Raw genomic sequence first — 51,520 nt, forward strand, 5'->3', positions numbered from 1 at the left:
GCGGCCCTGCTGACGGTCGCCGCCGCGGTCGGCACGTCGGCGGCCCGCTTCGACCGCGGGCCCGGCGGCCCCGCCATGCTCGACACCCTGGGGTGGCTCCTGGTCGGGGCGCTCGTCGCGGGAGCCATCGCCGTCCTCTGGGTCGTCTGCCGCCGGGGTCGCAGCGAGAACCGCCTCGACCAGGAGCTCGACGAGCACCTCGTACGACGGCTGCCGCTCGCCGCGCTCGTGCTGCTCGTGCTCGCCATGGTGTACGCCGGGTGGGAACGCCAGGGCTGGGAGTCGGACGGACGGCTGCCGGGCGACGCGACCTTCGGCGGCATCGCCCTGCTGCAGGGTCTGCTCGTCATCGTCCTGGCCGTGGTCGCCCACCTGCTGTACCGCACCCACCCCGACCCCCGCGCCGCGATGTACGGCTTCGGTGGACCCGCCGTCGCGATGCTGGCCTGCGCGCTGGGCGGGGTGATGTCCGGCGGCCTGTCGCAGCGGGTGGCGGACTGGCTGGACGGCACGCGCGCGTCCATCCCTGGTCCGCCGGTCCTGCTGACCTGGCAGTCGTCCGTGATCCCGCCGCTGCTCGTCGTCCTGCTGGTGCTCTGCGGCGCGCTGGCGTGGCGGACCTGGCGGCTGTGCCGCGCCGAACTGCGTGGGGTGCGCCCCGACCACCCGGACGACCCCCAGGACCCCACCCGCACCCGTCGTATCGCGAACACCCGCGCCATGGCCACGCTCACCGACCGCGCCCCGCTCCTCGTGGCCGTCATCTCCACCACGACGCTGCTCCTGGGCGCCGGAGCGCTCGTGGGCGCCATGGTGTCCGACAAGGTGCCGAGCAAGGCCACCGGGTCGACGCACCCCTTCCTGCACGGCGCCGCCGAAACGGCCCAGGCACTGGGATCCTGGCTGATCAGCCTCGGCTTCATACTCTTCGTCACCTGGGGCCGGCGCGCCTACAAGGACGCCTCCGCCCGGCGCACCATCGGCATCCTGTGGGACGTCGGCACCTTCTGGCCGCGCGCCGCCCACCCCTTCGCCCCGCCCTGCTACGCCGAGCGCGCCGTGCCCGACCTGACCTGGCGCATGGCGACCTGGACCCGTGCCACCGGCGGACGCCTGGTCATCTCCGGTCACTCCCAGGGCAGCGTGCTCGCCGCCGCCGCGGCCTGGCAGCTCACCCCGTCCGCACGCAAGCGGGTGGCCCTGCTGACATACGGCTCCCCGCTCGAGCGCCTCTACGGCCGCTGGTTCCCGGCCCACTTCGGCCCGGCCGCCCTCAGCTCCCTGCACCACGACGTCGACTGCTGGCGCAACCTCTACCGCATCACCGACCCGATCGGCGGCCCGGTGCGCCTCGCCGGCGACTGCGGCCCCGAGGTGGACCGCGACGCCCTGGAGGACCCCCTCGCCTACGGCCGCACGGACACGCATCCGCTGCCCGCACCCATCCTCGGCCACTCCGACTACCAGGCCGACCCGGCGTTCGCGGAGGAACGCGAGCGGCTGCTGGCCCGTCTACGGCCGGAGCTGCCCGGACCGCGCCGGAAGGGGGAGGGTCAGGGCGAGTCGGGCAGGTCCTCGGCGTAGAGCAGCGTCAGATCGTCCGTGCTCGGCTCCTCGAACTGTGCGACCCGGCTCGCGTGCCGTTCCACCATCGCCTCGAAGGTCTGGCGGGCGGTACGGCCGTTGCCGAACGCGGGGCCCTTGGGGATCGCCGTGAAGTACTTCAGCAGGCCTTCCGAGGCGCCCGGTGCCAGCCGGTACTCGTGCTCCTCGGCCTGCTGCTCCACGATGCGCAGGAGTTCTTCGGGGTTGTAGTCGCTGAAGGTGATGGTCCGCGAGAAGCGGGAGGCCACGCCCGGGTTGACGGAAAGGAAGCGTTCCATCTCGGCCGTGTAGCCCGCGACGATCACCACGACCGCGTCCCGGTGGTCCTCCATCAGCTTCACCAGCGTGTCGATGGCCTCCTTGCCGAAGTCCCGGCCCGAGTCCTCCGGCGACAGCGCGTACGCCTCGTCGATGAACAGCACGCCGCCGCGCGCCTTGTCGAAGGCCTCCTGGGTGCGGATCGCCGTGGAGCCGATGTGCTCGCCGACCAGGTCGACGCGGGACACCTCGACGAGATGGCCCTTCTCCAGCACGCCGAGCGCGGCCAGGATCTCGCCGTAGAGACGGGCCACCGTCGTCTTGCCGGTGCCGGGGGAGCCGGTGAAGACCAAGTGGCGCTTGACGGACGCGGCCTTGAGGCCTGCCTGCTGGCGGCGCCGGCCCACCTCGATCATGTCGGTCAGCGCTCGTACTTCGCGCTTGACGCTCTCCAGGCCGACCAGCGCGTCGAGTTCACCGAGGACGGCCTTCGAGGTCCGCGTCGGCTTCTCGGGCTGGGTGGCGGCGACCAGCGGCTCCTGCTCGGTGGTGCGCTGCCCCGGGATCGCGCCCAGCAGGCCCGGGGACTGACTGACCGTCTGCACCACCGTCTCCCGAGCCGCGGGCGGCTTGAAGCTCCCGCTCTCGTCACTGCTGCAGTCCTCCACGACCGGACCGGCACCGGCCGCCTCCGGGCCGCCGTCGGCGAATTCGTACCCGCCGCGCGCACACCGCTCCGTACGGCACTTCTTCAGCGTCGTACGGCAGCCGTCGATCACATGGAAGCCATAGCCGGCGCTGCCGGTCACCCGGCAGTTCAGGAAGCTGCCACGGCCGCCCGCCGACACATAGAAGCCGGCTTCCGCGGGGGAGTCGACGGTGCATCGCTCGATGGTGGGGTCGGCGCCCTTGGTGACGATCACGCCGGTCTGCATGCCGTCCAGCGTGCAGCCGTTGAGGGTGCCGCCGCTGCCGTGGTCGCGGAACCAGGCGCCCGTCGCCGCGTCCCGGATACGGCAGTCGTCGAGCTGTGCGGTGGCGCCGTCACTCACCGACACGGCCGTGTTGCGCACCTGGGAGATGTCGCTGTCGACGACGTCCGCGCGGGAGCCGCGGTCCAGGACGAACAGCGCGTCCGGTACGTCGTGCACCCGGCAGGAGTCGAGGACCGCGGTGGCGCCGTCGCTGACCCACACCGCGGGATAGTCGCCGGTGCTGTCGAAGATCTCGCACTGGTTGGCGTCCACGCGGGTGCCCGGGTCCCACACCGACAGGCCGTTGCGGCCGAACTGACGCACCGTGGTGCGGGTCAGCGTCAGCACGGAGCGCGAGCGCAGGTCGACCGCGTTCTCCGGGATGTCATGGATGCGGCAGTCGGCCAGAGTCAGCACGGCGTCCGTGTCGAGGGTGACCCCGTCGGCGGTGGTGCGGTGCACATCGCAGTCGGTGAGATGTGCCGTGGCCCGGCCGGTGACCTGCACGCCGCTGCCCCGGACCTCGTACACCTCGCAGCCCACGGCCTCCAGTGCCGAGTTCTCCCCGGTCGCCGACAGGCCCGCGCCCGACGTGTGGTGGACGCGGCAGCGCTCCAGGCGCGGGTGGGCACCCCCACGCACCGCGACCCCGGACTGGCCGGCCGAGACGACCTCGCACTCCTCGAACACCCCGCCCCCGCCGTCGAGTACGGCGATGCCGATGCCCGCAGGGTTGTCGACGGTGCAGCGCCGCACCGTCGGCCGGGCGCCGCCGCGTACCTCGATGCCGGCCGCGGACCGCGTGACGATCCGCACGTCCGACAGCTCGGGCGCGCCTTCCTCGACGAGCAGCGCGGGCGCGGCCGCGTCCTGGCCCTCCACATGCAGGTCCTGTACGACCGCGGAGGCACGCACGGTCAACGGCACACCGTCCACGGGCGCGATGCGGACGGAGCCGGGGGAGCCCTCAGGGCCACGCAGGGTCACCGCCCGCTGCACCACGAGGTTCTCCCGGTAGGTGCCTGGAGCGACGGTGAGAACATCGCCGTCGGCCGCGGCCTCCAGGGCGGCGGCGAGCGATGCGTACTCACCCGTGCGGCGGCGCCACCGCGATGTGCCGGTGTGCGTCACCTGGACCGTGCCCTGTGCCATGGCGTTGCTGTGCCCCCACCTCGGTCGTACTGATGGCTCGTTCGCCTTCGGGGCGCTTCAGCCGCCCCTGCGGCTCGCTCGCGCGCGGGTTGACGCCGAAGAGAGTTCGGCCGGTCCACCGTAGCGTGCGCGCAGGCAGTGGGTTGACCAGAGCCGGAAGGCCGTCAACTGCCGGTGCCGGTCCGGCCCCAGTCGGGGCCCGCCCGGTCCCAGGCCTGGTCCCAACGGGCGTACCGGCGGCGGACCATGCGCCAGACGATCAGCCGCCTGGAGCCGTCGATCAGGCCCGCCGTGAGCAGGGTGGCGCCGAATCCGGCGAGGACCGCGTGCGTCGTCGCCGTGGCGGAGTCCAGGGGGCGGGCCATGATGCGGCCGTGGGCGTCCGTCCAGAGCATGAAGCGGTCGCCCGCTTGCGGGTCTTCGAGGTGGGCCGTGACCGGCCCGTGCTGCGCGGTGCCGTCCGGGCCGGTCCAGTCGGCGAGGACGCGACTGCGTGTGTCCCGCGCGGGCGAGGTCTCGGGGTCGGCGTCCAGCGCGGAGCCGTTCAGCTTGCGCACCACGGTCGCCGTCACCTGATGACGTGACTCGCGCTGGTCCCGGACCGACTGCTGGAGCGCGTCCTGAGCGACACTGCCGATCACACAACCCGCCGCGGGCGCGGCGACCAGGATGAGCAGCAGGGCCACCAGGGCGGCCCAGGCCTCGGCCAGATCGGTCGTGCGGCGCAGCGGGTTGTGCCGCCAGCGCCAGAGTCCGCTGATGGTTCGCACGGTCCCGCACCCCCTTCCCGCTCCGTGATAACCCCCGGCGGAGCCGTTCACGCGGGGGCCCGGTCAAAGAGAGAGCGAAATCACCCCCGATCGGGCCTCTCATGAACTTCTCACGAAATCCCACCATCCCAACGTGCTGCCCCCCGAGCCGAGTTCCCGCCTGCCGGGCGGCGGCGGATCACTCTCGGTCCAGGATCCTGACCGGGTCGCCGACCTGGATCGTGCCGCGGGACTGGGGCACCAGGTTCTGTCCGAAAACCAGCTTGCCGCCGAGGCGGCGGTGTCGGCCGAGGGTGTGGAGGGGCTCGCTGCCGCGTCCGGCGGTGCCCTGGTCGGTGGTGGTCACGACGCAGCGCCCGCATTTCTTGGCGACCCGGAAGACGACCTCGCCGATGGCCAGGCGCGACCAGTCGTCCTCGGCCCAGGCGGCGGTGCCCGACACCACCACGTTCGGCCGGAAGCGGTTCATGGGCAGGGGGCTCTCGTCCGGGTGATCGCCCTGGGCGATCAGGGAGTTGAGGGCGTCGAGCGAGGCGGCCGAGGTGAGCAGCAGCGGATAGCCGTCGGCGAAGGTGACGGTCTCGCCCGGCAGCGCGTACTCGGGGTCGACGGGCCGGCGGGTGGCCGGGTCGTCCATGTGCACGAGTCGGACCTCGGCGCCGAGATAGTCACTGCACCAGGCGTGCGCCGCCGCGTCGGCGGCCGGGAACGCGTCGACCTTGTCGCGGAAGATCTCCATCGTCACCGCGCCGATGGGCTCCGGGACGGGCACCGTCAACGGATCCATACCGGGTGCGGACAGCCGAACGCCGCCGCCGGGCACAAGCTCGGCGGCGGCCAGTGCCAGGCGTGGCTGGCGGCGTTGCGTGACGACCTTTCCCCCGTCGTCGATCAGCGCCCAGCGTCGGTCTCCGGCCAGGCCCCAGGGCTCCACGACGGCCTCCCGGGGCGACTGGCCCCGGACCGACTTGACCGGATGAACATGAATCGACTGCAGCTGCGCGTTCCCCATGGGGCCATCGTGCCAGCCCGGCACCGACAGCTCCGCTGGAGGATCAGTAGCCGCGGTACTGCTGGTTGTTGTACGGGTCCTGGTACGGAGCCGGGTTGGGCCGGGGAGCCGCGGGGCGCATCGCCTCGTAGCCCGTGCCGGGCGCCATCGGGCGCGGCTGCTGCTGTTGCGGACCGGGATAGCCGCGGGGTGCGCCGGCCTGCTGCGGGATGTAGGCCGCGGGTGCCTGCTGCAGCGGCGCGGGCTGCTGCGCCTGCGGGTAGCCGTAGGAGGGCTGGGACGGGCCGGCCGGGAGGGCCGGCAGCGCCGACGGCAGCGCGGGCAGGTGGTTGCCCGGCATGTCGTACGCCGCAGGGACCCGGATCGGGGCGATCTGCGGGGTACCCCGCTCGGCGACGAGCCTGTCGTAGATCGGAGTGTCCGGGAAGGAGGCGGAGTAGTAGCCGCCGCCATAAGTGGAGCGGGGGGAGGTCATGGCACATAAGTTAAGCCCACGATGTGCTGGTTGGGGAGACCGATAAGAGGGTTGTTTTCCGTGTCGGCAGTGACGCGGGATCCCCAATGCGAGCGAACTTGGCAAAAAGGGGCGGTGGTAGGGGCTCGGATCCTGTAAAGGCAGAGTTCCGCGCAGGTTACCGGCGGTTGGACAGCGATCTTTCCGGGCTCCTCATGGGAGTTCATCGTGCTGGAGAATAGGTTGGTCGAGTAGGACAGAACCCAATGGGCTGCCGGGGCGTGACGACCTGGCGCGGAGACTCGTGATGGGGGCGGACATGTCAATGCCTAAAGGATCGAATGCTCCGGTGCCGACGACAGCACTGCGGGTCGAATTGGGCCGGCGTTCCGGCCCGGGAGTGCCCGACGCGGACGCGTCGGCACTGCTGTTGATCGGCGGAAAGGTCAGGTCCGACGCCGACTTCGTCTTCTACAACCAGCCGACGCACTCCTCGGGCGCCGTGCGCCACGAGGGCAAGCGGGACGTGGACGGCGTGGTGGTCGACAGTCTCCTGGTCGACCTCGCGCGCGTGGAGCCCGCGATCGAGACGGTGGTCCTGGCCGCATCCGTGGACGGCGGTACGTTCGGGCAGGTGCCGGACCTCTACATCGAGGTCCGCGATGCCGCCCAGAACACCGTGGTCGCCCGCTTCGACAGTACGGGCGCGACAGTAGAAACCGCTTACGTGCTCGGTGAGTTCTACCGCCGCCAGGGCGCCTGGAAGTTCCGCGCCGTCGGCCAGGGATACGGCAGCGGGCTCGAGGGCCTCGCCACGGACTTCGGCATCACGGTCGACGAGCCGCAGCAGGCCGCCCCCACTCCGCCGGCGCCCGTCGCCGCCCCGGTGACCACGCCGCCGCCCCCTCCCGCGGCAGCCCCCGCGGCACCGGTCAGCCTCAGCAAGGTGACGCTGACCAAGGCGTCGCCCTCGGTGTCGCTGACCAAGCAGGGCGGCACATCGGGCGCGATGCGCGTGAACCTCAACTGGGAGGTGCGCAAGCAGTTCTCCGGCTGGGCCAGCAAGCTGGGCCGTGCCGTCGCCATGCACTCCGACCTCGACCTCGACCTGTGCGCCTTGTACGAACTCAGCGACGGCAGCAAGGGAGTCGTCCAAGCCCTGGGAAACGCCTTCGGCGCGCTGCACCAGCCCCCGTTCATCCACCTCGACGCCGACGACCGCACCGGCGCCAAGGCGAGCGGCGAGAACCTCACCGTCAACCTCGACCACAAACAGGCCTTTCGGCGCATCCTCATCTTCGTGACCATCTACGAGGGCGCGCGCTCCTTCGCCGACCTGCACGCCACGGTCACCCTCACTCCGCAGCACGGCGCCCCGATCGACTTCTCGCTCGACGAGTGCACCGTCCCCTCGACGGTGTGCGCGCTCGTCCTCATCACGAACACCGGCAGCGACCTGGTCGTCCAGCGCGAGGCTCGCTACCTGGTGCCGGAGCGCGGGGTCAGCCCGCAGCGGACGGTCGACTACGCCTACGGATGGGGCATGAACTGGACGCCCGGAAGGAAGTGACCGGGCTTCAGCCCTCGTCGGGGACGGCGCCCGGCCGTGCGTAGGTGCGGCCCTTCCAGGCCGCGCCGCGCCCCCGGTAGTGCTGGACCGCGGAATCGACCGTCATGAGCAGATACAGGAACGCGGTGAACGGCAGCAGCGGAGCGAGCCACAGAGGCTGCCGGTAGTAACGGAGCATCGGGACATACGTCCCCGTCATCAGCAGCCACGCGAGGGCACCGGCGACCGCGGCGCCCGAATCGCCCGCAGCCAGGCCCCAGACCAGGGACACGGGCGGCACCAGATAGACCAGCGCGAGCCCGGCGACCGTACCGGCGAGCAGCAGCGGATGGTGCCTCAACTGCGCGTAGGCGCTGCGCGAGACCATCCGCCACAGGTCGTACAGCCGTGGATACGGGCGCACGCTGTCCACCCGCTCCGCCAGCCCCAGCCAGATGTGACCCCCGCCGTCCTTGACGGCCCGCGCGAGTGCCACATCGTCGATGACGGCGTGCCGGATGGCGTCCGGGATCCGCGCCCGCTCGGCCGCTTCGGCCCGCAGCAGCACACAGCCGCCCGCCGCGGCCGCCGTCCGCGCCCCCCTCTTGCCGATCCGGCGGAAGGGATACAACTGGGCGAAGAAGTACACGAAGGCGGGCACGACGAGCCGCTCCCACACACTCGCCACCCGCAGCCGGGCCATCTGGGAGACCACGTCGAAACCTCCGGCGTGCGCTGCCGCGACCAACTCCCGCAGACTGTCCGGGGCATGGGCGATGTCGGCGTCCGTCAGCAGCAGGTACTCGGGGTCACGCGCGCGTGCCAGGTCGATGCCGTGGCGCACCGCCCACAGCTTGCCGGTCCAGCCCGTGGGCGGCTCACCCGGCGAGGAAACGGTCAGCGGCAGCCCGCCGTGCCGCCGGGACAGCGCCCGGGCCAACTCCCCGGTGCCGTCCGTGCTGCCGTCATCGATCAGGAACACCTCCGCCCGCCCCGGATAGTCCTGGACGAGCAGCGACGGCAGACTCTCGGGCAGTACGGCGGCCTCGTCCCGCGCCGGGACGACGACACAGACAGCAGGCCAGGTCCCCGGTTCACGACGCGACGGCAGGCGTACGTCCGTACGCCAGAAGAAGCCCTGGCCCAGCAGCAGCCACAGCCAGGCGACCAGTGATGCGGCGGCGGTCCACGCGATGGCACTCACCCGCGCAGTCTGCCCCACCGCTCCGGTGCCATACGGCCCATCGTCTATCGTGGCCGGGTGAAGATCGCGCTCATGGACTCCGGAATCGGTCTGCTGGCGGCCACCGCCGCGGTACGGCGTCTGCGACCCGACGCAGATCTCGTCCTCTCCCTCGACCCCGACGGCATGCCCTGGGGACCCAGGACCACCGAGGACCTCACGGAGCGCGCCGTCGCCGTCGCCGAGGCGGCCGCCGCCCACCGGCCCGACGCCCTGATCATCGGCTGCAACACCGCGACCGTCCACGCGCTGACCACCCTGCGCGCCCTCCTCGAGCCCGGCATTCCGGTCATCGGTACGGTCCCGGCGATCAAGCCGGCCGCGGCCGGCGGCGGCCCCTTCGCGATCTGGGCGACGCCGGCCACCACTGGCAGCCCCTACCAGCGCGGACTGATCCGGGACTTCGCCGACGGTGTGCCGGTCACCGAGGTGCCCTGCCACGGCCTGGCCGAGGCCGTGGAACACGCGGACGAGGCCGCCATCACCGCCGCCGTCGCCGCGGCCGCCGCGCTGACCCCCGACGATGTAACGACCGTCGTCCTGGGCTGCACCCATTACGAACTGGTCGCCGAACGCATCCGCACCGCCGTGCAGCGCCCCGGCCGACCGCCGCTCGTCCTGCACGGTTCCGCCGGAGCGGTCGCCGCCCAGGCGCTGCGCCGGATCGGCGAACTGCCCGCCCCGGAGGCCGCCGCGGACGGCACCCTCACGGTGCTGCTGAGCGGACGCGAGGGCGCGCTGCCCACACCCGCCCTGGCCTACGAGGAGGGCAGGCAGCTCCAGGCGATCAGCCCCGCCCGGTGACCGACCGGCACAAAACGGATGCCGGTGCTCCGGTGAGCCTCGCCTGGCGCAGTCACCCTGTGCAACGCGGTACCCGCGCAGCGAAACCTGAGTAACCTCGTAGCCATGAGGGACCACCCCCGTGATGCGAACACCCCGCACCCCGACATCTGGACCGGACGTGCCACGAACCGGATCCAGTGGCTGCTGGCCCTCGTCGGGGCGGGCTGCATGGGGCTCGGTATCGAGCTCGCCGTCGACTCGGCATGGACATCGGGTATCGCTCCGCTCGTCATGGCCGTCGTCGGCTGCATCGCCGCGGGACTGCTGGTCCTCTTCGGCACCCTGGCCTTCGTCCACGTCGACCTGAAGCTCGACAAGGAGTGCGTCGAGGTCCGCTGCGGCCACATGGGCGTGCCCCGCCGCCGCATTCCGCTGGCCCATGTCGCCGGCGCCGACTTCGACCCGCAGATCACCCCGCGGCACTGGGGCGGCTGGGGCTACCGCTGGCGGCCCGAGAAGGGCACCGCGGTCGTCGTACGGCGCGGCGAGGGCGTGGTGCTGCGGCTGTTGGACGGCCATACGTTCACCATCACGGTGGACGACGCGGAGGCCGCCGTACGAGCCATTCGCGCCCGGCTGCGGCCGAACGCGCCCGGACCGGTGCACTGATCTCACGCGCGCGGTCTGTGCCACGGCTTCACGGCGTCAGGCGGTCACCGCGCGGACGGGAGTCCCAGGTCCGCTGGGGTGGCTCGTCGGTGAGCGGGCGTGCCGTGGCCAGGCCCGCCAGCAGCCCGGCGCCCACGGACACGGCGGTGAAGCTCAACGCGTTGCCGACCGCGGCGATCGCCGCCAGCGCCGTCAGTGCGGCGCCCGCGGTGAGCGCGACCGGCGTGGAGCGGGGAGTGCGCCACAAGGCGTGCAGCACCCAGCAGAAGACCACCGCCAGCAGGAGCACGCCGACGACACCCTGTTCGGCCGCCTGCTGCAGCGGGGCGGAGTGGGGTTTGCCGTCGGACAGCAGCGTCTGGGTGGCCGTCGTGCTGAGCTCACCGAAACGCCCCGGGCCGACGCCCAGAGCGGCGTCCTCGCGGACCATGCGCAGGGCGTCGTGCCACAGCTCGATCCGGTGCCGGGTCAGCTGGCCCTCCAGATATGCGGCGAACCCGCCCGGCACCGCGTTCCCGGCCACCGCCCAGGGCAGGCCCGTCACCAGGACCGTCACCAGGGCCAGCCCTGCGATGCCCAGGCCGCGGCGGTGCATCCGGCCCGCGGCGAGCGAACACAGCAGCACCGCCACGCAGAGGACGAAACCGGTGGTCGAGCCGAGGGCGGCCGCGGTCACCGCGATCCCGGCGGCCAGCCCGCGCAGGGCGAGCCGCAGCGGCGGAGTCGACGCGGCCCACGCCGCGCAGCACGCGGAGCCGGCGGACAGGATCAGTACCGCGGCCATGGCGCCGGCGTGGCCGAGCGGCGCGACGATCTCGGGCCCGGGTGCCAGATGGGGAACGGCCACCGTCAGGGCCAGTCCGGCCAGCGCCGCGGCACAGGGCGCGGCGACCGGCAGCAGCGCCCCGCAGATCCGCCCCGCGGCATAGCCGGCCGCCACCGCCAGGATGGCGAGCAGCACACCCTCGGGGCGGCCGCCGTGCACCGTCGCTGTGATCAGCGACCAGACCGCGCAGGCCCCGAGCACCGCGACACCCACCGCGTCCGAAACGTTTCGTCTGTCGCCGGCATCCTCCGGACCGGCCGCAGACGTCATCCCCGTGGAACCCACCCCGCCCCCCGAACCCGGTCCCCCGACCTGTGACGTACCCCGGCCGTCCCGACCTGAGCGGTCGCACGACAGGGGCTCCGGCACACCGTAACGGCTGATGAACGTTTTGTGGATGAGTTGCGCCGAGTTGCGCAGGAACGATGCGGCGCCCGAGCTGGGAGAACGCCCGTACCGTCCCGTGGACCGCGCTGTCGGTGGCAAGGTCACCCGCCGTACACTCCCGGAGTGACCGTCACCGCAACCTCCGTGGACGAGTCGGACCAGCTGCAGCCGCAGAACGCGCCCGCCTCACGCCGAGCCCGCCTCGCGCGCCTTGTTCCGGCCGCCGTCGCGGCGCTCTCCGGAGTGCTGCTGTACGTCAGTTTCCCGCCACGCACCCTGTGGTGGCTCGCCCTGCCGGCCTTCGCGGTCTTCGGCTGGGTGCTGCGCGGCCGCAGCTGGAAGGCGGGCCTGGGCCTCGGCTATCTGTTCGGCCTCGGCTTCCTGCTGCCGCTGTTGGTGTGGACGGGCGTGGAAGTCGGCCCCGGGCCCTGGCTCGCGCTGGTCGCGATCGAGGCGATCTTCGTGGCGCTGGCCGGCGCAGGTATCGCCGCGGTGTCCAGGCTGCCCGCCTGGCCGGTGTGGGCGGCCGCCGTGTGGATCGCCTCGGAGGCGGCACGCGCGCGTGCGCCGTTCGAAGGTTTCCCCTGGGGTAAGATCGCTTTCGGCCAGGCCGACGGCATCTTCCTGCCGCTCGCCGCGGTCGGCGGCACCCCGGTGCTCGGCATCGCGGTCGTCCTGTGCGGCTTCGGCCTGTACGAGGTCGTACGCCTGGCCCTGGAGACTCGACGCACCCGCGCTGTCCGGCGCGGCGCCGCGGCCGTGGCGCTGCTCAGCGTCGCCGTCCCGGTGCTCGGGGCTGTTGCCGCCCGGCCGCTGGTCAGCGACAAGGCCGAGGACGGCACCGCGACCGTCGCCGTCATCCAGGGCAACGTGCCCCGGGCCGGGCTGGAGTTCAACGCCCAGCGGCGGGCGGTGCTCGACTACCACGCGCGCGAGACGGAGCGGCTGGCCGCCGAGGTCAAGGCGGGCAAGATCGCTCAGCCCGACTTCGTGCTGTGGCCCGAGAACTCCTCGGACATCGACCCGTTCGCCAACGCCGATGCCCGAGCCGTCATCGACCGGGCGGCCAAGGCGATCGGTGTGCCCATCTCGGTCGGCGGCGTCGTCGAACGGGACGGCAAGCTCCTCAACGAGCAGATCCTGTGGGACCCGGTCAAGGGACCCATCGACACCTACGACAAGCGGCAGATCCAGCCGTTCGGCGAGTACCTGCCGCTGCGCTCGCTCATCGGGGCCATCAACAGCGACTGGACGAGCATGGTCCGCCAGGACTTCAGCCGGGGCAGCGAGCCCGGCGTGTTCACCATGGACGGCGCCAAGGTCGGCCTGGTCACCTGTTACGAGGCCGCCTTCGACTGGGCCGTGCGCTCCGAGGTCACCGACGGCGCGCAGATGATCTCCGTACCGAGCAACAACGCGACCTTCGACCGCAGCGAGATGACCTACCAGCAGCTCGCCATGTCCCGCGTCCGGGCCGTCGAGCACAGCCGGACCGTCACCGTGCCGGTGACCAGCGGGGTGAGCGCGATCATCATGCCGGACGGGAAGATCACCCAGAGGACGGGCATGTTCGTCGCCGACTCGCTGGTCCAGAAGGTGCCGCTGCGCTCCTCCGAGACGCCCGCCACGAAGCTGGGCATCCTCCCGGAGATCGCGCTGGTCGTGCTCGCCGCGGGCGGGCTCGGCTGGGCCATCGGGGCCGGTGTGCGCGGGCGACGCGCTCGTGACGTGTAGTCGTACGCCGTCGTAACGCCCCCGGGGTGAGCGACCGGGCCCGTTAGGGTCGGTCGCATGGCTACTCCTGACTTCATCCGCACGATCCGCGCCTCGGCAGGCCAGCAGTTGCTGTGGCTCCCCGGAGTCACCGCCATCGTCTTCGACGACGAGGGCAGAGTGCTGCTGGGCCGTCGTACCGACACCGGCAGGTGGTCGGTGATCGGCGGCATCCCGGATCCGGGGGAGCAGCCCGCTGCCTGCGCGGTGCGGGAGGTCCAGGAGGAAACCGCCGTGCGGTGCGTCGCCGAGCGGGTCGTTCTCGTTCAGGCGCTGGATCCGGTCACCTATGGCAATGGTGACATCTGCCAGTACATGGACATCACCTTCCGTTGCCGGGCCGTCGGCGGTGAGGCGCGGGTCAACGACGACGAGTCGCTGGAGGTGGGCTGGTTCGACGTGGATGCCCTGCCCGAACTGAACGAGTTCGGACTGCTGCGGATCAAGCAGGCGCTGTCGGACGCACCCACATGGTTCGACCCTATGAGTGCCAGCTGAAGTATGGGTGTTGAGCACATGTGGCGAGGCGTCGCTGCTGCCTAGGGTCGTGCCATGACGGCTAGCAGCGCCCTAACGGGACCCCACGCTCCCTCGCTCGACCTCGGCGGCCGTACCGCCCTCGTCACCGGCGCCGCCGGCGGCATCGGCCGCGCCTGCGCGCTGCGGCTGGCGCAAGCCGGGGCCAAGGTGAGAGCGGTCGACCGGGACGCCGAAGGGCTGGAGGCGCTCGCCGAGGGGGCCCGGGACCTGTCGGGGACGGTCGAGCCGCATGTCCTCGACCTCACCGACCTGGACGCCGCCGAACTCGCCGCGGCGGGCACGGACGTCCTCGTCAACAACGCCGGGCTGCAACTGGTCCGCCCCATCGAGGAGTTCCCGCCGGACGTGTTCCACACGGTGCTCACCGTGATGCTGGAGGCACCGTTCCGGCTCATCCGCGGCGCCCTGCCCCATATGTACGGACAGGGCTGGGGCCGCATCGTGAACGTGTCCTCCGTCCATGGGCTGCGCGCCTCGGCTTTCAAGTCGGCCTATGTGGCCGCCAAGCATGGACTGGAAGGCCTGTCCAAGACCGCGGCCCTCGAAGGTGCGGCACATGGAGTCACCTCGAACTGTGTGTGCCCCGCATATGTGCGTACCCCACTGGTCGAGCAGCAGCTCGCCGATCAGTCCCGGGCGCACGGCATTCCCGAGGAGCGAGTCCTGTCCGAGGTGCTGCTGCAGGACAGCGCCGTGAAACGGCTGATCGAACCGGAGGAGGTCGCCGAGGCCGTGGCGTATCTGTGCGGCCCGCAGGCCTCCTTCGTCACAGGCACCTCCCTCGTCCTCGACGGCGGCTGGACCGCCCACTGATAGTGCCGGCGCCGCGGGCCCGCCAGGTTGTCCACAGGGCTGACGGGGCGACGGTGCGATGGGGAATCCTGTGACCATGTCCCGCGATCACGTGCAGTCCGCCGAACGCTCCGCCACCGGTGCCGGAGCACCCGTCGGCAGCGCCGAGGCACCCTTCCTCGAGCTGCTGGCCCGCGGTGCCTCGGCCGAGGCCTACGAGCAGCCGGTGCTCCTCGCCCGCGCCGAGGGCCGCCCCGCCGAGTGGATCGCCGCGCTCGAGCGGGCCAAGCGGACCGCGCTGCGAGTACGCGCGGAGCTGGAGGGACGGCGTCGGCGGGAGGCGGAGCTGTCCGCGCTGTTCGAGACGGCCCACGACCTGGCGGGCCTGCGCGACCTGGACGCCGTCCTCCAGGCGATCGTGCAGCGCGCCCGCTCCCTGCTCGGCACGGACGTCGCCTACCTGAGCCTGAACGACCCGGAGAAGGGTGACACCTACATGCGGGTGACCGAGGGCTCGGTCGCCGCCCGCTTCCAGCAGCTGCGGCTCGGGATGGGGGAGGGGCTCGGCGGCCTCGTCGCCCAGACGGCCCGGCCGTACGTCACCGAGGACTACTTCAAGGACGACCGCTTCCAGCACACCGCCACCATCGACGCGGGTGTGCGGGACGAGGGCCTGGTCGCCATCCTCGGTGTGCCGCTCATGCTGGGGCACCATGTGATCGGTGTTCTGTTCGCGGCCGACCGGCGCGCCCGGGTCTTCGAGCGGGAGCAGATCGCGCTGCTCGGCTCCTTCGCCGCGCTCGCCGCGGCCGCCATCGACGCCGCCAACCTGCTCGCCGAGACCCGCTCGGCCCTGGCCGGCCTGGAGCAGGCCAACGAGATCATCCAGGACCGCAGCGGCGTCATCGAGCGCGCCTCCGACGTCCACGACCGGCTCGCCGAACTCGTACTGCGCGGCGGCGGGGTGCACGACGTGGCCGCCGCCGTCTCCGAAGTCCTCGACGGCACCGTCCAGTTCACCGACGCGTCCGCCGCACCCGCCGAGGCCCTGGAGGCATCCCGGTCCGAAGGACACGCCGTGCGGCACGCCGGCGACTGGATCGCCGCCGTGGCCGCCGGGGGCGAGCTGCTCGGTGCGCTCGTGCTGCGCGGCCATCCCGGGCTCGACCCCGTCGACCAGCGCACCCTGGAGCGCGCCGCGACGGTTACCTCCCTGCTGCTGCTCGCCCGCCGCTCCGCAGCCGAGGCCGAGCAGCGCGTCCGCGGCGAACTCCTCGACGACCTGCTGGATGCCCGCGACCGCGACCCCCGCCTGCTGCGCGAGCGCGCGGCGAGACTGCATGCCGACCTCGACGCCACCCATGTGATCCTCGCCGCCCGCCTCGACGGCGTCGCCGCCGACGCCGACCAGGAAGCAGCCGCCCGTCGGCGCCTGTGGGCGGCCGCCTCCCACCTGGCCGCCACCCGGCACGGACTGGCCGCAGCCCGCGACGGCGGCACGGTCCTGCTGCTGCCCCTCGACCAGGGGGACAGCGCCACCGAACTGGCCCGCCGCACCGCCGTGCACCTCGGCACGGCCGTCCACGAGGCGGTCACCGTCGGCGCCTCCGGCCCGGTGGCGAATCTCGCCGCCAGCCCGGACGCGGTGGCCGCCGCCTACGAGGAGGGCCGCCGCTGCCTCGACACGCTGCGGCTGCTCGGGCGCCACGGCGACGGCTCCGCCGCGGAGGACTTCGGATTCCTCGGACTGCTCCTCGCCGGGGACCGGGACGTCACCGGCTTCGTCGACCGCACCATCGGCCAGGTCGTCGCCTATGACGAACGCCGCGGCACCGATCTGCTGCGCACCCTCGACGCCTACTTCGCCTGCGGCATGAGCCCGGCCCGCACCAAGGACCATCTCCACGTCCATGTGAACACGGTCGCCCAGCGCCTGGAGCGCGTCGGCCGCCTCCTCGGAGACGACTGGCAGAGCCCGGCCCGTGCCCTGGAGATCCAACTCGCCCTGCGGCTGCACCGGTTGTCGGCACCGGCACCGAAGTGACGGCCCCGCACGCACGGGCGCACGGGGCCGTTCGTCTCACCGCACCGACAGCCGATCAGGCTGTACGCGCGTCCGCCGGATGCGCCGCCGCAGGCTCCGCGTCATCGGCCGCCTCGACATCCGACAGGTCCCGATGGCGGGTCTCCTTGGCCAAGCCGACGGCGACGATCGTCACGACGGCCGCGGCGATGACGTACAGGGAGATCGGTGTGGAGCTGCCGTAGTCGGACAGCAGCGCGGTGGCGATCAGCGGCGCCGGCGCGCCCGCCGCGACCGAGGCGAACTGGGCGCCGATGGAGGCGCCCGAGTAGCGCATCCGGGTCGCGAACATCTCGGAGAAGAAGGCGGCCTGGGGTGCGTACATCGCCCCGTGCAGCACCAGGCCGACCGTCACGGCGAGGATCAGGTTGCCGAAGCCGCCGGTGTCGATGAGCGAGAAGAACGGGAACATCCACAGCCCGACTCCGGCAGCGCCCAGCAGATACACCGGCCGACGGCCGATCCGGTCGGAGAGAGCGCCCCACAGTGGAATCACGGCGAAGTGCACGGCGGAGGCGATGAGTACGGCGTTCAGCGCGGTCTGCTTGGAGACGCCGGCCGAGGTGGTGGCGTACACGAGGATGAACGCGGTGATGACGTAGTAGCTGATGTTCTCCGCCATCCGCGCGCCCATCGCCACCAGCACATCGCGCCAGTGGTGCCGCAGCACGGAGACGAGCGGCAGCTTCTCGGCCACCGCGTCCCGGGTCGCCTTCCGCGCCTCCGCCTGCGCCAGCGCCTGCTTGAAGACCGGCGATTCATCGACCGACAGACGAATCCACAAACCGACGATCACCAGCACACCGGAGAGCAGGAACGGGATCCGCCACCCCCAGTTGCCGAACGCGCTGTCCGACAGCACCGCCGTCAGGAAGGACAGCACACCGGTGGCCAGGAGCTGTCCCGCGGGCGCCCCAGTCTGCGGCCACGAGGCCCAGAAACCGCGTCGCCGCGCGTCCCCGTGCTCGGACACCAGCAGCACGGCCCCGCCCCACTCGCCGCCCAGCGCGAAGCCCTGGACCAGGCGCAGCACGGTCAGCAGCACCGGAGCGGCGGTGCCGATGGTCGCGTGCGTGGGCAGCAGCCCGATCGCGAAGGTCGCTCCACCCATCAGCAACAGGCTCAGCACCAGCAGCTTCTTGCGCCCCAGCCGGTCGCCGTAGTGCCCGAAGACGAGTGCGCCCAGCGGACGCGCGGCGAATCCGACCGCATACGTCAGGAACGACAGCAGCGTGCCGACGAGCGGGTCGGAGCCCGGGAAGAACAGCTTGTTGAAGACCAGAGCGGCGGCTGAGCCGTAGAGGAAGAAGTCGTACCACTCGATGGTGGTGCCGATGAGGCTGGCGGCGACGATGCGACGGAGGTTGGCGGGTGGTGGGGGAGCGGGTGATGCGGAGGCCATGTGCGCCACTTCCTCGTGTGCGGTGGGGACGGGTACGTGTCGAGACACCGTAGGAACATGCAGGTCAGGGGCACATGTGGCGGGACAACATAGTTCATGGCCGGGCTATGCGTCCAACCCCCATGCCTGCTCGAAGAGGAGGCCCGTCAGCGCGCGCTCCGTGCGGCGGCGTTCGCCTGCCACTCGCGGCCGATGGAGCGGATCAGCGCCGGGTACACCCCGATGTACCGGAAAGGCTTGATGGCAGCCATGTAGAGAGTGCCGAGCGGTCCGTTCGGCTTCACCAGGACGGCCATCTGGCCGCGGTAGCCGCCGGCCCCGTCCGGAACCCAGCCGATGTGCAGCACCCCGTGAACGGTCTTGTTGCCCATCTCGGCGGCCCACTCGTCGTCCCTCTGATAGAGGGAGGTGAACGGGGACGAGCCGAGGTCGGGACCCTGCGGACCTTCGAGAAGATCCGCGGGCAACCGGTCGCGTAGGGAAGGCAGACGGGTGCCGATGCCGGCGGTGGACTTGTCCCAGCCGAACAGTGCGCCGAGCTTCCAGCGGACGGCGAAGAGTACGCGGGAGACGGGGCCCTCGCCCTTCACCCCGCCCCTGATTCCTTCGGAGATCTGGCGCACCAGCCACTCCAGGTCGTCGGGTCCGCCGGGGGTGGGCAGTGCCCACACGTCCTCGACCGTGAAGTCGCCCGCGATCTCGTGGATCCGCCAGGGACGGTCGGTGTGGGCGGTTCGGGGAAGTCGCATGCGCAGGCCCCTGTCTATACGGTGGCGTATATATCGAGTGTAGGGCGATCTATACGCCTCCGTATACTTGGCCGGGACGTGAGGAGATACACACGATGGGCGCCACCCGCACGCCACGCGGCAAGTGGATCGAGGAAGGGTTGGGGGCCCTCGCCGCGGGCGGCCCTGAAGCCGTCCGGGTCGAGGTACTGGCGCAGGCACTCGGCGTCAGCAAGGGCGGCTTCTACGGATACTTCCGCAACCGGGCTGCGCTGCTCACCGAAATGCTCGACACCTGGGAGTACGAGGTCACCGAGAGCGTGATCGAAGAGGTGGACAGCGGCGGAGGAGATGCCAGGGCCAGACTGGAGCGGCTGTTCGCCATCGTCGCCGCTGCCGACGGGCCGGTGCGCGGCATCGCCGCCGATATCGCGATCCGCGAGTGGGCCCGCCGCGACGCGGCCGTCGCCGAGCGCCTGCGCCGCGTCGACAACCGCCGTATGGACTACCTGCGTTCCCTGTTCGCCTCCTTCTGCCCCGACGAGAGCGAGGTTGAGGCCCGCTGTCTGCTCGCCGTCTCGGTGCGCATCGGCAACCACCTCAACGCCGCCGACAACGGCAAGTACAGCCGGGCGGAAGTGATGGAACTGATCAGGCGACGGCTGCTGGATTGAAGTGCTCTCCTCCCTTCGCAAGCTCAGGAGGGAGATTCCCACCTACCTTGCGGTGGCGGGCTTGACGCGTTTCCGCGCCTGACGACTGCACCTTCCGGCAGCCGGGACCGCCACTACGTGGCCGATCCGGTACAGGTGCAAGATGTTCCGGGCCGCGTTCCAGTCGGCGTTGCCCGACCAGCCGCAATCCGGGTTCTTGCACACGAACGTGGCCTGGTCTTCCCTGCTGCCGGGCGTGAGCAAGCCGCATGCCGAGCAGCGCCGGGAGGTGTTGGGGGCGGGAACCTTGACCAGTTCGCCGCCGTGCCGGGCGAGCTTGTACGTCAGCATTGTGACCGTCCGGCCCCATGCCTCCTGGCTGATGGAGCGGTTCAGGCCGGCCTTTGCCTTGACGTTGGTGCCCGGCTCCTCGACGGTGCCCCGAGCGGACTTGACCATGTTCGTGATGTCGAGCTGTTCGACCACGACCGTGCCGTAGGTACGGGCGAGGTGGGTGGTCGTCTGGTGCTGCCAGTCGAGCGCTCGTCGCGTGGCTCTTGCTCGGAGCTGCTTGATCTGGTCGTAGGTGTGCCTCAGGCGGCGGGAGGGCTTCTGCCCGCGCTTGCGGAAACCTCTGCGGTGCGCGGCCTCGCGCTCCAGGCGCAGGAGCTTTTCCTTCTCCTTCGGCGTCAGCCACTTGTCCCGGTCGGAGGTGCCGTCGGGGAGCTGGGCCGGGCGCCCGTGGTCCTGGTGGTTGCCGTCGGAGAGGGCGAGCGGGATGTTCACCCCGGCGTCGATGCCGACCTGCGGCCCCTGGTGAGGTTTCGGCTCGGCTTCGAGGGTCTGGACGCGAAAGGCGATGTGCCAGCCCAAGGCGTCCTTGACCAGCCGGGCCCCGGTGATCCGGTTCTCCTTGTCCGCCCGCTTGCCTGCGGGCAGGTCTTTGGTCCAGCGGAAGTGGACTCGGCCCAGCTTGGGAATCTGGACCATGCCCCAGCGGCGGTGCACGCGGACGATGTTCAGGTCCCGGCCCTGTGGAATGTCCACGGACATGACCGACCGGATGCGGGACTTGAAGTTGGGTTCCTCGGCACGCCCGTCCCAGCAGTTCTTCCAGGCTTGGAAGTACGTCTTGAGCACCGCCTGCGCGGCCTGGGCGGGGAGTACGGCCAGCCAGTCGAAGTCCTTGCGGGCCTGCCTGATCGCATCATCCGCTGCCTTCAGGCTGCGGCGGCACTTCGGCGTCATAGTCCAGAAGTCGTGCAGCAGGTTCCACGTTGCCCGTGCGGCGTGTGCCTGCGCGTCGAGCACCCGCACATCGGCAGGCGACAGCGCGAGCCGAGCACGATGCCCGAACTGCCGCTTCACCCAGGTGCTTTCACTCATGACGATCACCATATTACAGTTGGCCTATGTCACCGCGATGGGACCCGAATCCCGATGTACGTACCGGCCGTCACGTCGTTTGCAACCTGCACGTCCACTTGGTTTTTGTCACGAAATACCGGCGCGGCGCCTTCACCGACGCCATGCTGACCAGGTGCGAGGAGATCATGCGAGAGGTGTGCGAGGACTTCGAGGCCGAGCTGAAGCAGTTCAACGGCGAACACGATCACGTGCACCTGCTGGTGCACTACCCGCCTAAGGTCCAGCTTTCCAAGCTGGTCAACTCCCTCAAGGGCGTCTCCGCCCGGCTTCTGCGCAAGGAGCATGACCACCACGTCCGCCGCTACCTGTGGGGCGGACACTTCTGGTCCGGCTCCTACTTCGCCGGAGCGTGCGGAGGGGCACCGCTCACCATCGTGAAGCAGTACATCGAGCAGCAGCAGCGGCCCGTAGGCTGAGCTGGACAGTGCGGCCGCGTGCCTCTGGCGCGGGTCAGAGCAGACCTGAGATGCGCTTCACCACCGTCCTGAGGGCAGCGCACTGCGCAAGATCAAAGGGAGACGTCGCGGAAGTGCGTGCCAGGCCACGCGACCGCGTCATCAACGTGCCGGGACGCCGCGTCCAGAAATTCCTGGCGGACCCCGGCTCATCGCCGGCGCTCAAGAGACTGCATGTCCAGCACGTCACCGAGGACGAACTCGTCACCGTCTACGAGCGCACCCGGCGCGAGGTGCGCAGTTTCCGGATGATCACGGGCGCTGCTCATGGTCGGTAGTTGTCGACAGGGGTGTCCGGCGACTGCCTCCCGCGCTGTCCCGCCTGGCTGCGATCAGGGCCAGCACCCCGAGCACGATCAGGCCGGGTGCGCCGGAGACGGGATAGAGAATCTGCAGCGGTAGGCCGATGGCCAGCAGGTACCAGCCCAGCTGGGCCGGGAGCCTGCCGGTTTCGCGGACAATGCGTTGGCTGAGTGTGCCCAGGGCGAGGAGGCCGAACCCGGCGAGGAAGAACCACATCTCGTACTCGCGCTGCGGGTTTCCGGGGACGGCGTTCCAGAATCCGTCGCGGGCCACGTCATCGAAGGTGCCGGAGGCGATCAGGGCGACCGCGAAGTGCACTGCGGTCAGTCCGATCACCAGTCGGGGAATCAACCGGGTCATCGTCAGCTTCCTCGATTCGTGGGGTCCTTGAGTCTCTTGATGACATGGCGCCGGTCCGGACGTTGAGGGGTGCGAGTGGAGGCGGCGACGTATGCCGTCAACCCACCGAGCGCCAGACTCAGCGGGGAGTACAGCGCCAGGTCCCAGCGGGTGAAATCGGTCGGTCGGCCGGTCAGAGCGGAGGACGCCAGGCCGATCGAACCTCGCAGCAGCAGCACGCCTGCGACACCCCACACGCCTTGGCGGACCAAACGACGTGGCGGCAACTGCGGGACCAAGTCGGCCCGGGCCGCGACCACATAGGCCGCCGCCCCGAGTGCTGCCGCGACTGCGGCCGTCAACTCCGGGCTGGGGAGATCCGCTTCGGCGACCCCGACGACCGTACGGGCGAACTCGGCACGGTCGGCCAGGGGCCAGGGAGAGAAGGTCCAGATCCCATGCAGTGCCCCGACCGCTCCAAGGCCGACTGAGGCCGTCCCGCCAGCGAGTTTCGTCAGCTTCATACTGCTCCCCCAGCCGCACCGTACACCCCTGTATGGAGTGACCATACAGTACTGTACGGACATGGCTAGGAGGAACCTCACCCCGCAGGACTGGTCGACCGCGGCGCTGCGCGCGATGGCACGCGGCGGAGTCGGGGCAGTGTCGGTCAACGCGCTCGCGGGCGAGCTGGCGGCGACACGGGGCAGCTTTTACTGGCACTTCAAGGATCGCGACGCGCTGCTGACGGCTGCGCTGGAGGCGTGGGAGCGGGACGACACCACAGCGCTGATCGCGGCGTTGGGCGATATCACCGACCCACGGCAGCGGCTGACGGCACTGTTCACCCTCGCGCTGGGGCAGGAAGACATCAACGGTCTGGAGTCGGCGATCGTCGCCCACGCCGATCACCCCGCCGTCGCCCCGGTCCTGCGCCGGGTCACCGAGCGGCGGATCGCCTACCTCACCGATCTCTACACCGACCTGGGCCTGGACACCGCCACTGCCCGGCGCCAGGCGGTCGCCGCGTACGCGGCTTTCCTCGGATGGCTCGAACTACGCCGCTCCGCCGGCGACGTCGTGCCCGAGGTCGCCCCCACCGGCACCGTTGCCACCGTCGCTCTCGAGCACCTCATCACCGAGCTGGCACGTCCCGCCATGCGCCAGGCGGACCCGGAGTAGAGCACGGTCCCAACTGCTCTGAGCAGTCAGTAGTTGCTACTTCCCCCCCGGCACGTGGGTGGGACCGCGTGCACGCAGGGAATGAAAGTGCAAGGAACGCTTGGGCAACGGGGGAGGTGTCGGTGAGCGGGAGACCGCAGCTTTGGGTGGCCGGTGCGCTGATGGGGGTCACCGCTTCCGTGCTGACGTGCGGGTTGGCCGTGATCGCGGTGGTGATCGTTCCCACCTGGTGGCCTCACCCGACGGTGGCCGCCGTCGCGGGGATGTTGCTCGTCGGCGCGGGGTGCGCACTGATCAGCGTGTGTTTCATCCACCTTGGTGTCTGGCACTTCGGGGCAGCGGCGATCGCAGAGTGTCTGCTGGCGGTGGGGTTGGTGGCGTTTCTCGACCAGGCCGTGCTCGACGTGTGGGGCAAGCGGCTGGAGACGGTCGTCACGGGGGTCGTTCCGCACGAGCGGAACGCGCCGACGGGGAAGGTCACCCGAGTCTGGTGGGAGTGCTCGCTGGAGCGGCTTGACGGTACGGAACTCGAACGGACCCTCAGGGAGTCGGACTTCGTTCCGCTGGGGAAGGCGTGCCCTGCCGGCGCGGAGGTAGGAGACCGGCTCGTGGTGTACGCGGTGCCCGGAGGGTTCGCCACGCCGCAGACGAACGCCCCGGTCGGGGGCGTCTGGTTGGTCGTCGCGTTCACTGCTGTCACCACGGCGGCGGCGGCGACGTTCACGTCTGTCGGAATGACTCGCGCGGGTGCGCCGAAAGCGGGCCGGATTCTACGTCTCATCCGGGTCCGGCCAGAAGATTCGCCGCCGGCCCGCACCTGAGGCAGACGGCCGGCACGACCTGATCCACAAGTAAGCGGTCTGGTACGGCAGTTGAAGGGAGGGGGCATACAGGAGGCGGGCGGCGTCCCAACGGCCTTGCACGAGCGCGACTGCTGCTGGTGGCGACGGAGGAGCAGTGCCGGTCAGCGGCGGGCCATGCGGCCCATGAGCCGGACGATCAGGCGGCGCGGCAGGATCTTGCTGGCGAGGGCGAGCGGGCGGCCGTTGGTGATCACCGACGGGGGCGCGGAGCGGCGGTCGAGCGTGTCGAGGGCGGTCCTGACGACGTGCTCGGGGGTGACTCGCTTCGCGCCGTAGTCGGCCGTCTCGCTGCCGGCGGCGTCGTAGAACTCGGTCTTCGTGGCGCCGGGGCACACGGCAAGGACGCGTAGGCCGGTGCCGCGGGTCTCCTCCCACAGCGATTCGGTGAAGCTGAGGACGAAGGCCTTGGTGGCGCCGTAGACGCTCAGGTACGGGGTCGGCTGGAAGCCCAGCAGGCTGGCTACGTTGATCAGGATGCCGGTGTCGGTGGAGGTCAGCGGGTCGATGTAGGCGCGGCTGAGGTCGACCAGCGCGCTGACGTTCAGCGCGATCATGCTCTGCAGGCGGTCCGGGTCCTCGTCGGTGAGGGCGTTGTGGGCGCCGAAGCCGGCGTTGTTGATCAGTCCGGTGGCGTGGATGCCACGGGATTCGAGTTCGGCGCGCAGGGTGCGGCCGGCGTCGGGCTGGCCGAGGTCGCGGGCGACGACGGTCACCGTGACGCCGTGGGCGCGGGTGAGTTCGTCGGCCAGGTCCTTGAGCCGGTCCGCGCGGCGGGCGACGAGGACGAGATCCGCGCCGCGACGGGCCAGCTGGCGGGCGAATTCCGCGCCGAGCCCGGAGCTGGCTCCGGTGACGATGACGGTCTGACGGCGATAGTCGATTTTGCTCATGACTGCACTCTACGCATGTTCTTGCACTGAGTGCAAGATAATGCATCTCAAGAAGAGATGTACCATCGGTGCATGGCTCAGAAACCGGCACCCCTCCGGGAACAGACCCGCTCGGTGGTTCGCGCGCTCCTCACCAAAACCGCCGTCGAACTGTTCGCGGCCAAGGGTTACGACGACACGACACTGGAGGAGATCGCCGCCGCGGCGGGCGTCTCCAAACGGACCCTGTTCAACTACTTCCGCAACAAGGAAGACCTCGCGCTCAACGGCCTGGCCGAGCAGGGGGAACTGATCGCCGCGCGGCTCGCCGAGCGCCCGGCCGACGAAGACCCGTGGACGTCGCTGCGTGCGGCGTTCCAGGTGCTCGAGGAGATCGACCTCACCGCCGAGCGCCGGCTCGAGATGACCACGCTGCTGTTCGGCAACGAATCCCTGCGCGCCGGCCACGCCGAGAAGCAGGCCCGCTGGCAGGACCTGTTCGCACCGCTGATCGAGCCGCGACTGCCCGACTCCGACCACCGCGCCCTGCAGGCGCGCGCGATCGCGGCCGCGGCGATCACCTGCCTCCAGGCGGCAACAGAAGAGTGGATGCGCCTGGGCGGACAGGTGGACCAGTTCGACCTGTACGACGCGGCCGTGCAGGCGATCCGCCGTCCCGCCGCACCACCAGAGAAGAAGGCGACATGAGCAAGCGCCTGCCCCCCGCCGACCTGCCGAACATGGCCGCCGCCCTGCGCGCCGAACGCACCGAGATGCTGAACTTCACCAGCAGCCTCACCGACGACGAATGGACCGCGCCCAGCGCCGCAGCCGGATGGCGCATCGCCGACGTCGTCGCCCACATCGGTGCGACGGCGCGGAGCCTCTACACACCCGCCGGGCTGCGCACGAGCTTCGCCGCCAGTCTGGAACAGGCGAACGAAGACCCCGTCGACCGACGACGGGACTGGAGCCGCGCCAAGGTAATGGCCGAGTACGAGCGCGCCGGCCGGCGCGCCAACGCGCTCCTCGCCCTTGTCAGACGCACGCCCGCCGCCCGAGTGCGGATGCCGCTGGCCGATCTCGGCCGCCACCCCCTAGCCCTGATGATCGGCGGCGCACTCGTCTTCGACCACCACACCCACCTGCGCCACGACATGGCCCCCGCCCTCGGCCGGCCCGCACCGCCCACCGACGCGGACCGCATGCGCGCGGTCCTGACCTGGATGATCGCCGTACTGAGCAACCAGGTCGCCAAGGCACCGGTCGCCGGGCTCGACGCCCGCGTCGCACTGACGCTCACCGGCCCCGGCGGCGGGACCTGGTGGTTCGACGAGGCAGGCGGCCTGGCTCCATACGATGGCCCGGTCGCCGCGCACGTCACCGCCCCCGCGCTGACCTTCCCCGACTGGGGCACACAGCGGTCGTCCTGGCGCGACAGCGACGTGACGGTCACCGGCGACACGGAGCTCGCCGCCGGCTTCCTCGACGCCGTCAACGTCATCTGATCGGGACACGGGAAGCTCTCTTCCCAGGGCCCACCACAATGCCGGGCACATCCGCCGTCACAACCGCGCCGCCTGCGACAGTGGCATCGGGGCGCCGTACCCGAGCGGCAGCACGGGCGTGCGCCGGATTACCGGTAAGGCCCCTGCCTTCGGCAGGATGGGCGCCATGACCGAGATCCGGACACCCCGCCTCCTCCTGCGTCGCTGGCACGACGACGACCTCGCGCCGATGGCGGACATCCACGCGGACCCCCGGGTCATGCAGTGGATCGACGACGGCTCGGTGCGCGACCTGGACCAGACGGCAGAGGACATCGAGCGGTGGGAGGAGGAATGGGACGAGGAAGGGTTCGGGCTCTTCGCGGTCGAGCTGCTGGCCTCGGGTGAACTGGCAGGCTTCACCGGACTGTCCGTGCCCGAGTTCCTGCCGGAGGTACTGCCTGCCGTGGCCATCAGCTGGCGGCTCGGCTCACCGTTCTGGGGCCAGGGATACGCATCCGAAGCCGCCCACGCCACACTGGAGTTCGCACTCCAGGACCGCGGCCTCGACCGCGTCATCAGCATCAGCCGGGCGGGGGACGACGCCTCCGAGAACATCATCCGTAAGCTCGGCATGACGCCCGAGCGCGAGACGACACATCCGGTATACGCCTATCCGCTCACTGTCCACACCATCGACCTCACCGAGTTCCAGGCCTGAACCGGCCGCACCATCGACCATCACACGACAGCCAACCGCGAGACGTCTTGCCACGACCGGACACAGGCCCGGCATTCCGCGCCGCACATGCCTGATCTACGGCACCGCAGGCGAGGATCCGGCGTGGTTCAAGAACCCCCAGGCGGACGCGAGCGTCGGGGTGCAGGTCGGCGGCGGTCGGTTCACCGCCGCAGGACTGACCTTGACGCAAGGAGTCAGTCCTGCCCTGCTTCCGTGAAGAACTCCGGTGGTGCCTGCAGGTCGTGGGCGCGGAACAGGACGGCGTGCTCGACGCCCATGGCCTTGCCGCTCATCGCGGTGAACATAGGGATGAAGTCCTCGGGGGCGGGGTGGTCCGGGAGCGCGGCCAGATACGCGGCGTGTGCCTTGAGCGAGGCGACGCCGCGCCGCAGCGGCTCACCCGTGACCTCGACGCCGTGGGTCGCGCCGGAGCCGGCGAGTCCGGGGACGATGAGCCAGCGCACGGAGTGCGGTTCGAGGTCCTCGTCGTCGACCTGTTCGGGGAAGACCCACCGGTTGCCCGCGTCGCGCACCGCGTCGAGCGTCGCGAGCCCGGCCGCGCGGTGGTCGGCCTGGTCGAAGCCGTAGGGCGTCTCGATCTCGTAACCGGTGCCGAGGACGACGTCGGGCTTGAATCGGCGGATCTCCCGGCAGATGTCCCGGCGCAGGTCGAGGCCGTAGACGAGCACGCCATCCGGATGTTCGAGAACGGTCAGGTGCTTGACGCCGACGACGGCGCAGGCGGCCTGCTGCTCGGCGACGCGCAGGCGTGCCGTCTCCTCGGGAGGGTTCGGCATGCCGGCCTCGCCGCGGGTGAGCAGGAGATAACCGACCTCGATGCCGCGCGCGGTCCAGCGAGCGACGGCCGCCGATGTGCCGTACTCCATGTCGTCAGGGTGCGCGACGACGCAGAGCACGCGCTGAAAGGACTGCTCGGGGAGGGCAGGCAATGTCATGTCGGCCATCCTTCCGCGTACGGGACCCGCCGTCTGCCGCTTACAGCCAGCCTATGAGCGAGTGCCTGTTGCGGCACGTGGAGAACGAGTCGAAAGGCGGGCAAGACCTTGCCGGCGGCCCGATGAGCCGCCGGCAAGGTCGAGGTGTGCTCTGGTTCTCGGTCAGGACAGCGGCTCCACCCACACGTTGCGGAACCGGACCTTGTTGCCGTGGTCCTGGAGGCGGATCGCACCGAGCGCGGCCGACTCGGGTTCACCGCCACCCGTCGGCCCGTCGATGGCCACGTTGTCGTGGACCTTCTTGCCGTTCCAGATCACCGTGACCCGCGCGTCCGACGTCTTCTTGCCGTCCCCGTCGAAGCGCGCGGCACGGTAGGTGATGTCGTACGTCTGCCAAGTCTCCGGCGCCTTCGCGGCGTTGAGGTCTGCGGCCTTCTTCAGATAGATCGACGCCGCCTCGTTGTTCGCGAGATCCGTGTCCCCGTACGAGTCGAGGATCTGCACCTCGTACCGGTCCTGGAGATAGACACCGCTGTTGCCGCGGTCCTGGCCGGTGACGTCGTCCGGAAGCTTGGGGACGCGGAACTCGACATGCAGCTTGAAGTCGCCGAAGTGCTGCTTCGTGCGCAGGTCGCCGCAGCAGACCTCCATGGACTTCTCGGCGGTGTGCGGCCATTCGGCGCTGCGGCCGTCGGTGTGCTGCCACGCCGTGGAGATGCTGCCGCCGGAGAACAGATCGATCCGCGCGCCTGGGCGGCGGATGTCGACCGCGTCGAGGTTGACGTGGCCGGTGTCGCCTGCGCCCACCGAGTACGTGATCGTGTTGCGGCCCTTGCGGAGCTCGAAGCGTTCGGCCTTTGTCGACCAGCGGTTCCACTCGCCCGTCGACGGCAGGCTCGTCTGCTTCGCCTCGCCGCCGTTGACGGAGACGCTGACCGTCTTCGTGCCCGGGGCGGGGTGCGGGCCGTTGGCGTAGCGCAGCCCGACGTCGTACACGCCCTGCTTGCCGACCTCGACGTCCACGCTGACCTTGGCACCCTGTTCACCGAAGCCGTCGACGAAGCCGCCGCCGGTGTACCCGGCGTGCTCGGTGTCGGTGCCCGCGCTGCCGGACAGGCGGCCGGACTCGGCGTCGTACGTGGTGACGGGCTCATCGGGCCCGGGCCCGGGCTTGGCGTTGAGCGTGTACCAGGCCTCGGTGGACCACAGCTGCTCGCCCTCGGCGGACGAGAACGGGCGCGGCGAGCGGACATGCACGACGCGGTCCGTCCTGAGCCCGGGGATGGTGAGCTGGACCTTCTTGCGGTCCTTGGAGAGCTTCGCCGACGTGACCGGCAGCGACTCCTCGTCGATCTTCGGTCCGCCGTAAGCCGGGGTCGGCGCGTAACGCCACTGCTCGACTGAGTACGCGCCCTCGGTGAGCTTGGCCGCGGTCTCCTTCGACAGGGGCTTGGTGTAGGTGAGTTCGAAGCCGTTCGGGGTCGCGCGCATCGTCTTGACGTCGAAGGCGGTCTTGCCGTTCGGGGTCAGCTTCTGCAGGCCGAAGCGGAGCTTGCCCGCCTGCCCCCAGTTGCCGTCGGCGCCCAGACCGGCGGTGTAGATCGCACCGTCGGGCCCTTCGCTGATCCGGGTGATGCCGGACTCGAGCCCCTGCGTGTGCCGGAACACCGCGCCCTGGTACTCGCCGTCGACCTTCTCGAGATCGGCGCGCTGGAGTCCGCCGTAGGTGACGTCACCGAACACCATCTGCCCGGCGAACGGGCCCTTCTTCAACTGCATCGGCGTGCTGGGCGAGTTGGCGATCTCGTTCTGCGGCAGCCAGAGCACCGGCTTGGTGACGGGCTTGTCGTCGTACGGGCCGTCCGGGTTCATGTAGTGGTTGAAGAACCGGCCCTGCTTGACATGCACCAGCTTGGAGGCGGGCAGCCAGCCGCCCTGGTTGTCGGTGACGAACAGTTCGTTGTCGGGGCCGCGGCCGATGCCGTTCGGGGTGCGCAGGCCGCCGGCCAGGTAACTGACCTTGCCCGTGGCCTTGTTGACCTTGATGGTGGTGCCGCGGTTCGGGGCTGGCTGCGGGTCGGTGGTGGCGCCGCCGTAGTTGATGGCGACGGACAGGTTCAGATAGAAGTCGCCCTTGTCGTAGAGCAGTCCGAAGGCGAACTCATGGAAGTTCCCGCCGAACGGCCACTCGGCGATCTTCTTCTTCTCATCCGCTACATCGTCACCGTTGGTGTCATTCAGCTCGGTCAGCTGATGCTTCTCCGACACATACAGCTTCCCGCCCACGTACTTGATGCCCATGGGTTCCTTGAGCCCGTCGGCGATCTTCTTGTACGTGACCTTGTCGGGTCCGGTGTCGCCGGTGACGTGGTCCAGGAGGTACACCTCGCCCTTGGTCTGCTCACTGCCGCCCCAAGTGGAGATCGCGAGCCGGCCGTCGGGCAGCCAGTCCATCGCGGACACCTGCGGCTCGAAGCCCTCGGGCCGCAGATTCGTCAGCCTGTAGCCGGGGTTGACCTCGGTCAGGGGCAGCCCGTCGCCCGGGGTGTCGTACGTCCCCTCGCACTCCTTGCGCCCGGGAGCCGTGACCCTGACGACCCCGGCGTCCGTGCTCAGCACGGAGTTCGGCACGACCGTGAACTCAGTTGCCCCCGGCGGCTTCCACTGCAGCGTGACCTGCTGACCGCCGCCGGCGTCGAAGTGGTCGATGCGCAGCGCCTGGTAGCCCGCGTTGAGGGTGATCTCGCCGTCCTTGGGCTCGGCGCCGTGCAGCCCGTCGTGGTCGATGACCTGCTGGTCGCCGAGGAAGAGCCGGGACCCGTCGTCACTGATCAGCCGGAAGGCGTACGCGCCCGCCTCGGGCACGTTCAGGTTGCCGATGATCTGCGACACGAAGTTGTCGCTGAACCCGAAGCCGTCGGTGGACGTCCAGTCGGCCGTCGGAATCAGCTTGTCGACGTTGGGAGTCTGTGCGGGCTTGAGATCGCACAGTTTGCTGAGCGGGGACTGGATGTCGAACACCCGCAGGGTGACGCCTGGTTCCTGCGGCGGGAGGTCGGCGAAGGGCCGGGGATCGTCGTCGGCCGCGGCGGGCGTGACGAGGGCGCCGCCGAGGAGGGCGGTGAGCAGCAGCCCGGTGGCTCTTCGAACTCTGTGACGGACGGGGCGGGGTGTGTGCCCGGGGGTGTCGTGGCGCTCGGGGGGTGGCTTCACTCTTCCTCCTGCGTTGTACGGCGGCTCACGCAGACTTCTGTGGCAAAGCGACGCTCAGCGTAGGGACTTGGCTTCTGTGCGTCCACACTTTGTCCACAGAAAGGAAAAACTGCTGCCGGCCGGGGAGAGAGCGAGTCCTTCGATCGAGGGCCTGGTTGTTGCGGACGCCCGCGGTGAGCGTGACGGGGCCGCGCCCCGGCCGCCTGGCCGGGGCGCGGCCGTATGTGCCGAAGGGGCGGCCCCCAGGTGTTTGTCGGGCACACGCCTACCAGGGCAATTTCCCGGTTTCATCTTGCAACGTTCCTGTCGGACCGTCCGCGTCGAGAGTCGCCAAACGTACGACGGTTCTGGCGCTCTCTTCCGGTGCCCTTCGGATTCCGAAAGCCGCGGTCATATCGGTGGCGGTGGTGCCGGGCTCAACGGCGTTGAACTTGATGCCCGGTTGAGACTTGGCGTACTGGATCGTCAGCATGGTCGCTGCTGACTTGGACGCGGAGTAGAGCGCGAGCGGCAGGTGGAACTCCGGCCGGTCGGGGTTGTTCACTGCCCAAAATGACCCGGCGCTGCTCGAAACGGTGACCACGGTGGGATTCGAGGATTTCCGCAGCAGGGGAAGTGCCGCCTCTGTGACGCGCACGATTCCCACGGCGTTGGTGTTGAACACTCGCAGAGCCGTGGGGCCGTCGGTGACTCCGTGCCCCAAGATGCCGGCGTTGTGCACCAGCACGTCGAGCCGGCCCTCGGCTGAACCGATCGTCGCCAGCGCGCTGTTCACCGAGGCGTCGTCGGTCACATCGAGCTGAACGAATCGTGCGCCAAGTGCTGCCGCGGCCTTTTCTCCTCGCTCGACATCACGCGCGCCGATGTAGACATCGTGGCCCAACTCCAGAAGCTGTTTGGCTGTCTCGAAACCGATGCCCTTATTGGCCCCGGTGATCAGTGTGACGGTCATGCGTCTCCTCTTGAAATAGGTGGCCCGACTGGACGCGTTCAGCTGCGTCTGGTGCCGAGCGCTGCTTTTCTGTATCGCGAAATCCAAAATGTGGGCAAGCGGATGCCGGGCGACTGGGGGTGCACGGTCTCAGCTCAGGAGTGAGCGCAGGCCATTGAGTGCGATATGCCGCAGCAGCTCGGACTCGATCCCCGTCTGTGCGGTCACGCGCAGCCCGGCGATGACCGTCGTCACCAGCAAGGCGCCCTCGTGCGGATCGGCATCTGCTCGGATGCTGCCATCGATGCGCCCGGCCCGGATCGCTCCCTCGAGGAGGCTCAGGAATTCGCGCAGGTCCCGATCGAGGATGCGGGCCACGCGCTCGTCCCGCGTGCGCAGGTCCGGGGTCATCAGGCTGTTCGCGACCATGCATCCGGCCGCATGCCCCTGCTCGCGTGCTGCGCGTTCTTCCTCGGCGACGTCCTCCATCAGGACGCGAAGCCGCTCGCCCCCGCTGAGCTGGTCATCGGCGAGCACCTGCGCCCGGCGCTCACGAAACACAGTCACGTACCGCTCCAGTGCGCGCACGAACAGTTCGTCCTTCGACGTAAAGGCGTTGTAGAGGCTGCTGCGCCGCACCCCCGCCGCCTCGCAGAGCTGCTCGGTCGAGGTGTCGGCGAAGCCGTGCACCCGGAACTCCGCCGCCGCGGCGTCGAGCACCGCGGTCTCGTCAAAGGATCGTGGCCTACCCATGAGAGCGACGCTACCAGATTCTGTATTTGATAATCCAGAATGAGAGGAAGTGGTCGCGACGACGATCTTGTCCTCTCGCCCTGACGATCCCGGCCCGCAGGCATACCGTGGTGAGGCGGAGCCGATCGAGGCCGTCGGACAGCACCTGGGCGGAGGCAGCGATGCGTCAGACCAATCTCACCGGGGAGTCGGCCGAATATGTCAGCGCCCGAGAGGAGCTGCGGCAGGCCGAGATCGAGCTGATGCGGCACCGCGAACGCGTCGCCGACCTGCGGCGCCGCTTGCCGCTGGGGCCCGTCGTCGACGACTACGTGTTCGAGGAGGGCCCGGCTGATCTGGAGGCCGGTGACACACCGGTGCGGACCGTGCGCCTGGGGGAACTGTTCACCCGGCCCGGGCGTGACCTGATCGTCTACCACCTCATGTACGGCAAGAAGCAGACCGAGCCGTGCCCCATGTGCACGATGTGGTGCGACGGGTTCAACGGCGTGGCCCGCCACATCGCGCAGAACGTCGACCTCGTGATCGTCGCCGCTGCCGACCTGCCCGCCCTCCGCGCGCACGCCCGGAACCGGAAGTGGACGAATCTGCGCCTGCTCGGCGCCGGGGCCGGCACCTTCAAATACGACCTGGGCAGCGAGGACACCGAGGGCTACCAGGACTCGACGGTGTCCGTGTTCACCCGCGACGACGACGGGGCGGTGCGCCACTTCTACTCCGTGCACCCCCGGATGTCCGAGGACATCGACGAGCGAGGCATCGACCTGAACAGCCCGGTGTGGCACATCCTCGACCTGACCCGCCGGGGCCGCGGGGACTGGAGCGCCGCACTCAGCTACTAGCGGCGATCCGGCCCACGATCACTGAAGAGAGGTCCACTCCTTGCTGCCTGCCGGTCTCAAGGTCCCGGAAGCCCTCACTTTCGGGCCCGGCCACGCCACGCTCGACCCCATAACGGCAGCCCCCGTGCAGTTCACCGACGAACGGGACCCGGCCCGCCGATTCCTGCTCGACACCGATGTGACCCCGTGGCACTCGGTGGAGCACCAGTGGGGTTCGGGCCATCTGGTCACCGACCGGGGCGGAGCCCGCTGGCACACGCCCGCCCAACTGCGCGCGGCGGACGGCGAGATCGAAGCGGTGCACCCGCTACTGGACGGCGTACGCGTGGAGATACGGCGCTCGGTGCGCGGAGAGGTGCTGTGCGAGCGGTACTCAGTCGTCAACAGCGCACCCGAACCGCTCACCATCACCGGGCTCGGCATCCAGACCCCCTTCGCCGACCTGTACAGCAACGCCGAGTCCTCCCTCAACCAGGCAGTCCACGCCCACCTGTTCACCGGCGGGACATGGGCGTGGGCGCTGGCGCAGCCGATGTCGGGGGAGGGCCGCAGTCTGGGGCTGATCGTCCGCGAAGGGGCGGTGCGGGCGTACTCGGTGGAGTCGCGCAACCTGAAGTCGAGTTCCCATGTCCGCGGTCACCTGGTCCTGCTGGTCACCGACCGGGCCCGCAATCCCCAGGCGTTCGGCGGCCAGCCCGCACTCCGCCTGGCAGCGGGGGAGTCGCTCACCGTGGAGTGGGAGCTGGGCTGGTACGCCTCGGTCGAGGACTTCACCGCCGCGACCCGCCCGCCGGCCGTGTTCTCCGCCTACGCCGCCGAACTCGGGGAACCGATCGTCGTCGAGGCCTCCACGGTGACCGCCACGGACTCGGCCGTGAAGGTTGAGCCGGACGCCGAGGGCCGCATCCGGGTCCAGGCCGCCCGGCACGGCAGCTACACGCTGGACATCGATGACGGAGCCCGCACCGAGGTGCTGTTCCACCTGCCGCTGGACGAGATGGTACGGCGCCGGGTCGCGTACATCACGCGGTACCAGCAGGCCAGAGAACGCCCCGGACTGCTCGCCCACGCCTTCGTCCCCGTCGACACCCGCACCGGCCTGACCCAGTCGACCAACGGCTGGTCGGACTGGACGGACGGCTCCGAGCGGATCGCCATGCCGCTGCTGCTCCAGGCCGCCGCTGCCCGGGGCTGGGCGGACCCGGAGGAGATCGACCCCCTGCTGGACGGCTGGTCCCGGTTCGCCTGCCGCTATCTGCTCGACGACAATGACGCCCCGCGACGCGGCTCCCAGGACCACCACACCGGTGTCCGGTTGTACGACATGCCATGGCTGGCCCGCTTCTTCCACGACCGGCACCGCGCCCACGGCCGGACCGACGACCTCGACCGCGCCGCCCGCATCCTCGAACGCAGCTACGCCCTCGGCGGCGCCCTGCACTTGTCCATCGGCCTGTCCCCGGCGGTCCTTGACGTGTGCGACAGCCTGGACGCCAGCGGACAGAGCGACCGCGCGCGCACGCTGCGGGACCAACTGGTCGACAGCGCCCGGCAGTTCGTCCGCCTGGGCAGGCAACTGCCCGCCCACGAGGTCAACTACGAGCAGTCCATCGTGGCGCCCCTCGTCGACCTTCTCACCGACGCCCACACCGTCACCGGTGACCCCGCTTTCCACGACGCCGTCGCCGAACGGCTGCCCTGGCTGCTGGCCTTCGGCGGGCCGCAGCCCCACGCCCGGCTGCACGGAGTGGCGATCCGCCACTGGGACGGCTTCTGGTTCGGCGCCGACCGCCTCTGGGGGGACGTCTTCCCCCACTACTGGAGCAGCCTGACCGCGGCCACCCTCCTGCGCCTGCCGACCGATCTGCGCACCGACCGCACCGACCGGCTCGCCGAGGCGATCCTCCGCGCCAACATGGCCACCTACCGCGAGGACGGCTCCGCCACCTGCGCCTTCGTCATGCCGTCCACCGTCGACGGCAGGGCCGCACACACCGCCGACCCTCTCGCCAACGACCAGGACTGGCACCTGTACCTCTGGACGCAGGCGGCGTGATCGCGACAGGGCACTCGGTCAGATCCGGTCGGCCGCGATCAGGAGACAGCGGAAGCTGCCTTCCTTGTACGCGGTCAGGAACGCCGCGCACTTGGCCGCCGCCAGCAGCCGGTCGGAATCGTCCGACTCGGGGTGCGCCAGCATGATCAGCCGGCCGAAGCCCGCCCGCTGGACCTCAGTGCAGCCGCGCTCCGGGTTCGACGGGCGGCGCCTCCGCGCGCGGATCGGTGGCGAACGCGCGGGCGGCCGACGTACCGAGACCGGCACCGTCCAGTGATGCCGGTGAACGGCGCACGAGGCACGCCCCAGGCCCAAGTGCCCCCGCCCGGGGTTTGTCAGAGTTGACGGAAGTAGACCGTGAGTGGGTGGGGAGTGCATCCGAGCGCCTCGTAGAAGGCTCGGGCCGGTGCGTGGAACTGGTCTCCTCCGGTGCCGATCTCGACGACCTCGGCACCGAGGGCCCGCATCTGTTCGAAGGCGTGCTCGCACAGTGCCGTGCCCACGTGGTGTCGGCGGTGCTGGGCGGCGACGGCGAGGATCGTAATCTCGCCCTTCTTGCGGGCCGGATCGACGCCCCATGCCACGTAGCCCGCAATGCTGTCTTCGGCTTCGGCTTCGGCGATGGCGACGTACGTGTGCCGTTCGGGTGCATGGAGTTCGGCGACCTGTTTGCGGTAGTCGCCGCGCCAGTCGCCGTGCTGAACGGCGAAGACGGCCTCGCCCATCAAGGGGCGGAAGGATTCCTCGTAGATCGGCCGGAACGTGTCGATGGTCAGTTCGGTGAGTGGTGCCAGGTCGTGCTGGGTGAATGCGCGGATGAGCACGAAGTGCGCCTCTCAGGCTGAGGGCTTGATACCCGGGCGGAACAAGGGCATCGGTCGGCCCGCTCCCTGCCACAGGATCGGCGGTGAGCCGGGCTCCTCAGCGACGTGTACGCCAGGTGTCAAAGCACTCCATGGCCCGCATCGTAGGGCCCGGCGTGTATTCCCAATACTTCGATCACAGCCCCTCGTTGATGGCTGCGACGAGGACGGTCGCCTCGATAGAGGCTTCTGGCCCTGCTCGACAGCCACGTGCAGCTTGGTGGTGAACCCGCCGCGCGAGCGTCCCAGTCCGTGATCACGAGGCTCGGTGAGGACAAAGTCCCACGTGATCGCACCCTTCGCATCAGCCAAGGCATGGCGCCGGGTAAGGACCCGGTGCCAGGTGCCGTCCCGTCTTCGTCCCCGTTCGGCAGCAACGGCTCCAGCACGGCCCACTGTTCATCCGTGAGATCTCCCGCCCCATGAACCACGATCATTCATGGGTCAAGATCCACTTTCGATACACGGCCTAGTTGGCGGTATCCGGTCGGTACCCCGGACCACTTGCCGTGTTCAATCGCTCATATCGCGTCACGAACGGACAGGGCCCCACACCTCAGGAGGCACCGTGATCGCCGCTCCCGAACCCGGACTGACCGAACGCGAGATCATCGAACGGGCCGCAGCGCTCCGGCCCGCGCTGCTCGAACGCCAGCCGGAGACCGAACGGTTGACGCACTACCCCAAGGACACCCACGACGATTTCCTGCGAGCCGGCTTCTACCGGATCCTCCAGCCGCGGCGGTACGGCGGCTACGAGTTCGCCCTGCCCGTGTTCTACCGCGTGGTCACCGAGATAGCCCGCGGCTGTCCCTCCACCGGCTGGGCCCTGTCGCTCGCCGCCGCGCACGTCCTCCAGGTCGCCTCGGTCTTCGAGGAGAAGGCCCAGGACGAGATCTTCGGCGCCGACGGCGAGTTCCGGGCGGCTTCCACGGTCATGCCCATCGGCGTCGCACAGCCCGACGGCGAGGGCCGGATCGTCCTCGACGGCACCTGGCCGTACTCCTCCGGCGCGCCCTATTCCACGCATTACGTCGGCCAGACCCTGCGTGCCCCCGAGAAGCCCGGCGACCCGCCGGGACCGCCGGTGCTGTTCGTCGCCCCGCGCTCGGTGTGGACGGTCCTGGACGACTGGTACGGCGTGCTCGGCCTGCGCGGCAGCGGATCCAACAGCATCCATATGGAACAGGCCCGCATCCCCGCGTACTGCACGATCGAGGCGAGCCTGCTTGACCTGCCGGTGGAGGACGGCAGCACCGGATCCCGGCTGCACGGCAACCCCATGTACGCCGGGCGCGCGCCGAGCTTCTTCCACGGAGAGCTGGCCGCCATCATGGTCGGCACCGCGTACGCCGCCGCCGACGAGTACGCCCGGATCCTCGCCGCCCGTCCCCTCGTCCTGGAACCCGACCGCACCCGGTCTGAACTCCACGACTACCAGCGGCACTTGGGGGAGGCGCTCGGCGTCGTCCACACGGCCGAGGCCGCGCTGCGGCGCACCGCCGAGGACTGGATGGAAACCTGCCATCGCAACGCCAGCGGCGAGGCCCCCTTCACCGTGGCCGAGGACAACCGGCTCGCGCTGATGTTCCTGAACGCCGGACGTATGGTCTGGGACGTGCTGCAGGGCATCCTCTTCCGCACGGCCGGCTCCCGGCACGCCCGCGACGGCGAGCGGATGCAGCGCTACTTCCGGGACGCGGCCACGTACTGGACACATGTGGGCCCGAGCATGGCCGAGCCGCTGTACCGGCGGGTCGGCTGCGACCGACTCGGCCTGCCCTCGGACCACATCCCGCTGATCCCCTGATCCCGGATGAATGCGCTGCTCCGGATGGGGTACGCGAGCAGGGCGCGCATCTGTTCCGAACAGGCCGTACGACCGCCGCTACCAGGGAAGCTGCCATGGAGACACCCCGCACCACCGCCACCGCGGCCCAGCGCGCGCTGGACGTGCTGGCCCAGAACACCGAGGACACGGCGGCGCTGGACGCGCTCGCGAGCAGCGAGGTGCTCGTGCCCGTGCCCGACGACGTCAGCGACGAGGACGCCACCGATCCCGGCGCCGTGGCGCTGCCGGTCATCGAGCACCCGGGAGGCGAACCGACCGTGCCCGTGTTCACCTCGGAACCGGAGCTGGCCGGTCTGCTGCCCTTCGTCTCCCGCTACCGGCTGGTACCGCTGGGTGCCCTCGCCGCACAGTGGCCCACCGACGATCTGGCCCTCACCATCGACGGGGCCTCCCGGCATCCGCTGACACTCACCTCGGAGGGAGTCCGCACCCTGCTGGCCCGCCCGCGCGGGTGAGCGGGGCGACCGGCCCGCGCCTCAGCCGCCCAGCATGCGGGCCAGCACCGCCCGCTGCAGCGGTAGCACCCCCGCGTGCAGGTCGCGGCCCTTGGCGGTCAGGGTGACCCATACGCCGCGCCGGTCCTCCATGCAGACCGAGCGCTCCACCAGGCCGTCCTTCTCCAGTCGGCCGATGAGCCGGGACAGTGCGCTCTGGCTGAGATGGACCCGGCCGACGAGGTTCTGCACCCGGCACTGGTCGCCCTCCTCGGGCGAGGCGGAGGCGAGGATGTCGAGGACCTCGAAATCGCTCGCCCCCAGCCCGTGCGGGTGCAGCACCCGGTCGATCTCGCACATCGTGCGCGCGTGCACCGACAGGATGTCCCGCCAGCGTTCCTCGAGCCGGGCCTCGGCCGTGTCGACTGCCATACACCCAATGTTAATGCACATGCATCAACACTTGAACGGCACTCGAAGCCGGCTCAGGCAGGATCCTGAAGGAGCCCGACCAGGTTCCCGTCCGCGTCCTTCACGAAGGCGATGAGCCGCCCGCCGCCGACGTCCTTGACGTCCTGGAGCAGCTCCGCACCGGCGTCGAGCAGGGCCGCGAGACGGGAGCGGATGTCGGTCACGGTCCAGTAGGGCACCGGTCCGGTCATGCCCTTGGCGTGCCCGTTCGGGTCGAGGCCGACGTCCTGGCCGGCGGCCTTGAAGCCGACGTAGTAGGGCTCGTCGGCGTACGGCTCCACCTCCAGCAGGGCGCTGAACAGGGCTTTCGCCCGGGTGATGTCCTTGACGGGGTAGATGATCGTGTTCACACCGGCGGTCATGACGGACTCCTCCGTGAAGCGTGCCCCGACGATTCGCGCCGGGTTCGCGCCGACGGGTTGCGGCGCTGATTTCACGCTAGGACGGGGGAGCGGCGGGTGGCTTCTTGGATCCTGACCGGTTGCTCCGCTCCGCCGTCACGTGGACCCCCGCTTCACCAGCTCCGTCGGCAGGATCACCGCCGCCGGGTCCTCGCCCCCGATCTGGGCGAGCAGCACACGGACCATCTCGTTGCTGATCCGGTCGTAGGGCTGGCGGATCGTGGTGAGGGCGGGGGTGGACTCCGTCGCGGCGGTGGAGTCGTCGAAGCCGCCGACGGACACGTCCTCGGGAACCCGGCGGCCCGCCCGGCGCAGTGCCGTCAGGGCGCCCTGCGCCATCAGGTCGGAGGCCACGAACACGGCGTCCATGTCCGGGGCCTGCGCCAGCAGCCGTTCGGCGCCGGCCTCGCCGCTGGCCCGGCTGTAGTCGCCGGAGACGATGAGGCGCTCGTCGATCTCGACGCCCGACTCGGTGAGCACCTCCTTGTACCCGGCTAGGCGATCGACACCGCCCGGGCTGTCCAGCGGACCGGTCACGACACCGATGCGGCGGCGGCCCAGCGACAGCAGATGGCGCACCATGTCCCGGGCGCCGTCCCGGTCGTCGGCGGCCACATAACTCACCTTGGAGCCGCGCCCCATGGGCTTGCCGCACTGGACGAGGGGCACCCCCGCCTGGCGTAGTTCCTCGGCGACCGGGTCGGCGGAGTGACTGGACACCACCAGCACGCCGTCGACGTGACCGGCCGTGATGTACCGCGTGATCCGGCGCCGCTCGTCCTCTGTGCCGGCCAGCATCAGCAGCAGCGGGATGTCGTGCGAGGCCAGCGCCTGGGTGCAACACCGCAGCAGGACATTGAAGTTCGGGTCCTCGAAGAGCTTCTCCTGCGGCTCCGTCAGCAGAAAGCCGATCGAGTCCGAACGCCCTGTGATCAGCGAACGGGCGTGCCGGTTGACGACGTAACCCGTCTTGCGGATCGCGGCGTTGACCGCCTCCTGGGCGGTGGGGCTGACGTAGTGCCCGCCGTTGAGCACCCGCGAGACGGTGCCCCGGGAGACCCCTGCCTCGCGTGCCACGTCATGGATCGTCGGCGGTTTGCGCCGGCCCCCCGTATTGCTCATGGTCATGACTTTACGGCTCCGGAGAGGAGATCGAGACTCCAGAACCGCTGGATGACCAGGAAGAGCGCGACCAGCGGGATGACGGCGAGAAGGGCGCCGGTGATCACCAGGGTGTACAGCGCCGGGGTGTTCGCGCCCTGCTCCAGGAGCGTGTACAGACCGAGCGTGATCGGGAACTTCTCGTCGTCACTGAGCATGATGAACGGCAGCAGGAAGTTGTTCCACACGGCCACGAACTGGAACAGGAACACCGTCACCAGTCCCGGGACCATCATCGGCAGCGCGACCCGGGTGAAGATCCGCCACTCGCCCGCCCCGTCCATCCGCCCGGCCTCGACCACATCGGTCGGCACGGCGGCGGTGGCGTAGATCCGGGCCAGGTAGACGCCGTACGGCGACAGGATCAGCGGCAGCAGCACGGACAGGTACGAGTCCGTGAGGTCGGCCTTCGCCAGCAGCAGGTACTGCGGGATGGCGAGGATCACCGGCGGCATCAGCACGCCCGCGAGCAGCACGTTGAAGACCGTCTCCCGGCCGCGGAAGCGGTAGATCGCCAGCGCGTAGCCGCTGAACGCCGACACGACCGTCGACAGGAGGGCGCCGAGGCCCGCGTACATGGCGGAGTTGCCCATCCATTTCCAGTACACGCCGTCGCGGTAGGCGTTGAGGTCCTTGATGTTGTCGGCGAAGCCGCTGCCCGGCAGGAACGTGAACGTGGAGAACAACTCGCCGCCGGACTTGGTGGCCGCGATCACCACCCACGCCACGGGCAGCAGACAGTAGAGCGCGCCGATCAGCAGCGTGATCGTCGGCACGAGCGCGATACGGCGGCGCAACGGCGGGCCCTGGGCGGTGCCGGGCGTGGTGCCCGCGGCCGGCGAGGCCTTGCGGACGGCAAGAGAACTCATCGTGCTGCCTCCTGCTTGGTACGACGGTTCGCGGTCCGCAGGAAGCCGAAGGACAGGACGAGGGTGACGAGGGCGATGATCACGGCCTGGGCGGCGGCCGCGTAGATGTCGCCCTTGCCGAAGGCGTCCTGGTACACCTTCATCAGCGGACTCCAGGTCGTGGACACGGAGTTGGTGAGGGGCTTGAGGGTGGTCGGTTCGTTGAACACCTGGAGCGTCGCGATGATCGAGAAGAAGAAGGTGAGCACCAGCGAGGGCGCCACCATCGGGATCTTGATCCTCAGTGCGATCTGCAGCGGCGTGGCGCCGTCCAGCTTCGCCGCCTCGTACACCTCGACCGGGATGGCCTGCAGCGAGGTGTAGATGACGATCATGTTGAAGCCGGTGCCGCCCCAGACCGCGATGTTCGACAGGGCGAGATACAGCGGACCGCCGTCCAGCAGATCCGGTTGCGGCAGACCCAGCTTGTCGAGCACGAAGTAGAAGGGGCTGACGTCCGGCAGGTAGAGGAAGCCCCACAGCAGTGCCGCCACCACGCCGGGAATGGCGTACGGCAGGAAGATCGCGAGCCGGGTGAACGGGGCGAGCCGCACCTTGTCGGAGTCCAGCATCAGCGCGAACAGCAGGGCGAGGCCCAGCATCACCGGGACGACGATGCAGCCGTAGCCCAGCACACGCAGCGCGCCGTCCACGAGTTCGCTGTCGGTGAGGGCGTCGGTGTAGTTCTCCAGACCGGCCCAGACCTCTGTACGGGCGCCGGAGCCCAGACCGAGGCCCGAGACCTTCACCTTGCGGAAGCTGAGCCAGAGCGCGTAGCCGATGGGCAGCGCGAAGAACAGGAGGAACAGGACGACCGCGGGGAGGAGGAAAGCGTACGGGGCCCCCTTGACCCCGTACGACTTCCGGCGTGCGCTGGTCACTCGGAGACTCCGAAGCCCTGCTTCTTCATGTCGGCGACCGTGTCGTCCTGCATCGTCTTCAGGGCGGCGGTGAAGTCCGACTTGTTCTTGGCGGCGGCGCCGAACGCGTCCTTGAAGGTCGTGTAGGCGACGTTGACGTTGGGGCCCCACGCGGACGGCGCGGTGGTCTCCGCGATCTTGGCGGCCTGGGTGTAGAAGTCCGCCTGGTTGGAGAAGTAGTCCGGCGGGGTCTGGAAGGCGCCGCTGAGCTGGGCGGACGTGGAGGCGGGGTAGATGCCGCCCTCCTTCGCCAGGGCGTTGAGAGCTTCGCCGTCGGTGTTGAGCCAGGCGGCGAACTTCGCGGCGGCCTCCTTGTGCTGGGAGTCCGTGGTGACACCGGTGGAGGAGCCGCCCCAGCTGCCGGTGACGTTCTCACTCGCGGACCACTGGGGGAGCGGGGCCATGGCCCACTTGCCCTTGGTGTCGGGAGCGGCCGTGGTCAGTGTGCCCGGCGCCCACACCGCGGAGACCCAGGCGATCTGCTTGCCGGTGTTCAGCGCCTTGTTCCAGGCCGGGGTGTACATGGGCTGGTTGTCGATGGCGCCCTCCTTGACGAGGTCACCCCAGAACTTGGCGACCTTCTGCGTCGCCGCGTCGTCGATGCCGACCTTCCACTTCTCGCCCTCGGTGGTCCACCACTTGGCGCCGGCCTGCTGGGCGAGGCCCGCGAAGAGGCCGGAGTCGTTGGCGGAGAAGGTGGTGAGGTCGGTGTCCGGGGACTTCTTCTTCAGCGCGCGGGCCGTCTCGGCGAACTCGTCCCAGGTGGTCGGAACCGTCAGGCCGTACTTCTTGAAGAGGTCCTCGCGGTAGTAGAACATCATCGGCCCGATGTCCTGCGGGACCGCGTAGACCGCGTCCGTGCCCAGCGTGGTCTGCTGCCAGACACCCTCGGCGAACTTGCCCTTCGCGGCGCCGACTTCACCCGCTATGTCGGCGAGCGCGTCATTGCTGACCAGCGTCGGCAGCGCCTGGTACTCGGCCTGCACCAGGTCGGGCGCCTTGCCCGCCTTGTGTGCGGTGAGGATCTTGGTGACCAGTGTGTCGCCGGACGCCTGCTTCTTCACCGTGACGGTGATCTGGTCCTTCTTGCCCTGGCCCTTGTTCCACAGGTCGACGACCTTGTCCATGCCGGGCGTCCAGGTCCAGTACGTCAGCGAGACCGGCCCCGATTCGGTCTCGCTGTCGTCGTCGGACGAGCCGCAGGCGGCGAGGGCGGTCGCGCCGAGGGCGACGGCCACGGTGGTGGCTGCACTTCTGACAAAGAGCCGCCGGCGCTTCGTGTTGGGCATGGATCTCTCCCCTGACCAGGGTCCTCGCCCGTCGCGAGGACCTGCCATGCTTCTGTGAGCGTTCACAGTAGAGAAACATCCCGGACACTTGTCAATGGTTGTTGCTGTGCGGTTATGTTGGGCTCGCACCGCTCAGGATGTGTGTGCACGTTCCCAAATGATCGACCAAACGGGAGAGATCCATGCCGGAGACCACCCCCAGGGGCCTCACCAGGCTCGCCTTCGGTGGGGACTACAACCCCGAGCAGTGGCCGGAAAGCGTCTGGCACGAGGACGTCCGGCTGATGCGGGAGGCCGGCGTCACCATGGTGAGCGTCGGGATCTTCTCCTGGGCGCTCCTGGAGCCATCGCCCGGGGAGTACGACTTCGGCTGGCTCGACCGCCTGCTCGACCTGCTGCGCGAGAACGGCATCCGCGCCGACCTGGGCACACCCACCGTGGCCCCGCCCGCCTGGTTCTACCGGGCCCACCCCGACGCCCTGCCGGTCACCGCGGAGGGTGTGCGCTACGAGTTCGGCTCCCGCGCGGCCATCTGTCACAGCAACGCCGACTACCGCGCCGCCGCCGCCAACATCACCACACAGCTCGCCGAACGCTACGGCGACCACCCCGCGCTGGCGATGTGGCACGTGCACAACGAGTACGGCGTCCCGGTCTCGGCCTGCTACTGCGACTCCTGCGCCGCCCACTTCCGCCGCTGGCTGGCGACGACGTACCAGACGGTCGACGGAGTCAACGAAGCCTGGGGAACGGCCTTCTGGGGCCAGCGCTACGCGGACTTCGAGCAGATCAACCCGCCGCGGCTCGCGCCCACGGTCGGCAACCCGGCCCAAGCGCTGGACTACAAGCGGTTCGCCGACGCCACCATGCGCGAGAACTTCGTGGCGGAGCGGGACATCCTGCACCGGCTGTCACCCGGCGTCCCGGTCACGACGAACTTCATGACCGCGCTCAGCCAGTGCGACTCCGTCGACTACTGGGCCTGGGGCCGTGAGGTCGACATCGTCACCAACGACCACTATCTGATCACCGACGGCCGCCGCACCCACGTCAACCTCGCGATGGCCGCCGACCTCACCCGCTCCGTCGCCTCCGGCTCCCCCTGGCTGCTCCTGGAGCACTCCACATCGGGCATCAACTGGCAGCCCCGCAACCCCGCGAAGGCCCCCGGCGAAATGGCTCGCAACTCTCTCGCGCACGTCGCCCGCGGCTCCGACGGCGCCCTGTTCTTCCAGTGGCGGCAGTCCCGGCGCGGCGCCGAGAAGTTCCACTCGGCGATGCTCCCGCACGGCGGCACCGAGACCCGCGTCTGGCGCGAGGTCGTTGAACTCGGCGCCTCCATCGACTCGTTGAGCCCCCTGCGCGGAAGCCGCACCGAGGCCGATGTCGCCGTCCTGTGGGACTGGCACTCCTGGTGGGCGCAGAACCTCCAGTGGCGCCCCACCGAGGACCACGACGCGCGCGAACGCGCCGACTCCTTCTACGAGGCCCTGTACGACCGCCACCTCACGGTCGATTTCGCCCACCCGGAAGCCGACTTGTCGAGGTATCCCCTTGTCGTCGTGCCCGCCCTGTACCTGATGACGGAGGCGGCCGGGGCCAATGTGCGCGCGTACGTCGAGAACGGCGGCACGCTCGTCGTGTCGTACTTCTCCGGCATCGTCGACGAGCACGACGCCGTGCACGAGGGGGGCTATCCGGGCCCGCTCAGGGATGTCCTCGGCCTGACCGTCGAGGAGTTCTCGCCGCTTCTCCAGGGCGACACCGTCCGTATCACCGGCCCGGACGGCTCCGAACTCACCGGTGACGTGTGGACCGAGTTCGTGGTGCCGGGCAACGCCGAGACCGTGTGGACGTACGCCGACGGCCTCACCGTCGGCCACCCGGCCGTCACCCGGCACCGCCTCGGCGAGGGCACGGCCTGGTACGTGTCGACCCGCCTGGACGCGCACGGCCTGGACGCCCTGCTCGGCTGGGCGACCGAGGACGCCCGGATCGCGCCGCGCGCCGACCTGCCGCACGACGTCGAAGTGGTGCGCCGCACGGGCGAGTCGGGCACCTTTCTGTTCGCCATCAACCACAGCCCGTCCGACGCCAAGGTGCCGCTGGAGGCACACGGCACCGAGCTGCTGACGGGCGAACGCGCCGCGGGCCGCCTCGCGGTCCCCGCGGGAGCCGTGCGGGTCGTACGACTCGACGGCTGAGCCGACTCCCCTCCGCCCGCGCGTGCCACGAGCCGCGGGCGGAGGGGACCCCTCACCTCCTCGGCGAGGGGCACCCCCATTCCCATTCATGTCGAAGGGACGACGGACGACGATGTTCCATCCCAGACGCACGCTGAGAGTCCTGCTGCTGCCGCTCGCGGCGGGCCTCGCCCTCACCGCCCTGCCCGCGCAGACCGCCCAGGCGGCGAGCACCCTCACCAACACCGGGTTCGAATCGGACGGTGGGGGAGTCGCCACGCCCGCCGGCTGGTCGGAGTACGGTTCGACCGGCGCCTCGTACGTCGAGGCCGGGGGCCGCAGCGGGAGTTACCGGCTGAGCCACTACTCGTCCGCCGCCTACAAGGTGGAGACGTACCAGTACCTGTCGGGGCTGACCAACGGCACCTACAAGCTGACCGCCTGGGTCCGTTCGGGCGGCGGGCAGAACTCCGCGTACATAGCCCTGAAGAACTGCGGGAGTTCGGAGCAGCGCACCGACCTTCCGGTGTCCGCCAGTGGGTGGATCCGGATCGTCGTGCCGATCAATGTGACGAACAACCAGTGCACCGTCAGCATCAACAGTGACGCGAACGCGGGCAACTGGATCAACGTTGACGACCTGAGTTTCACATCGGGCACGTCCGGTACGTCGATCCATGGTGCCGACATCTCCTCGCTCGCCAAGAGCGAGGCCAAGGGCGGTGTCTACAAGAACAGCTCCGGCACGACCGGCGACGCCCTCGCCATCCTCAAGTCGAACGGCATGAACTACGCGCGCCTGAAGGTCTGGGTCAACTCGGCCGACGGCTACAACAACAAGACGCGCGTGCTGGCGACGGCCAAGCGCATCAAGGCCCAGGGCATGAAGCTGCTGGTCGACTTCCACTACTCGGACACCTGGGCCGACCCGGGCGCCCAGTCCAAGCCGAGCGCGTGGGCGGGCCACTCGTACAGCCAACTCAAGACCGACGTGTACAACCACACGTACGACGTGTTGAACGCGTTGAAGGCGCAGGGCACCACCGCCGACATGGTCCAGGTGGGCAATGAGATCAACGGCGGCATGCTGTGGTCCGAGGGTTCCACGGACAACTGGACGCAGCTCGCCGGGCTGCTCAACAGTGGATACGACGCCGTCAAGGCCGTCAACGCGTCCACCACCGTCGCCCTGCACCTCGCCAAGGGCGGCGACCTGTCCGGCACCCGCTGGTGGTTCGACAGCGCGGTCTCGAACGGCGTGAAGTTCGACGCGATCGGCCTGTCGTACTACGGCTACTGGCACGGCTCGCTCTACGACTTCCAGACGACCCTGGACGACGCGGCCTCCCGCTACGGCAAGCCGGTCTTCGTCGCCGAGACGGCCTACCCCTTCCGTCTCGACAGCGAGGACTCGCACGAGAACATCATCGACCTCGCCGGCGAGCTGGTCTCCGGCTACCCGGCCTCGACCGCCGGGCAGTCCCGGTGGATGAAGGACATCGCGAGCATCGTGGAAGCCGTCCCGAACGGCCGCGGCCTCGGCGTCTTCTACTGGGAGGCGACCTGGACCGCGGTGAACGGCAACGGGTGGGACCCCACCGACGCCGCCTCCGGCAATGGCTGGGAGAACCAGGCCCTGTTCGGCTACGGCGACAGGGCGCTCCCGGCGATGGCGTGGTTCAGCCACCGTTGAGCCCGTGACGAAAGGGGCCCGGCCGCCGTGTGCGCCCGGGCCCTTGCCGTGTCCGCGCGACAGCGTGTGGAGCGCACGGGCGTTCGATATCGGACAAACGTGGCGAAGTTCCGGACGGCGTGGTCTGGTCTGCGGAAGAGTGGGAACACGCGGTCCGAGGAGGCCAGGACGGAGGGGGCGCGATGCTGAGGACTCCCGTCAGTGAACGGCGGCTGGACATCCTGGAGTGGCTCAAGGACCCGGCCGCGCACTTCCCGCCGCAGCGGCACGGCGACCCCGTCGAGGACGGCGTCACCGCGTCCGCCGTCGCCGCGAAACTCGGCGTGTCCCGCTCGGTCGCGGAAACCCACCTCGGCCTGCTCACCGCCATCGGCCTGCTCCGTACCAAGAGGATCCGGCTGCGCACCTACTACCGGCGCGACGAGGTGCGGATCGCCGAGGTGGCGCGCATGTTCGAGAAGGGCTGGTAGCGGCGTACACCCCCCGACCGCGAAGGGCACGAACGCATGGACCGTCCCACCGCTCTCGTCCCCCGGCACTACGTCGCGATCGGCGGCCGTGGCCCCGAGGACGTGGTGGCCGATGCCCGCGGCCGGGTGCTGACCGGCGTCGAGGACGGCCGTATCCTGCGCCTCGATCGTCTGACGGAGCCGTTCGCCGCGCGCGTCGAGGTCATCGCCGAGACCGGAGGCAGGCCGCTCGGCCTCGAACTCCTCCCGGACGACGCCCTGTTGGTGTGCGACGCCGTGCACGGGCTGCTGCGCGTCGGCCTCGCCGACGGGATCGTCCGTATCCTCGTCGACTCGGTCGCGGGGGAGCGGCTGCGGTTCTGCAGCAACGTGATCGCCCTGTCCGACGGCAGCGTCTACTTCACCGTCTCCAGCCGCCGCTACCCCTTGGAGCACTGGATCGGCGATCTCGTCGAGCACACCGGAACGGGCCGGCTCCTGCGACTGGCACCGGGCTCGGACACGCCCGAAGTGCTCCTGGAAGGCCTCCAGTTCGCCAACGGGCTGGCCGCGAGCGGCGACGAGTCCTTCCTGGTCGTCGCGGAAACAGGCGCCTACCGCCTCACTCGCTACTGGCTCACCGGGCCGAAGGCGGGACACTGCGAACCCTTCGCCGACAACCTCCCCGGCATGCCCGACAACCTCTGGCGCGCCGGACCGGACGGACCTCTGTGGGTGTCCCTGGCCGGGCCCCGCGTCCCCCCGCTGGACCTGCTCCACCGCGCCACCCCCACCGTGCGCCGCGCCGCCGCACGCCTCGCCGTGCGGGCCCCCTACCGCCCGACCGCGTGGGCCGGCGTCCTGGCGCTCGACGACGAGGGCACCGTCCGGCACCACCTCACCAATCGCCGCTCCCGCTTCCGTATGGTCACCAGTGTCTGTGAGACGGACGGCCACCTGATCCTCGGCAGCGTGTGGGAGCGGGGCGTGGCCGTGTGTGAGGCACCGGTCACGAAGTGACCCCGGCGAACGCCGGAGTTAACCTGGTCCCCGGCCGCGATGATTCTCGCGGCACCGGCGGTGGGGCCCGCCGTACCCGAACCGCGGCACAGGTGCCGCCAACGGTCCCTACTTGCGACGACCGCATGCCCGGGTTCCGGCGAGTAGGAGACGTACGACATGGCAGCCCCCGAGACCACCCCTCTCCGCACCTCACGGCGGGCCGACCGGCACGGTCAGGCACCCGTCGTCGCCGTGGTCGCGCTCGGCGGGGGCATCGGCGCGGTCGCCCGGTATGCCGCCTTGCTGTGGTGGCCGGCGCAGCCGGGCGGATTCCCCTGGGCGACCTTCTGGACCAATGTGATCGGCTGCGCCGTGATCGGAGTGTTCATGGTGGTCATCACCGACGTGTGGGCCGCCCACCGCCTGGTGCGCCCTTTCTTCGGCACCGGCGTGCTCGGCGGCTTCACCACCTTCTCGACATACGCCGTGGACATCCAGAAGCTGGTGGACGCGGGTCGTCCCGGCACCGGGCTGGCCTATCTCGCCGCCACCCTGCTCGCCGCACTCGCGGCGGTGTGGCTCGCCGCCAGGGCGACCCGGCGCGTCCTGAGATGGAGGCAGCCATGATGAGGCCGACCGGCAGGGCAGTGCGGGTGACCGTCTTCATCGGCGAGAACGACACCTGGCACCACAAGCCCCTCTACACGGAGATCGTGCACCGCGCGCATGCGGCGGGCCTCGCGGGGGCCAGTGTCTTCCGTGGCATCGAGGGCTTCGGTGCCTCGTCCCTCATCCACACCTCACGGCTGCTGTCCCTGAGCGAGGACCTGCCCGTCGCGATCGTGATGGTGGACACCGAGGAGCGCGTCCGCGCCTTTCTGCCGCAGCTGGACGAACTCGTCACCGAGGCACTGGTCATCCTCGACGACTGCGAGGTCATCCGGTACATCGGCCGCGACCCCGGATCGGGCGAAACGGACGCGAAAGGTAAGAAGGCGTTGTGAACTGGCTGCTGGTCGTCGTGGGTGCCATGGTGGGTGCCCCGCTCCGCTACCTCACGGACCGCGCTGTGCAGTCCCGGCACGACTCGGTGTTCCCCTGGGGCACCTTCGCGGTGAACATCGCCGGGTGTCTGATCCTCGGCCTGGTGACCGGAGCCGCGAGTTCCCACGTTCAGCTGCTGCTCGGCACCGGTCTGTGCGGGGCCCTCACCACGTACTCGACCTTCTCGTACGAGACGCTGCGGCTGACGGAGACCGGGGCGGGGCTCTACGCCGCCGCCAATGTCGCCGGGAGTGTGGTGGTCGGACTGGGCGCGGCTTTCGCCGGGGTGTGGATCGCCCAGACGGTGTGGGTGTGACGCGCGGGACCACACCCGCGCGCGGTAAGACTGGTCACCGCACTGTCGGTCACCTCGCCAGAAGTGGATCCCATGAGCGCCATCAACGTCGGTCAGGCCGTCGTCCTCGGAGCCATCGAGGGGGTGACCGAGTTTCTGCCCGTCTCCTCGACCGGCCATCTGAAGATCGCCGAGGGACTCATGGGCATCCCCGTGGACGATGACGCCGTCGTGGGGTTCTCCGCCGTCATCCAGGTCGGGGCGATCGCGGCCGTGCTCGTGTACTTCTTCAAGGACATCGTGCGGATCATGACCGCCTGGTTCCGGGGTCTCGCCGACCGCGAGGAGCGCTACCACCACGACTACAAGTTCGCCTGGTGGGTGATCGTCGCGACGATCCCGATCGTGGCGGTGGGTCTGGCCGCCAAGCCCCTCATCAAGGGACCGCTGGCCTCCCTCTGGGTGGTCGCGGGCTCGCTG

At 70.0% G+C, this 51,520-nt stretch carries 52 protein-coding genes (1 of these 52 cut by a window edge); 28 read left to right on the forward strand and 24 right to left on the reverse strand.

The annotated features are described in order from the left end of the window. Positions 1–1,584: the 3' portion of a hypothetical protein gene (locus ACTWQO_RS06125; protein WP_443236179.1), read on the forward strand. It extends 759 nt beyond the left edge of the window; only the last 1,584 of its 2,343 coding nucleotides appear in the window; the start codon falls outside the window, past its left edge; its stop codon occupies positions 1,582–1,584. On the opposite strand, the gene ACTWQO_RS06130 is transcribed toward ACTWQO_RS06125, so the two are convergent. The 4 genes from ACTWQO_RS06130 to ACTWQO_RS06145 form a co-directional block, all read right to left on the reverse strand. Beyond that, positions 1,554–3,989 carry a right-handed parallel beta-helix repeat-containing protein gene (locus ACTWQO_RS06130; protein WP_443236180.1) on the reverse strand — a complete coding sequence of 812 codons (2,436 nt, stop codon included), beginning with the start codon at positions 3,987–3,989 and terminating at the stop codon, positions 1,554–1,556. The genes ACTWQO_RS06125 and ACTWQO_RS06130 overlap by 31 nt on opposite strands. A 164-nt stretch (positions 3,990–4,153) precedes the next feature. Further along, on the reverse strand, positions 4,154–4,759 hold the full coding sequence (locus tag ACTWQO_RS06135; RefSeq protein ID WP_443236181.1) for an Rv1733c family protein: 606 nt from the start codon (positions 4,757–4,759) through the stop codon (positions 4,154–4,156). Between the two features lie 178 nt (positions 4,760–4,937). After that, positions 4,938–5,771 (reverse strand): MOSC domain-containing protein, encoded by an 834-nt coding sequence (locus tag ACTWQO_RS06140; RefSeq protein WP_443236182.1) that lies wholly within the window; start codon positions 5,769–5,771, stop codon positions 4,938–4,940. A gap of 43 nt (positions 5,772–5,814) precedes the next feature. Further along, positions 5,815–6,246: a DUF6643 family protein gene (locus ACTWQO_RS06145; protein WP_443236183.1), complete on the reverse strand. Its 432-nt coding sequence runs from the start codon at positions 6,244–6,246 to the stop codon at positions 5,815–5,817. A 304-nt stretch (positions 6,247–6,550) separates the two neighbouring features. Here ACTWQO_RS06145 and ACTWQO_RS06150 point away from each other — a divergent pair, with 304 nt between their 5' ends. Continuing rightward, complete coding sequence (locus tag ACTWQO_RS06150; protein ID WP_443236184.1) at positions 6,551–7,795, forward strand: TerD family protein; 1,245 nt, start codon at positions 6,551–6,553, stop codon at positions 7,793–7,795. 7 nt (positions 7,796–7,802) lie between these two features. On the opposite strand, the gene ACTWQO_RS06155 is transcribed toward ACTWQO_RS06150, so the two are convergent. Continuing rightward, positions 7,803–8,978 (reverse strand): glycosyltransferase, encoded by a 1,176-nt coding sequence (locus ACTWQO_RS06155; RefSeq protein WP_443236185.1) that lies wholly within the window; start codon positions 8,976–8,978, stop codon positions 7,803–7,805. Positions 8,979–9,035: 57 nt separating this feature from the next. Between ACTWQO_RS06155 and ACTWQO_RS06160 the strand changes: the two genes are divergently transcribed. Further along, complete coding sequence (locus ACTWQO_RS06160; protein ID WP_443236186.1) at positions 9,036–9,821, forward strand: glutamate racemase; 786 nt, start codon at positions 9,036–9,038, stop codon at positions 9,819–9,821. A gap of 105 nt (positions 9,822–9,926) precedes the next feature. Beyond that, positions 9,927–10,472 carry a hypothetical protein gene (locus ACTWQO_RS06165; RefSeq protein WP_443236187.1) on the forward strand — a complete coding sequence of 182 codons (546 nt, stop codon included), beginning with the start codon at positions 9,927–9,929 and terminating at the stop codon, positions 10,470–10,472. A gap of 28 nt (positions 10,473–10,500) precedes the next feature. On the opposite strand, the gene ACTWQO_RS06170 is transcribed toward ACTWQO_RS06165, so the two are convergent. Further along, the gene (locus ACTWQO_RS06170) at positions 10,501–11,568 is read right to left on the reverse strand and encodes an O-antigen ligase family protein (RefSeq protein WP_443236188.1); all 1,068 of its coding nucleotides are present in this window, start codon (positions 11,566–11,568) and stop codon (positions 10,501–10,503) included. Between the two features lie 240 nt (positions 11,569–11,808). Here ACTWQO_RS06170 and lnt point away from each other — a divergent pair, with 240 nt between their 5' ends. From lnt to ACTWQO_RS06190, 4 genes are all read left to right on the forward strand, one after another. Next, positions 11,809–13,419 (forward strand): apolipoprotein N-acyltransferase, encoded by a 1,611-nt coding sequence (lnt, locus tag ACTWQO_RS06175; protein WP_443236189.1) that lies wholly within the window; start codon positions 11,809–11,811, stop codon positions 13,417–13,419. 57 nt (positions 13,420–13,476) lie between these two features. Next, positions 13,477–13,956 carry an NUDIX hydrolase gene (locus ACTWQO_RS06180; RefSeq protein WP_443236190.1) on the forward strand — a complete coding sequence of 160 codons (480 nt, stop codon included), beginning with the start codon at positions 13,477–13,479 and terminating at the stop codon, positions 13,954–13,956. Between the two features lie 54 nt (positions 13,957–14,010). Next, complete coding sequence (locus ACTWQO_RS06185; protein ID WP_443236191.1) at positions 14,011–14,811, forward strand: 3-hydroxybutyrate dehydrogenase; 801 nt, start codon at positions 14,011–14,013, stop codon at positions 14,809–14,811. Between the two features lie 76 nt (positions 14,812–14,887). Then, entirely contained in the window at positions 14,888–16,834 is a 1,947-nt protein-coding gene (locus tag ACTWQO_RS06190; protein ID WP_443236192.1) for a helix-turn-helix domain-containing protein, read from the forward strand. A 55-nt stretch (positions 16,835–16,889) separates the two neighbouring features. Here ACTWQO_RS06190 and ACTWQO_RS06195 read toward each other — a convergent pair whose 3' ends face one another. Both ACTWQO_RS06195 and ACTWQO_RS06200 read right to left on the reverse strand, forming a co-directional pair. Further along, positions 16,890–18,275, reverse strand: coding sequence for an MFS transporter (locus ACTWQO_RS06195; RefSeq protein WP_443236193.1), 1,386 nt, complete (start codon positions 18,273–18,275; stop codon positions 16,890–16,892). Positions 18,276–18,421: 146 nt separating this feature from the next. Next, positions 18,422–19,024, reverse strand: a complete 603-nt coding sequence (locus tag ACTWQO_RS06200) for a DUF2867 domain-containing protein (RefSeq protein WP_443236194.1) — start codon at positions 19,022–19,024, stop codon at positions 18,422–18,424. A gap of 95 nt (positions 19,025–19,119) precedes the next feature. On the opposite strand from ACTWQO_RS06200, the gene ACTWQO_RS06205 reads away from it, so the two are divergent. Beyond that, positions 19,120–19,677 (forward strand): TetR/AcrR family transcriptional regulator, encoded by a 558-nt coding sequence (locus ACTWQO_RS06205; protein WP_443236195.1) that lies wholly within the window; start codon positions 19,120–19,122, stop codon positions 19,675–19,677. Positions 19,678–19,719: 42 nt separating this feature from the next. On the opposite strand, the gene ACTWQO_RS06210 is transcribed toward ACTWQO_RS06205, so the two are convergent. Beyond that, complete coding sequence (locus ACTWQO_RS06210; RefSeq protein WP_443236196.1) at positions 19,720–21,042, reverse strand: RNA-guided endonuclease InsQ/TnpB family protein; 1,323 nt, start codon at positions 21,040–21,042, stop codon at positions 19,720–19,722. Positions 21,043–21,068: 26 nt separating this feature from the next. Here ACTWQO_RS06210 and tnpA point away from each other — a divergent pair, with 26 nt between their 5' ends. After that, complete coding sequence (tnpA, locus tag ACTWQO_RS06215; protein ID WP_443236197.1) at positions 21,069–21,500, forward strand: IS200/IS605 family transposase; 432 nt, start codon at positions 21,069–21,071, stop codon at positions 21,498–21,500. 113 nt (positions 21,501–21,613) lie between these two features. Further along, positions 21,614–21,817: a hypothetical protein gene (locus tag ACTWQO_RS06220; protein ID WP_443236198.1), complete on the forward strand. Its 204-nt coding sequence runs from the start codon at positions 21,614–21,616 to the stop codon at positions 21,815–21,817. Here the strand turns inward: ACTWQO_RS06220 and ACTWQO_RS06225 are convergent. Further along, on the reverse strand, positions 21,792–22,202 hold the full coding sequence (locus tag ACTWQO_RS06225) for a DUF6463 family protein (protein WP_443236199.1): 411 nt from the start codon (positions 22,200–22,202) through the stop codon (positions 21,792–21,794). The genes ACTWQO_RS06220 and ACTWQO_RS06225 overlap by 26 nt on opposite strands. Before the next feature lie 2 nt (positions 22,203–22,204). Then, the gene (locus ACTWQO_RS06230; protein ID WP_443236200.1) at positions 22,205–22,705 is read right to left on the reverse strand and encodes a DUF3995 domain-containing protein; all 501 of its coding nucleotides are present in this window, start codon (positions 22,703–22,705) and stop codon (positions 22,205–22,207) included. Between the two features lie 61 nt (positions 22,706–22,766). On the opposite strand from ACTWQO_RS06230, the gene ACTWQO_RS06235 reads away from it, so the two are divergent. Together ACTWQO_RS06235 and ACTWQO_RS06240 are read left to right on the forward strand one after the other, a co-directional pair. Next, the gene (locus ACTWQO_RS06235) at positions 22,767–23,363 is read left to right on the forward strand and encodes a TetR/AcrR family transcriptional regulator (protein ID WP_443236201.1); all 597 of its coding nucleotides are present in this window, start codon (positions 22,767–22,769) and stop codon (positions 23,361–23,363) included. 200 nt (positions 23,364–23,563) lie between these two features. Further along, the gene (locus ACTWQO_RS06240) at positions 23,564–24,184 is read left to right on the forward strand and encodes a hypothetical protein (RefSeq protein ID WP_443236202.1); all 621 of its coding nucleotides are present in this window, start codon (positions 23,564–23,566) and stop codon (positions 24,182–24,184) included. Between the two features lie 143 nt (positions 24,185–24,327). Here the strand turns inward: ACTWQO_RS06240 and ACTWQO_RS06245 are convergent, their stop codons facing one another. Next, positions 24,328–25,116: an SDR family NAD(P)-dependent oxidoreductase gene (locus tag ACTWQO_RS06245; protein WP_443236203.1), complete on the reverse strand. Its 789-nt coding sequence runs from the start codon at positions 25,114–25,116 to the stop codon at positions 24,328–24,330. A 72-nt stretch (positions 25,117–25,188) separates the two neighbouring features. Here ACTWQO_RS06245 and ACTWQO_RS06250 point away from each other — a divergent pair, with 72 nt between their 5' ends. The 3 genes from ACTWQO_RS06250 to ACTWQO_RS06260 all read left to right on the forward strand — a co-directional run bounded on the left by ACTWQO_RS06250 (position 25,189) and on the right by ACTWQO_RS06260 (position 27,303). Further along, positions 25,189–25,803 carry a TetR/AcrR family transcriptional regulator gene (locus tag ACTWQO_RS06250; protein ID WP_443236204.1) on the forward strand — a complete coding sequence of 205 codons (615 nt, stop codon included), beginning with the start codon at positions 25,189–25,191 and terminating at the stop codon, positions 25,801–25,803. Beyond that, complete coding sequence (locus ACTWQO_RS06255) at positions 25,800–26,603, forward strand: maleylpyruvate isomerase family mycothiol-dependent enzyme (RefSeq protein ID WP_443236205.1); 804 nt, start codon at positions 25,800–25,802, stop codon at positions 26,601–26,603. The genes ACTWQO_RS06250 and ACTWQO_RS06255 overlap by 4 nt, the downstream gene beginning before the upstream one ends. Positions 26,604–26,769: 166 nt before the next feature. Then, positions 26,770–27,303, forward strand: coding sequence for a GNAT family N-acetyltransferase (locus tag ACTWQO_RS06260; protein WP_443236206.1), 534 nt, complete (start codon positions 26,770–26,772; stop codon positions 27,301–27,303). A gap of 215 nt (positions 27,304–27,518) precedes the next feature. Here the strand turns inward: ACTWQO_RS06260 and ACTWQO_RS06265 are convergent, their stop codons facing one another. From ACTWQO_RS06265 to ACTWQO_RS06280, 4 genes are all read right to left on the reverse strand, one after another. After that, positions 27,519–28,280 (reverse strand): PIG-L deacetylase family protein, encoded by a 762-nt coding sequence (locus tag ACTWQO_RS06265; RefSeq protein ID WP_443236207.1) that lies wholly within the window; start codon positions 28,278–28,280, stop codon positions 27,519–27,521. 162 nt (positions 28,281–28,442) lie between these two features. Next, entirely contained in the window at positions 28,443–31,412 is a 2,970-nt protein-coding gene (locus tag ACTWQO_RS06270; protein ID WP_443236240.1) for a family 16 glycoside hydrolase, read from the reverse strand. A gap of 346 nt (positions 31,413–31,758) precedes the next feature. Next, entirely contained in the window at positions 31,759–32,445 is a 687-nt protein-coding gene (locus ACTWQO_RS06275) for an SDR family NAD(P)-dependent oxidoreductase (RefSeq protein WP_443236208.1), read from the reverse strand. Positions 32,446–32,574: 129 nt separating this feature from the next. Then, entirely contained in the window at positions 32,575–33,144 is a 570-nt protein-coding gene (locus tag ACTWQO_RS06280) for a TetR/AcrR family transcriptional regulator (RefSeq protein ID WP_443236209.1), read from the reverse strand. A gap of 194 nt (positions 33,145–33,338) precedes the next feature. Here ACTWQO_RS06280 and ACTWQO_RS06285 point away from each other — a divergent pair, with 194 nt between their 5' ends. Together ACTWQO_RS06285 and ACTWQO_RS06290 are read left to right on the forward strand one after the other, a co-directional pair. Then, complete coding sequence (locus ACTWQO_RS06285) at positions 33,339–34,019, forward strand: DUF899 family protein (RefSeq protein WP_443236210.1); 681 nt, start codon at positions 33,339–33,341, stop codon at positions 34,017–34,019. Positions 34,020–34,059: 40 nt separating this feature from the next. Next, positions 34,060–36,075 carry a hypothetical protein gene (locus tag ACTWQO_RS06290; RefSeq protein ID WP_443236211.1) on the forward strand — a complete coding sequence of 672 codons (2,016 nt, stop codon included), beginning with the start codon at positions 34,060–34,062 and terminating at the stop codon, positions 36,073–36,075. Positions 36,076–36,093: 18 nt separating this feature from the next. On the opposite strand, the gene ACTWQO_RS06295 is transcribed toward ACTWQO_RS06290, so the two are convergent. Together ACTWQO_RS06295 and ACTWQO_RS06300 are read right to left on the reverse strand one after the other, a co-directional pair. After that, positions 36,094–36,342 (reverse strand): hypothetical protein, encoded by a 249-nt coding sequence (locus tag ACTWQO_RS06295; protein ID WP_443236212.1) that lies wholly within the window; start codon positions 36,340–36,342, stop codon positions 36,094–36,096. Between the two features lie 68 nt (positions 36,343–36,410). Then, the gene (locus tag ACTWQO_RS06300; protein ID WP_443236213.1) at positions 36,411–36,899 is read right to left on the reverse strand and encodes a GNAT family N-acetyltransferase; all 489 of its coding nucleotides are present in this window, start codon (positions 36,897–36,899) and stop codon (positions 36,411–36,413) included. Positions 36,900–37,506: 607 nt separating this feature from the next. Here ACTWQO_RS06300 and ACTWQO_RS06305 point away from each other — a divergent pair. Then, positions 37,507–38,748, forward strand: a complete 1,242-nt coding sequence (locus ACTWQO_RS06305; RefSeq protein ID WP_443236214.1) for an acyl-CoA dehydrogenase family protein — start codon at positions 37,507–37,509, stop codon at positions 38,746–38,748. A 95-nt stretch (positions 38,749–38,843) separates the two neighbouring features. Next, positions 38,844–39,245 (forward strand): SseB family protein, encoded by a 402-nt coding sequence (locus tag ACTWQO_RS06310; protein ID WP_443236215.1) that lies wholly within the window; start codon positions 38,844–38,846, stop codon positions 39,243–39,245. Positions 39,246–39,266: 21 nt separating this feature from the next. Here ACTWQO_RS06310 and ACTWQO_RS06315 read toward each other — a convergent pair whose 3' ends face one another. The 6 genes from ACTWQO_RS06315 to ACTWQO_RS06340 all read right to left on the reverse strand — a co-directional run bounded on the left by ACTWQO_RS06315 (position 39,267) and on the right by ACTWQO_RS06340 (position 44,374). Then, a complete protein-coding gene (locus ACTWQO_RS06315; RefSeq protein ID WP_443236216.1) occupies positions 39,267–39,656 on the reverse strand; it encodes a MarR family winged helix-turn-helix transcriptional regulator in 390 nt (129 codons plus the stop codon). Between the two features lie 53 nt (positions 39,657–39,709). Beyond that, the gene (locus tag ACTWQO_RS06320; RefSeq protein ID WP_443236217.1) at positions 39,710–40,057 is read right to left on the reverse strand and encodes a VOC family protein; all 348 of its coding nucleotides are present in this window, start codon (positions 40,055–40,057) and stop codon (positions 39,710–39,712) included. 135 nt (positions 40,058–40,192) lie between these two features. Continuing rightward, positions 40,193–41,224 (reverse strand): LacI family DNA-binding transcriptional regulator, encoded by a 1,032-nt coding sequence (locus tag ACTWQO_RS06325; protein ID WP_443236218.1) that lies wholly within the window; start codon positions 41,222–41,224, stop codon positions 40,193–40,195. Next, positions 41,221–42,126, reverse strand: coding sequence for a carbohydrate ABC transporter permease (locus ACTWQO_RS06330; protein WP_443236219.1), 906 nt, complete (start codon positions 42,124–42,126; stop codon positions 41,221–41,223). Before ACTWQO_RS06330 ends, ACTWQO_RS06325 begins: the two co-directional genes overlap by 4 nt. Further along, positions 42,123–43,046 carry a carbohydrate ABC transporter permease gene (locus tag ACTWQO_RS06335; RefSeq protein ID WP_443236220.1) on the reverse strand — a complete coding sequence of 308 codons (924 nt, stop codon included), beginning with the start codon at positions 43,044–43,046 and terminating at the stop codon, positions 42,123–42,125. The genes ACTWQO_RS06330 and ACTWQO_RS06335 overlap by 4 nt, the downstream gene beginning before the upstream one ends. Beyond that, positions 43,043–44,374, reverse strand: coding sequence for an ABC transporter substrate-binding protein (locus tag ACTWQO_RS06340; RefSeq protein ID WP_443236221.1), 1,332 nt, complete (start codon positions 44,372–44,374; stop codon positions 43,043–43,045). Before ACTWQO_RS06340 ends, ACTWQO_RS06335 begins: the two co-directional genes overlap by 4 nt. A 182-nt stretch (positions 44,375–44,556) precedes the next feature. Here ACTWQO_RS06340 and ACTWQO_RS06345 point away from each other — a divergent pair, with 182 nt between their 5' ends. The 8 genes from ACTWQO_RS06345 to ACTWQO_RS06380 all read left to right on the forward strand — a co-directional run. Continuing rightward, positions 44,557–46,578, forward strand: coding sequence for a beta-galactosidase (locus ACTWQO_RS06345; RefSeq protein ID WP_443236222.1), 2,022 nt, complete (start codon positions 44,557–44,559; stop codon positions 46,576–46,578). 112 nt (positions 46,579–46,690) lie between these two features. Next, positions 46,691–48,250 carry a glycoside hydrolase family 53 protein gene (locus ACTWQO_RS06350; RefSeq protein ID WP_443236223.1) on the forward strand — a complete coding sequence of 520 codons (1,560 nt, stop codon included), beginning with the start codon at positions 46,691–46,693 and terminating at the stop codon, positions 48,248–48,250. A gap of 182 nt (positions 48,251–48,432) precedes the next feature. Further along, positions 48,433–48,720 carry an ArsR/SmtB family transcription factor gene (locus tag ACTWQO_RS06355; RefSeq protein ID WP_443236224.1) on the forward strand — a complete coding sequence of 96 codons (288 nt, stop codon included), beginning with the start codon at positions 48,433–48,435 and terminating at the stop codon, positions 48,718–48,720. Between the two features lie 36 nt (positions 48,721–48,756). Next, positions 48,757–49,719: an SMP-30/gluconolactonase/LRE family protein gene (locus ACTWQO_RS06360; RefSeq protein WP_443236225.1), complete on the forward strand. Its 963-nt coding sequence runs from the start codon at positions 48,757–48,759 to the stop codon at positions 49,717–49,719. 159 nt (positions 49,720–49,878) lie between these two features. Next, complete coding sequence (crcB, locus tag ACTWQO_RS06365) at positions 49,879–50,328, forward strand: fluoride efflux transporter CrcB (RefSeq protein ID WP_443236226.1); 450 nt, start codon at positions 49,879–49,881, stop codon at positions 50,326–50,328. Further along, positions 50,325–50,705: a DUF190 domain-containing protein gene (locus tag ACTWQO_RS06370; protein ID WP_443236227.1), complete on the forward strand. Its 381-nt coding sequence runs from the start codon at positions 50,325–50,327 to the stop codon at positions 50,703–50,705. The genes crcB (ACTWQO_RS06365) and ACTWQO_RS06370 overlap by 4 nt, the downstream gene beginning before the upstream one ends. Further along, the gene (crcB, locus tag ACTWQO_RS06375; protein ID WP_443236228.1) at positions 50,702–51,061 is read left to right on the forward strand and encodes a fluoride efflux transporter CrcB; all 360 of its coding nucleotides are present in this window, start codon (positions 50,702–50,704) and stop codon (positions 51,059–51,061) included. The genes ACTWQO_RS06370 and crcB (ACTWQO_RS06375) overlap by 4 nt, the downstream gene beginning before the upstream one ends. 72 nt (positions 51,062–51,133) lie before the next feature. Beyond that, positions 51,134–51,520 (forward strand): undecaprenyl-diphosphate phosphatase (locus tag ACTWQO_RS06380; protein WP_443236229.1); only part of this gene is annotated, 387 nt, incomplete at its 3' end.

It is taken from the genome of Streptomyces sp. 4N124 (genome assembly GCF_052245395.1).
GTDB lineage: Bacteria > Actinomycetota > Actinomycetes > Streptomycetales > Streptomycetaceae > Streptomyces.

Bases quoted from the DNA above. Each gene is read 5' to 3' on its own strand.
- ACTWQO_RS06200 (WP_443236194.1), bottom strand. From the start codon at position 19,024: ATGCGACTTCCCCGAACCGCCCACACCGACCGTCCCTGGCGGATCCAC.
- ACTWQO_RS06315 (WP_443236216.1), bottom strand. From the start codon at position 39,656: ATGGCAGTCGACACGGCCGAGGCCCGGCTCGAGGAACGCTGGCGGGAC.
- ACTWQO_RS06210 (WP_443236196.1), bottom strand. From the start codon at position 21,042: ATGAGTGAAAGCACCTGGGTGAAGCGGCAGTTCGGGCATCGTGCTCGG.
- ACTWQO_RS06355 (WP_443236224.1), top strand. From the start codon at position 48,433: ATGCTGAGGACTCCCGTCAGTGAACGGCGGCTGGACATCCTGGAGTGG.
- ACTWQO_RS06285 (WP_443236210.1), top strand. From the start codon at position 33,339: ATGCGTCAGACCAATCTCACCGGGGAGTCGGCCGAATATGTCAGCGCC.
- ACTWQO_RS06265 (WP_443236207.1), bottom strand. From the start codon at position 28,280: ATGACATTGCCTGCCCTCCCCGAGCAGTCCTTTCAGCGCGTGCTCTGC.
- ACTWQO_RS06350 (WP_443236223.1), top strand. From the start codon at position 46,691: ATGTTCCATCCCAGACGCACGCTGAGAGTCCTGCTGCTGCCGCTCGCG.
- ACTWQO_RS06185 (WP_443236191.1), top strand. From the start codon at position 14,011: ATGACGGCTAGCAGCGCCCTAACGGGACCCCACGCTCCCTCGCTCGAC.
- ACTWQO_RS06245 (WP_443236203.1), bottom strand. From the start codon at position 25,116: ATGAGCAAAATCGACTATCGCCGTCAGACCGTCATCGTCACCGGAGCC.
- ACTWQO_RS06190 (WP_443236192.1), top strand. From the start codon at position 14,888: ATGTCCCGCGATCACGTGCAGTCCGCCGAACGCTCCGCCACCGGTGCC.
- ACTWQO_RS06255 (WP_443236205.1), top strand. From the start codon at position 25,800: ATGAGCAAGCGCCTGCCCCCCGCCGACCTGCCGAACATGGCCGCCGCC.
- ACTWQO_RS06150 (WP_443236184.1), top strand. From the start codon at position 6,551: ATGCCTAAAGGATCGAATGCTCCGGTGCCGACGACAGCACTGCGGGTC.
- ACTWQO_RS06250 (WP_443236204.1), top strand. From the start codon at position 25,189: ATGGCTCAGAAACCGGCACCCCTCCGGGAACAGACCCGCTCGGTGGTT.
- ACTWQO_RS06145 (WP_443236183.1), bottom strand. From the start codon at position 6,246: ATGACCTCCCCCCGCTCCACTTATGGCGGCGGCTACTACTCCGCCTCC.
- tnpA (WP_443236197.1), top strand. From the start codon at position 21,069: ATGTCACCGCGATGGGACCCGAATCCCGATGTACGTACCGGCCGTCAC.
- ACTWQO_RS06140 (WP_443236182.1), bottom strand. From the start codon at position 5,771: ATGGGGAACGCGCAGCTGCAGTCGATTCATGTTCATCCGGTCAAGTCG.
- ACTWQO_RS06320 (WP_443236217.1), bottom strand. From the start codon at position 40,057: ATGACCGCCGGTGTGAACACGATCATCTACCCCGTCAAGGACATCACC.
- ACTWQO_RS06345 (WP_443236222.1), top strand. From the start codon at position 44,557: ATGCCGGAGACCACCCCCAGGGGCCTCACCAGGCTCGCCTTCGGTGGG.
- ACTWQO_RS06370 (WP_443236227.1), top strand. From the start codon at position 50,325: ATGATGAGGCCGACCGGCAGGGCAGTGCGGGTGACCGTCTTCATCGGC.
- ACTWQO_RS06230 (WP_443236200.1), bottom strand. From the start codon at position 22,705: ATGAAGCTGACGAAACTCGCTGGCGGGACGGCCTCAGTCGGCCTTGGA.
- ACTWQO_RS06260 (WP_443236206.1), top strand. From the start codon at position 26,770: ATGACCGAGATCCGGACACCCCGCCTCCTCCTGCGTCGCTGGCACGAC.
- ACTWQO_RS06165 (WP_443236187.1), top strand. From the start codon at position 9,927: ATGAGGGACCACCCCCGTGATGCGAACACCCCGCACCCCGACATCTGG.
- ACTWQO_RS06130 (WP_443236180.1), bottom strand. From the start codon at position 3,989: ATGGCACAGGGCACGGTCCAGGTGACGCACACCGGCACATCGCGGTGG.
- ACTWQO_RS06205 (WP_443236195.1), top strand. From the start codon at position 19,120: ATGGGCGCCACCCGCACGCCACGCGGCAAGTGGATCGAGGAAGGGTTG.
- ACTWQO_RS06225 (WP_443236199.1), bottom strand. From the start codon at position 22,202: ATGACCCGGTTGATTCCCCGACTGGTGATCGGACTGACCGCAGTGCAC.
- ACTWQO_RS06235 (WP_443236201.1), top strand. From the start codon at position 22,767: ATGGCTAGGAGGAACCTCACCCCGCAGGACTGGTCGACCGCGGCGCTG.
- ACTWQO_RS06325 (WP_443236218.1), bottom strand. From the start codon at position 41,224: ATGACCATGAGCAATACGGGGGGCCGGCGCAAACCGCCGACGATCCAT.
- crcB (WP_443236226.1), top strand. From the start codon at position 49,879: ATGGCAGCCCCCGAGACCACCCCTCTCCGCACCTCACGGCGGGCCGAC.
- ACTWQO_RS06340 (WP_443236221.1), bottom strand. From the start codon at position 44,374: ATGCCCAACACGAAGCGCCGGCGGCTCTTTGTCAGAAGTGCAGCCACC.
- ACTWQO_RS06195 (WP_443236193.1), bottom strand. From the start codon at position 18,275: ATGGCCTCCGCATCACCCGCTCCCCCACCACCCGCCAACCTCCGTCGC.
- ACTWQO_RS06310 (WP_443236215.1), top strand. From the start codon at position 38,844: ATGGAGACACCCCGCACCACCGCCACCGCGGCCCAGCGCGCGCTGGAC.
- ACTWQO_RS06275 (WP_443236208.1), bottom strand. From the start codon at position 32,445: ATGACCGTCACACTGATCACCGGGGCCAATAAGGGCATCGGTTTCGAG.
- ACTWQO_RS06360 (WP_443236225.1), top strand. From the start codon at position 48,757: ATGGACCGTCCCACCGCTCTCGTCCCCCGGCACTACGTCGCGATCGGC.
- ACTWQO_RS06330 (WP_443236219.1), bottom strand. From the start codon at position 42,126: ATGAGTTCTCTTGCCGTCCGCAAGGCCTCGCCGGCCGCGGGCACCACG.
- ACTWQO_RS06170 (WP_443236188.1), bottom strand. From the start codon at position 11,568: ATGACGTCTGCGGCCGGTCCGGAGGATGCCGGCGACAGACGAAACGTT.
- ACTWQO_RS06180 (WP_443236190.1), top strand. From the start codon at position 13,477: ATGGCTACTCCTGACTTCATCCGCACGATCCGCGCCTCGGCAGGCCAG.